A 57010-nucleotide genomic window follows, 5' to 3' on the forward strand; every position below is an offset into this window, starting at 1 on the left:
CGAACGCCCGCCGTGATCGGTCAAAATATCTCCCCAAGGCTGGTTTCCGGGCTCAGGAGTTGTCCTCTTCGGACTGCATGGCACCTTCCCAGGCGGCCTTTCCGGCTCTGTCCCAGTGGCGTTTCGCCATGCCTTCAACTCCACCACCGTTGCGGGGGCAGCGCCGGATGGGTTTTGACACCTGCCGGCTTCCCAATTCTCCGCCTTCCCTAGCGAGGCGGCACCTTGAGTTTCATCGACTATAACCATGAGCCGGGCGTGTCGCATAGGTGACATTGCGACATCGGAAACCGCAATGACGACGACAGGCTCCCGGCCCTGTTTTCGGCTGTGAACCGACTGTTAAACCGTCATTGCTAAACTTCGTTCCGCCACGAGGGTCGCGACGATGCAAACGACAGGTAAGCTCCGCTATTACGAGGCGACGAAGCGCAGGCCATTTGGCGCGCTCACCTCCAAGACGACGGCGCATTCGGAGTTTCTCCGCACCGGGCGCATTTCGCGCAGCGATCCGATCTGGATGCCTTCGGAGCGTCGTTATCTCAGCTATGAGGAAGTTGCCGAACGCACCGGCAAGAAGCTGGACGCTGCGGGCGAAAAGACCCATGAGCGGATCAACGGCTTCCACCACTCGATCCAGTTTCCAAAAATCGTGTTTCACCGGACGCTCGATCAGAGCCCGCATCTTGGTTACTGTCACGTGACCTCGGCCAGCACGCTCTTCACCTCCAGTTCGCCGGTGACATGGTCCTTCTATCTCGCCAATTTCTTTTCCGAGATCGGCGAGGAAGAACAGTTCTTCCGGCGCATCGACGCCCGGATCTCGCGCATGTATTTCGCGGTCGCGACCGAAAAGGCAGACGATCAGCAGATGCGGATCAACCGTTCGATCCGCGGCAACGGGCTTCTGTTCCAGACCAGCGACCCGCATGAGGCGATGCGCAACGTGCTGATGCTCGGCGCGCCGGACGATGCGATCCGCGCGATCATCAAAAGGCTTTGATCGGAGGCCGGTCCGCGTTATTGACGACAGGACATGACGGCAAAGATCATCGACATAACACGGGATTTCCACGCTGCGATCGCAGAGGCCTGCACGGTTCTCGGCGACGGCTTTCCGATCGCCATCCCCACCGAGACGGTCTACGGACTTGCGGCGGATGCGACCAACCCGGCCGCGATCACCCGCATCTACGAAACCAAGGGCCGCCCACGCTTCAATCCGCTGATCTGCCATATGGCCGATATCGCCATGGCAGAGCGTTACGCAGTGCTCGATCCGATCTCCCGAAAGCTCGCCGAAGCCTTCTGGCCGGGGCCGCTGACGCTGATTCTGCCGCTGAAGGCGGATAGCGGCATTCATGAGCTTGCCACGGCCGGGCTCGATACGGTCGGCATCCGTCTGCCCAAAGGTTTCGCCTCGGATCTGATCCGGGCCTTCGACCGGCCGCTTGCGGCGCCGAGCGCCAATACATCCGGCAAGGTCAGCCCGACCAGTGCAGAGCATGTGGCAGAAGATCTTGGAGAGAAGCTGAGGTTGATCCTTGATGGCGGCTCGGCACCGGTCGGCGTGGAATCGACCATCATCCGCGTCGAGGAAGACGGACGTGTGCGCCTGCTGCGGCCGGGCGGCGTTGCGGCGGAGGATATCGAGGCTGTGCTTGGCATTCCGGTCATTCGGCCCGAAGGACCGGCGGCGATCATCGAGGCGCCGGGCATGCTCGCGTCGCATTATGCCCCGACAGCTGCCGTGCGGCTTGAGGCGACGCATGTGGAGCCCGGCGAGGCCTTGATCCGTTTCGGTCTCGGCCGGATCGAGGGCCAGGAGCATGCGACGGCCATTTTCGACCTGAGCCCCGCCAGCGACCTTGCCGAGGCGGCGGCAAATCTGTTCGATTACCTGAAACAGGCCGACAAGGTCGGCGCCGACAGGATTGCCGTCACCGCCATCCCGCAGACCGGGCTGGGTGAAGCGATCAACGACCGGCTCGCCCGCGCTGCGGCACCCCGCGAATAGGAGAAAGCCCATGGATATGCCTGTACCGACACTTGAGCTTCTCGACAGGTTCGCGGCGATCGTCGGGGAGGCCCATGCGCTGAGAAGCGAGGCCGATCTGGCGCCGCATCTCGTCGAGAACCGCGGGCTCTACAAGGGCTCTTCGCCCATGCTCCTGAAGCCGGGCTCGACCGAAGAAGTCGCGGCGATCATGAAACTTGCCAGCGAGACCAAGACGGCGATCGTGCCGCAGACCGGCAATACCGGCCTCGTCGGCGGCCAGACCCCGCGCACCGGCTCAAGCGATATCATCCTGTCGCTGGAACGGATGAACAGGATCCGCGACGTCGATCCGGTCGCCAATGTGATCGTGGCCGATGGCGGTGCGATCCTTGCCGACGTGCAGAAGGCGGCCGAAGAGGTGAACCGGCTGTTTCCGCTGTCGCTCGGTTCGGAAGGATCCTGCCGGATCGGCGGCAACCTCTCCACCAATGCCGGCGGCACGGCGGTGCTTGCCTATGGCAATATCCGCCAACTCTGCCTTGGCCTCGAAGTCGTGCTGCCGACCGGCGAGATCTGGAACGGCCTGCGCCGGCTGAAGAAGGACAATACGGGCTACGATCTGCGCGACCTGTTCATCGGTGCGGAAGGCACACTCGGGGTGATCACCGGCGCCGTCCTCAAATTGTTTCCGAGGCCGATCGGCCATCAGGTGGCCTTTGCGGGCCTGAATTCGCCAGAAGATGCCCTAAAGCTGTTCGAGAAGGCTTCGAACCTGTGCGGGACGGCGCTGACCGGTTTCGAGCTGATGCCGCGCATCGGCGTCGAGTTCACGGCAAAACATATCGAGGGCGTGCGCGATCCGCTGTCCGAACCGCATCCGTGGTATGCGCTGATCGATATCTCGACCTCCGACAATGCGGCAACCGCCGAGACGATGATCCAGTCGCTGCTGGAACAGGGTTTTGAGGCCGGGCTGGTGCAGGATGCGGTGATTGCCTCGTCGCTCGCCCAGCAGAAGGCGCTCTGGCATATGCGTGAAAGCATGTCGGATGCACAGAAGCCGGAAGGCGGCTCGATCAAGCACGACGTTTCCGTGCCCGTTTCGAAGATCCCGAGCTTCATGGCGGATGCGGAAAAGGCGGTTCTCGCCGCCATTCCCGGCGCCCGCATCTGCGCCTTCGGCCATCTCGGCGACGGCAATATCCATTACAACATTTCCCAGCCGGTCGGTGCCGACAAGGCGGAATTCATCGGCCGCTGGCGGGAGATGAACGAGATCGTCCACGGCATCGTGCTTGCGGCCGGCGGCTCGATTTCGGCCGAACACGGGATCGGTCAGCTGAAACGGGATGAGCTTTCGCATATCCGCTCGCCGATCGAGATGGAGCTGATGTACCGCATCAAGCGTTCCTTCGATCCGGCCGGGATCATGAACCCCGGGAAAGTGGTGTCCCTACCATGAGAGACCGGGCCATGAGCGACCTGCCGAGAACCACCATTCGCGTCGACCTTTCGAACGGCATAAGGCTGGGGCCGGGCAAGGCGCAGTTGCTGGAGCTGATTGCCGAACACGGCTCGATCCGGGCTGGTGGTGCTGCGATCGGCATGTCCTATCGGCGCGCCTGGCTGCTGGCCGACGAGATCAACCGGATGTTCAGGGAGCCGTCCATCTCTACCCGGCATGGCGGCAAGGCCGGCGGCGGCGCGGGACTGACGCCTTTCGGCGAACAGCTGCTGGCGCGTTACCGGCATATGGAAGCGGAAAGCCTCAAGGCAATGAAGGCAGATCTGGAATGGCTGGAAGGCCAGACCGACGCCAATTTCAAACCGGCGGCGGCTGCCGAGGAATGACGGCCATGCCCGATAGGGCTGCCGTCAGCCGAGTTTCAGCTGCGAAAGTGCAAACAGCGTATCGGCGCTGATGCCCGCAGAACCGCTGCTTCCCGACAGGATGGACACGGCCGGATTGGTGGACGTGTCGCTGTTTTCCAGATCGTACATGGTGGTGAAGCGGGTCAGAAGCTTGCTCAGCTTGTCCGGGTCCGACAGATCCTGAAGGTTGAGATTCTTCTTGATCACGGCCGCCTGCTTGTCGACGTCCATATTGGCGAATTCCGTCGACATGCTGAAGGTAACACGGAAGAATTCGGCCAGCGCGTCATCGCCGATGATGACGTATGGGTCGGTGATCGAGTCGGCCATGCGCTCGAAATACAGCGCCAGTCGGACACCGTTATTGTCTTCGCCCTGCTCGGTTTCCAGCGTCTGGCGCAGATACATGTTCTGCGTGGCCATGACTTCGCCGGCGTTCTGGACTTCCTTGGCGGTGCTGCGATCGATTTCGCCGTCGGAGGTGAAGTTGAACGAACCGACAAGCTGGGCAAACCGCTTGTCGGTCTGCTTGTTGACGAAGCTGTTGGCGTCGTTGAGGTCCGAGGTGAAGATCTGTTTGAGGAAATCGTCGGTGACGGTGGTCGGATCGATGCCCTTGGCGGTCAGCGCGATATCGAGAAGCCGGCGATCCCCTAAAAGCTCGTCGCGGGTGGTGATGCCCTGCATCGTCGTCGTGTAATAGGTCGATTCCGTTTCGGCAGTCTTTTTGGCTGCGTCGAGCTCGGTGCCGGTAAGGAAGCGCGTCTTGCGCAGCACGTATTCCGAACCGGTATTGGTGATCGCCGCATTGGACTGCGCCAGCACCGGTACCGTGGGCTTGCCCTTGTTATCGAAGTTGAAGAGCTTGGCGAGCGAGACGAAACGCTCGTCCTTCTGCTGATAGACAAAGCTCTTCGGGTCGGACAGATCGCTTTGCAGGATCTGCCGTATCTTGAATTTCGAGATGGAATCCGGATCGATACCAACCGCTTTCAGCGCAAAATTATAGGTCTCGCTGGCATCGGTGCTGAGGAAGTCGTCCAGCGACTCGATCGAAGCCATGTCGGACTTGTAGTGGGTGATGGCAGTGGCCTCGTCCGCCTCCTGCTTGTCGTCCCAGCCGCTGGAATAATTGCTGCGGGTCGTGTTGGCCTGCGCCGTGGTCTGCGCCTTGCCGGCCTCGACCGTGCCATCGGTATTAAAGCTGAAGGCCTTGGCGAGCGCGACATATCCCGGGCGGGTGTCGGCATACTGGTTTGCATAGCTATCCGGATCGGACAGGTCGCTGGTCAGAATCTGTTCGATCGTCGATTTGACGATATAGCTCTGCGTCAGGCCGAAGGCGGACCGCAGGTAGTTGAAGATACGGTCGTCGGAGACGAAGTCGTCGACATTGGTCGCCGTCGCAACCTTCTTTTCGAAATAGCTCTGATTGAAGGTCGCCTCGGCCTGCGTCACACGCTCCTGGCCATCGAAATACTTGCCGATGATCTCGTCGATCTTGTCGCTGGAAAGCACGCCGGTCGCCGGTACCGTACCGTCGGAATTGAAATTGAAGTCTTCCGCCAGCGCCTTCATCTTCTGCATATAGGAAAGGTCGGATGTCGACTTGTTCAGAACCTTTGCAAGCTCGGCAAGGCGGCTATCGGCCTGGTCCATCGGCACCAGTTTGGCGTCGAGCTCATCATACCGGGCCTGGCTCGTGGTCAGATTTTCCTGGTCGCTGGCGAGCAAGGTATTGGTCTCGTCGAGCTGGCTCTGCAGATCGTCGATTTCGGCCTGCAGTTCGTCCGAGCTGTCACCGCCATCCTGCTGCGCCTGCTTGGCGTCGAGCTGGTTCTGGAGATCGGACTGGCGCTGCGTTCCGAGATCGATCGAATCCTGCAGGGTCGGGATCGAGGTGCTCAGCGTCTGGCGCTCCTGCAGCTCGGACTTTTCCGTCTGCGCAGAATTGTAGGCGCCGTAGGTCTTCGAATAATAGCTGTTCGGATCGTTCGGATCGCTGGTCAGAACGTTCTTGATGTCGTCGTATTTGAAATAGGTGTCGTCGATGCCATAGGCGGTGAAGACGGTCTGCCGCAGCTCGTCATCGTGCAGGAACTGGTCGACGGTCTTCACGTTGCCGACCGTGCCCATCATCGCCTTGAAATAACGCGTATCCTGATCGGTCTTGTCGCCGAGCTGCGCAATCGTCTGGTCATAGAGATCGAACGTATCCTGCATCTGCGCATCGGACTGCGCGACGGCGGCATCCGAGCTGGCGGTGCCGAAATTGAAGGACGCGGCGAACTGCTTGTAGCGGTCATCCGTCATGCGATTGGCGAAGCTGCTGGAATCGCTGAGATCGCTTTCCAGGATCTTCTTCATGAAGGCCTTGGCATAGGTCATATCTTCGAGACCAAAGGCGGTCATGGCATAGGAATACAACCGGTAATTATCGAGGAATTCATCGACGGTTTTCACCTTGCCGATGTTTTCCTTGTAATAGGTGGCCTCGTTGGAGACCTGGGTCTGGCTGGCGACGCGTTTGAGGCTCGCGGTAATATCGCGATTGACGAGATCGAAACTGAGATATGTCGATACCATGGACTGCCCCGTAAACGGTATTGCGCGCGCGGCGATCATCGCCGTTCAGCCTTGCCCGGGCCTTTTCATCCGGGTGAGCGCATAGCTTAAAGTCCTACAAATTCCTTAACATGCAATGTACGTCGGTTAAGGGCCGGCTTTTCGCGCAGTTGTTCCAGTCCAGAACAGGATCAGACGATTCACTTTTCGGAAACCCAACAATCTGCGCTTTCGCTAACCATTCACCGAGGCAAACTTTCCTTAACCGCGATTTTTAAGCAGTCTCGAACAGCGCCGCCCTATGCTTCAGGCATCAGAGGACAAAAGTCCCGCAGAGAAATCCGGAAACGGCTCTCAGGTAAAACAAGGGTAGCAACACTGATGACCAATACCGTTCTGAAGCCCGTCTGGGCAGGGTCGACATTGAGAATCGATCCGTCTCGCTTTCCGCAGCAAGTAACCTACTCGCTGCACGAGACATCAGGAGATGTGACGATCACCATCGACGAACGCGGCGCCGTGCTGCGTAAAGTCCTGCCGGAAAGCGGCCTGCCGCTGTCCTTCGCGCTGCCGGCACGCGCATTCAAGGGCGTCGCCGCCCGTGCCATCGATCATGGCGACGGCGAAGTCACCGTCACGCTCGAACTGCATCACGAGGACCCGGAACTCTGCATTCCGCTGCTCGTGGCGCATGATCTTTGCGATATCGCCGCCGACTGGCGCAGCTGGTCGGATGCCTACCGCATCCCGATGCTGATGGTCGAAGCCGATGGCGTTGCCCGCCCGCTCGAAAACCATATCGGCGAAGTGAAGGCGCATGTCGTCAAGCAGCGCCGCCGCCACTCCTATTTTGCCGACCGCCGCCCCCGTTTCCTGGTGCGCCGTACCACTGGTACGCTCGGCGTCGCCATGAAGATCGAAGGCAAGGAAATTATCGCGCGTCGCTAGGACGGGCCTCCGTCCTTCAAAAGAACCACCGCCCCGCGCGATTGCAAGAAGCCCGGTTTTTCGACCGGGCTTCTTCGCGTTGATAAAATGGTTTCGCTGATCAGATCAGCAGGCCGAGCACGAGGCCGGCGAACAGGATGGCGCCGACCTTCGTATTGAACTTGAACAGTTTCAGGCACTGGTCGGCATTGCGGATGTCGAGGATCAGGATCTGCCAGCCGAGCATCACGGCTGCGACGACGAGGCCGAGATAGGCAAAAAACCCAACGCCGGCCGCGATATAGCTGAAGAACAGGAAAACCAGCGTCAGGCCGTAGAGCCCGAGAAGCCAGGGCTTCGTATTGTCGCCGAACAGCCTTGCCGTCGAGCGGACGCCGATCAGCTCGTCATCCTCCTTGTCCTGATGCGCATAGATCGTGTCGTAACCGATCGTCCAGGCGACGGCGGCGACAAACATGAAGATCGAGGCCCAGGAAATGCTGGCAAAAACGCCAGCCCAGCCCATCAGCGCGCCCCAGGAGAAGGCAAGCCCGAGGAAAAATTGCGGCCAGTCGGTAAAGCGCTTGGCGAAAGGATAGATTGCCACGACCAGAAGCGAGGCTATGCCCAGCACGATCGAAAATGCGTTGAACTGGACGAGAACGAGCAGGCCGACCAGAGCCTGGATGGCGAGGAAGATCTTGGCTTCCTTGCGCGATACCCGTCCGGACGGCAGCGGACGCGACCGGGTGCGGGCAACTTCCATGTCGATATCGTGGTCGACAAGGTCGTTATAGGTGCAGCCGGCGCCGCGCATGGCGACCGCGCCGAGGAAAAAGAAGACGAGATGCGAGAGGAACTGGCCGGGCGAAAAGAAACCGAGCCTGTCGGCGGCACCAGCGGCAAGTGCTGCCGACCAGAAACAGGGCCACATCAGAAGCTGCCAGCCGATCGGGCGATCCCATCGCGCCAGCTGTGCATAAGGCCATGCGGCCCGCGGCAGGGCCTGATAGACCCAGTTGTCGGAAGGAGCGTCGGCCACGCGGCCCGAGAGATTGTCGGCGTTTTGCATGATGGCTTTCTAGCCACGTGAATTCGCGCCGGTCAAGGAGGATAGATTAACAGTTCCTTCATGGCTCTCGCTGGCGAGACCTGCCCCTCATCCGCCCTGCCGGGCACCTTCTCCCCGCATGCGGGGAGAAGGACATTTGCGGCGCGCTCATCGGCACAAACGAGCCAAGTCCCCTCTCCCCGCATGCGGGGAGAGGGTTAGGGTGAGGGGCAAATATGGATGTATCAGACCGCGATCTTGTCGAGCGGGATGCGGCGCTGCTCGAATTCGCGCAGCTCGGCTTCCTTCTCGTAGATATAGTCGCGATTGTCCGGCACGGCCTGACGCTTCTTGACGATCTGGATCTGGAAGATGTGGAACGCCTCATGGGTGAAGGCCATTTCGGAGCCGGCGAGATAGAATTCCCACATGCGCACGAAACGCTCGTCGTAAAGGGCGACCGCCTTGTCCTTGTTGGCCATGAAACGCTCGCGCCAATGCCGCAGCGTATAGGCGTAATGCATCGGCAGGATCTCGATGTCGGAGACGAGCAGGCCCGCCTTTTCGATCGACGGCAGCACTTCGGCCAAAGACGGGATGTAACCGCCCGGGAAAATGTACTTTTCGATCCAGGGGTTGTTATAGATCGCCGGATAGGGCTGGCCGATCGAGTGAAGGACCATGACGCCGTCATCCGACAGGACGTCGTTCACCTTGTTGAAGAACTTCTTGTAGTTCAGGCGACCGACATGCTCGAACATGCCGACCGACACGATGCGGTCATAGCTCTTCGTCGGCGGCAGGTAATAATAGTCCTGCAGCTCGAAGCGAACGCTGTTGGCAAGGCCACGCTTGGCCGCGCGCTCGCGGGAAATCTTCAGCTGTTCGGTCGACAGCGTGATGCCGGTAACATCGACCTCTGAGGATTCGGCGAGATACATCGCCATGCCGCCCCAGCCGGAGCCGATTTCCAGCACTTTCTGGCCCGGTTCGGCGAGAAGCTTTGCCGCAATATGGCGCTTCTTGGCGACCTGTGCTTCATCCAGCGAAATACCCGGCGGATTGAAATAGGCACAGGAATACTGCCAGTCCTCGTCGAGGAAGAGCGAGAACAGCTTTTCGTCCAGATCGTAGTGATGCGAGACGTTCTTGCGGTTGTGGTTGATCGGCACGCGATTGCGGAACTGCGCCTCGATCATGCGCAGCACACCGTGCCACACCATGCTGAAGTTCAGACCTTCGACAAGCGTGTTGTCCTTGATCAGGGCAAGCATCTCATAAATGTCGCCCTGCTCAACAAGCAGACGGCCGTCCATATAGAGCTCACCGAGCTTGAGCTGCGGATCGGAGACCATCTCCTTTTCCGCGGCTTCATCCGTGAAGCGGATGGTGACGGTTCGCCCGCCTCCGCCGCCATAATGCTGAGTTCCACCGGATCCGTGAACGGTCAGGTGACCCTTTTTGATGATTTTGCTGAGAAGATTGTGAAGGGACGAGGCCATGGACTCACCTCCTGAATACTAAGGCTGCCTTACTATCTCTGAAACTTAGCGTGTTCTCGTTCAACTGCAAGCGCATTTCAGCCATGAAAATGACATAAAACGACACGCCGTCAAACCATTGTCAGACAGATCACATCCGGAAGTAGAATTCTTGTCGAAAGCTGCTATTTCAGCCGCGTTTTAAAGCCGCTGCGAGTGCTGCACCCAACGCGCCCTGTGACGATTTGTTTTCAGTGCTTGAAAATTTCTGGTTCATAGGCTTGCCGCGATCGCCATTTTTCGGCGGCGGGGCCTCTCCGCCGTCCTTGCGCATGGTCAAACCGATGCGCTTGCGCTTCACATCGACCTCGACGACTCGCACTTTCACGACATCGCCGGCCTTCACCACTTCATGCGGATCCTTGACGAAGCGGTCGGCCAGCTGGGAGACGTGAACGAGGCCGTCCTGATGCACGCCGATATCGACGAAGGCACCGAAGGCGGCGACATTGGTGACCGTGCCTTCCAGCATCATGCCCGGCTTGAGGTCGGTGATCTCGTCGATGCCTTCCGCAAAAGTGGCGGTCTTGAAGCTCGGGCGCGGGTCGCGGCCGGGCTTTTCCAGTTCGGCGATGATGTCCTTGACCGTCGGCAGGCCAAAGGTCTCGTCGATGAACTTGCGCGGATCGAGCGCCTTCAAGGTAGCGCTATCGCCCATCAGGGCACGTAGGTCACGACCGCAGGCGGCGACGATCTTCTTGGCGACGCCATAGGCTTCCGGATGGACGGAGGAGGCATCGAGCGGCTCCTTCCCGTTCGGGATGCGCAGGAAGCCGGCCGCCTGTTCAAAAGTGCGGTTGCCGAGGCGCGCGACCTTGAGCAGGTCCTTGCGGCTGGTGAAAGCGCCGTTCTGGTCGCGATGGGCTACAATTGCCTCCGCAATCGAGCGGCTGAGGCCCGAGACGCGGGCAAGCAGCGGCGCGGATGCCATGTTGAGATCGACACCGACGGCGTTCACCGCGTCTTCGACGACGGCATCCAGCGAACGCGACAGCTTGTTCTGGTCGACATCGTGCTGGTACTGGCCGACGCCGATCGATTTCGGCTCGATCTTGACGAGTTCGGCTAGCGGATCCTGCAGGCGGCGGGCGATCGAGACGGCGCCGCGCAACGATACGTCGAGACCGGGGAATTCGAGCGCCGCGGTTTCGGAGGCCGAATAGACCGATGCGCCTGCTTCCGAGACGATGACCTTGGTCGGCTTGGTGCCGGGAAGGCTCGCCAGCATATCGGCGACCAGCTTTTCCGTCTCGCGGCTGCCGGTGCCGTTGCCGATCGAGATCAGCTCGACATTGTGCTTGCGGATCAGCGCCGCAAGCTCGGCCTGAGTGCCGCGGATATCGTTCTTCGGCGGGAACGGGTAGACGGTGGTCGTCTCCAGAAGCTTGCCGGTGGCATCGACGATCGCGACCTTGACGCCGGTGCGGATGCCCGGATCGAGACCCATCGTGGCACGCGAGCCGGCCGGTGCTGCCAGCAGCAGGTCCTTGAGATTGCGGGCGAAGACGTGGATCGCTTCTTCTTCAGCCCGCTCGCGCATTTCCCGCATCAGGTCGAGCGACAGCGAGACGGAGAGTTTAACTCGCCAGGTCCAGCCAGCGACGTCCATCAGGAAACGATCGGCGGCGCCCTTGTCGCGGATATCGAAGGCCATGGCGATGATCCGCTGCGCCGGCTTGATCGGCGACGGATCGTCGGCATCGACCTCGATCGACAGCGTCAAGAACTCTTCGTTCCAGCCGCGCAGCATGGCGAGTGCCCGGTGACCCGGCGCGGTTGCCCAGCGTTCGGTATGGTCGAAATAGTCGGAAAATTTCGCGCCAGCCTCCTGCTTGCCGTCAACGACGCGCGCCTTCAGCACCGAGCCGTCGCGCATATGCTGGCGCAGCTTCTTCAGCAGATCGGCATTTTCCGAAATCGTCTCGGCAATGATGTCGCGTGCGCCGTCGAGCGCCACCTTGACGTCGGTCACCTCGCCCGTGACGAAGGTTTCCGCGAGTTTTGCCGGATCGAGCGTGCGGTCGGCCCAGATTGCTTCTGCGAGCGGGCCGAGGCCACGCTCACGGGCGATCTCGGCGCGGGTGCGGCGCTTCGGCTTGTAGGGGAGATAAAGGTCTTCGAGTTCGGCCTTGGTGGCAGCCTTGCCGATCTTTGCCGCAAGCTCGTCGGTCATCTTGCCCTGGCCGTTGATCGACTCGACGATCGAGCTGCGGCGGGCTTCGAGTTCGCGCAGATAGACCAGCCGTTCGGCGAGATTGCGCAGCTGCGTATCGTCGAGGCCGCCGGTCACTTCCTTACGGTAGCGGGCGATGAACGGCACGGTGGCGCCTTCGTCGAGAAGACCGATCGCGGCGACGGCCTGATCGGGACGGGCATTGATCTCGGCTGCAATGACGGTTGCAAGAAGGCGGATATCGGCTGCCATGCGGATCCTCGTTTCGATTGGGAGCGCGACCATAGTCAAACTTTGTGGCAAGGCAACACGTCATCTTTACGGCCCACAGCCACATCCTCACGGACCACAGCCAGGGCGGGAAATGTATCACACTGGGACCGCGTTTAACGCCGGCTTAACCCCGAAGCGGTGGAAAAAGACGTGACACCTTCTCCGATTCCCCCTGCTTTCTATACTCATGGCTGCCGTATGACACGGCCTGCATGGAGGTATGAATGCCTAAAACGATCGCCCGTATCCTGGCGAATGATGACGCTGTCGGTTCCGACGAACTGGAAGCGGCAATCAACTATCTCGACGCGAAAATCCGTGATGCCGAATTTCGCGACGAACCTTTCCCCTTTCTCTCCTATCGTAATAAAGTGATATTTGAAGCAACCTTAGAATTGCGCCGCAACGGCTATATGGTGAAGACTTAAAGCCTTCCTACCCGCACTGCGTTTTGACGCAGATCAATCCAGCCTGAAGACCCCCGCTAAAGGCCTTGACCTTTCCCCTTCCCGGCCTTAACCGCCGGGGAAACAATCGCGAGGGCGGCATATGAAAGTTCTGTTGATCGGTTCCGGCGGACGCGAACATGCGCTTGCATGGAAACTCGCCCAGTCGCCACGACTGACGAAACTTTATGCCGCCCCCGGCAATCCCGGCATTGCCGACCATGCCGAGATCGTCACACTCGATATCGACAATCACGACGCCGTCGTTTCCTTCTGCCGCGACGCGGAAATCGAATTCATCGTCGTCGGCCCGGAAGCACCGCTGGTCGCTGGCCTTGCCGATGCGCTCCGCGCCCATGATTTTCCCGTCTTCGGCCCTTCTGCCGCAGCAGCCCAGCTCGAAGGCTCCAAGGGTTTCACGAAAGATCTCTGCGCCCGCTACGATATTCCGACCGGCGCCTATCAGCGCTTCACCAATGGTGAAGACGCCAAGGCTTATGTAAAGCGCGAAGGCGCGCCGATCGTCGTCAAGGCCGACGGGCTTGCCGCCGGTAAGGGCGTGACCGTTGCCATGACGTTGGACGAAGCGCTTTCGGCGATCGACGACTGTTTTGACGGCGCCTTCGGCTCTGCCGGCGCGGAAGTCGTGGTCGAGGCCTTTCTCGATGGCGAGGAAGCGAGCTTCTTCTGCCTCTCCGACGGCAAATCGGCATTGGCGCTTGCCACCGCACAGGATCACAAGCGCGTCGGCGACGGCGATACCGGTCCGAATACCGGCGGCATGGGCGCCTATTCCCCGGCCCCGGTCATGACGCCCGAAATGGTCGAGCGGACGATGAAGGAAATCATCGAGCCGACCATCCGCGGCATGGCGGAAAGCGGTTATCCGTTCAGCGGCGTGTTCTTCGCTGGCCTGATGATCACCGCCAAGGGTCCGGAACTGATCGAATACAATGTCCGCTTCGGCGATCCGGAATGCCAGGTGCTGATGATGCGCCTGAAGAGCGACCTGCTCGACCTTCTTTATGCAGCCGCGACCCAAACGCTCGACAAGGCGACGGCCGAATGGAGCGACGACGTGGCGCTGACCGTCGTGATGGCCTCCAAGGGTTATCCCGGTGCCTATGACAAGAACACACCGATCGCTTCGTTGCCCAAGACCGGCGAAGGCGAAAAGATCTTTCATGCCGGCACGGCGCTGAAGGACGGCCAGCTGGTTGCGACCGGCGGCCGTGTGCTGAACGTGACCGCCACGGGAGCGACGGTGGCGGAGGCGCAGGCCCGCGCCTATGCCGTGCTCGACAAGGTGAAATGGGACAACGGTTTCTGCCGCCGCGACATCGGCTGGCAGGCAATCGCGCGCGAAAAAGCCTGACGCCAAAAGGGCCGTTGGTTAAAAATTTACCAATTCTCCTGACGGGATGGAAAGGAAACCGGACGTAATCTTTGCCTGATGATCGCGAGGTTTCCGGCTATGCGTCCTTTCCTGACAATGACAGTTTCTGTAGCAGTCTCGGCACTCACGCTTGCAAGCGGCAGTGCCTGGGCTTCGTCTATTGTCACCATTTCGGGCCCTCAGCCGCCGAGCCACAGCATCATTACAAAACATTGCTCTGATTGCTCCGGCGCAGTGGCCGAGACCGCATCCAGCTACAAGGTGCCGACCCTTGAGCCGGGAACCCAGCGCACCGAGATCGTCGAGATCGACGGTGAAAAGAAGCTGGCACGCACCGAAGCCTGGCTCGGCGGTTCGCCGGTCGTCTTCGTCAGCAAGGTTCCGGCCTGGATGGAAAAGGGCAAGATCGCCGCCACGGTGAATGTCGAGAGTGGCAAGTCGACGGAAAGCAGCATTGCCGGCACCAGCGGCGACGGCGTGGATATCGACGCCACGACGAGCGCAGTTTCCGCGGCGGAACAGGCGCCCGCTCCCCAGCCGCAGGAACAGGCCGCCGGTACGCCGTTCAATCCTGAGGCGTTTGACCTGCGCCCCAGCAAGCTGCAATAGGCAGATTCAAGCAAATCCCGGCTTCAAACCCGCAAATAGCGGGCTTTTATTGCTGTTTGGCGGCCTAAAACGGCAATCTCCTTAAAAATTTCTTCAAATATGCTGGTTATTCTCCGGCGTGTGCGATGCAGCATGCCGTTCCAGCGCAGGATGCGCTCTCCCCTGTCAAACCCGACCCCGCCGCTGTGCATCGTCCCTTGTAAGAGGCATGCCCAGCACACAAGAGGCCGTGCCCGTGAAAAACCTCAAAATCTCCTATCAGCTTGTCCTGCTCGTCGTCGCACTGATGGCCGGCTTTGCCATTGCCACCTATTTCGAGCTGCGTTCGTCTACGGCTGCGATCTATGCGGAGCGCTATGCCATGCTGCGCACCCAGGTCGAATCCGGCATGGGCATTCTGAAGAAATTCCAGGAGCGCGAGGCTTCCGGCGAGCTGACCCGCGCGGAAGCCCAGAAGCAGGCCTTTGCGGCAGTCTCGGCGATGACCTTCACGCCGGACGGTTATCTCTACGCCTACGACTATGACGTGACGATGCGCCTGCATCCGGATCCGAAACGTCTCGGCCAGAATTTCAAGGGCAAGCCGGACAGCCAGGGCTTCATGTATCGCGACGAACTCGTCAAGATTGCCCGCAATGGCGGCGGCGTCGCCGACTTCCTCGGTCCAAAGCCCGGCCAGCAGGGTGACGGTTTCCGCAAGAGTTCTTACGCAGCAGCTTTCGAACCCTGGCAGCTGGTTCTGGTGACCGGCGTTTATGTCGATGATCTGGAAGCGCAGATCCGCGGTGAGGTGCTGAAGGCGGTCTCGATCGGCGGCGGCATTCTCGTGCTCGGCTGTCTGCTTGCCTTCCTCGTCATCCGCAATATTTCCGGTCCGCTCGGCGCCATCCATGGTGCGCTGAACGCCGTTGCCGACGAGAATGTCGATATCAAGATCCCGCATACCGACATGGGCAATGAAGTCGGCATGATGGCCAAGGCCACAGAGGCGCTGCAGGAAAAGATCCGCGAGCGTCACGCCATGGCAGAGCGCGAAGCCCGCCAGACCCAGGAACTCGACCGCGAGCGCCAGCAAAATGTCGAGATGCAGCAGTCGGAAGCGGAACTGCAGGCCCGCGTCGTCTCGACCATCGGCACCGCTCTCGAAGCGCTGGCGAAGGGTGACCTGACCGTGCGCTGCGCCGATCTCGGTTCGCGTTACGACGGTCTTCGCGGCAATTTCAATGAGGCGCTCGAACATCTCGAGGCAGCCATGGCCCGCGTCAATGCCAAGGGCGGCGATATCGGTGGCTCCAAGGAAGAGATCCGCCGCGCCTCCAACGAGCTGTCGCAGCGTACCGAACGCCAGGCCGCCAATCTGGAAGAGACGTCTGCCGCCCTCGACGAGCTGACCACCGCCGTACGCCAGACGGCCGAAGGCGCCCATGATGCGGCCAAGCGGGTCAATACCGTCAGCACGGAAGCAGCCCGTTCCGACCAGATCGTCGCTCAGGCGATCGAGGCGATGGGCGGTATCGAACAGTCGGCCGCGGAGATTTCCAAGATCATCGGCGTGATCGACGAGATCGCCTTCCAGACCAACCTGCTTGCCCTCAATGCAGGCGTCGAGGCGGCACGCGCCGGCGAAAGCGGCAAGGGTTTTGCCGTTGTTGCGCAGGAAGTGCGTGAACTGGCCCAGCGTTCAGCAGCAGCGGCCAAGGAGATCAAGGACCAGATTTCCCGCTCGTCCGGCCAGGTGGAAAACGGCGTTCGCCTCGTCGGCGAGGCTGGCGAAGCGCTGAAGCGGATTTCCGGCCAGGTGCATGCGGCAAGCGAGATCGTCGGCAAGATCGCCCATTCGGCCTCCGAGCAGGATACGACGCTGCGCTCGATCTCGTCCTCGCTGAACCAGCTCGATGCGGCGACCCAGCACAATGCGGCCATGGCGGAAGAAACCACCGCCTCCGCCGAAGCGCTGGCTGCCGATACGGACGAGCTTTTGAGCCTCATCCGCGGCTTCAAGGTGAGCAGCAGCGGACGTGGCACCGGCGAACTTGGCCAGATGGCGGCACGGATGCGCCGCGCAGGCTGAGCCGAAACATTTTCGAATACGCGGGGGACACGCGTGAAAGCCGTCGGATCGAAAGGTCCGGCGGCTTTCGATTTTATGGCCCGCCTTTCAGTCGGCCACGATCAGGGCGTCGAGCGCGTCGACCTGCGTATGGGAAAAGACGGCGATGCCGGCATTTTCGAAAAGCGCGGCAGTCACGCCATTGCCGGCATGTTTGCGGCCGGAAAAAGCACCGTCATAGATGAAACCGGAACCGCAGGACGGGCTGCCGTCTATGAGGAGCGCATGGGTGCAGCCATGACCTTGCGCGAATGCCAGCGCGGCGCGGGCGCCGGCTATGAACTCCGCCGTGACATCGCCGCCCGTCACCTCCATCACCCGCGCGCGGCCGGCCAGAACGTCGGCGCCGGTCATGCCGTTCTCGATCTCGGCTGGCGGGCGCGGCACGCTCATGCCGCCAGCAAGCTCGGGGCAGATGGTGACGAGCCGCCCCTCCTCGCGCCAGCGGTCGATCGCCGGATGGCGCAAGGGCTTGCCACTGCCGTCATAACGGACGGCATGGCCGAGAAGGCAGGCGCTGATGAGGATTTTCGGGGTCATCGGGATCTATCCAAGATGCCGGATGACATCGGTCTTTTCGTGAAGAACGCGTACGATCTCCACCTGCCTGTGTCCAGATTTCATGTAGAAAATCAGGTGATGGCCGCAGCGGAAGCGACGGTAGTGCGGGCGGATCTATTCGACGGATTGGCCAAGATCCGGGCTGTCGCCGAGCACGATAAACATATCGAACAGGTTGGAAACGTAGCCATTGGCTTGGTCGCGAGACCAGTTGGTGGCCGTATAAGCCCAGATATCGTCCAGATCAGCCTCGGCAGCCGGGCTCAGACGATATCCTGTCATCTGGCGTATTTTTCACGCATACGCGCCAGAAACTCATCGCGATCGACATAACGTGCCTCACCGCTCTCTTCGCCTTCGATCAACAGTTCACGCAGCTTTTCAAGCTTCGCCTGCTCCTCCTCCAGCAGCCGCAACCCCGCTTCCACGACTTCTTCCGCGGAGGCGAAGCGGCCGCTTTCGACTTCGTTGTCGACAAAGCTTGCCAAGGGTTCGCCGAGGGTGATCTGCACGGGCTTGTTCATGGCGGCTCCGAAGCGGATGGGAGAGCGCAGCCTAACACAGGCACGCGAGACAGACAAAGCGATCGAAAAATCACTGCGACTGGAGAGAACGCAGGCGAACGGCCTGGCAGCTTTCCCAGCGGATATCGTAGACGGTCATGGCGATGGTCATGGTGACGAGATAGGCGGCGATGCAGCAGAGCAGAACCAGTCCATGGATCCGGCCCGGACCCGCCGAAAAATAAGTTTTCAGAAAACCGCGCTGGTGCGCATCAAGGATGATCCCCTTGAACTTTCCCGCTGCGGTTCGATCGCGGTGATCCACCCAGAGGATCACGAGGAGAAGCAGCGCCCCCAGCCAGAAGACCAGAAAGGCCGCCGCCATGATGTGGTCGATCGGGAAGCCGGCCTTGAAACACCAGCCGGCGGCAGCAGCGAGGACGCCGAGCGATGATATCGCGGCGTCCCCTTCCATCTTGTTAGCCGCTGATCTTCGAGAAATCGGCAACCGTACCGGTCGCCTCGCGGATCGCCTTCAGAAGCGCCAGACGATTGGCGCGGATCGCGGCGTCCTCGTCATTGACCAGAACATCGGTGAAGAAGGCATCGACCGGAACGCGCAGTTTCGACAGGGCTTCCATGGCCGAGCGGAAATCTTCCTTGGCGATCGCGTCAGAAGCTTCCTTCGAGGCCGTCTGGATGGCAGCCCAGAGCGCCTTTTCGGCATCGAGCTTCAGGAGCGCATCCGAAACGCCATCGGCGACGACAGTGCCCTTCTTCTCTTCGGCGGCAAGCAGCTGCACGGCGCGCTTGGTGCCGGCGAGCAGGTTCCTGCCATCTTCCGAGGTGACGAAGGCCGTCAGCGCCTCGGCGCGGCGGGCGACCATCAGCAGGTCATCGGCCTCGGGCGTCAGCACGGCATCGATGATGTCGTGGCGGGCGCCCATGTCGCGAAGGTAGACCTTCAGGCGGTCGTGGAAGAATGAAAGGAGGTCGAAGAGGACCTCTTCGTTGATGGAAACATCTGCCTTGCCGACCAGTGCCGCATCGATATTGGCGGCAAGCAGGGTTTTGTAGAGCGGCAGGCGCACCTTGCGCTCCAGCAGGATGCGCACGACGCCGAGCGCTGCGCGACGCAGAGCATAAGGATCCTTCGAGCCGGTCGGCTTTTCGTCGATCGCCCAAAAACCGACCAGCGTATCGAGCTTGTCGGCAAGCGCGACGGCGATTGCCACCTTGTCTTCCGGTACACGATCGGACGGGCCCTGTGGCTTGTAATGGTCTTCGATTGCCACCGCGACAGAAGCATTCTCACCCTGCAGGGCGGCGTAGCGGCGACCCATCAGGCCCTGGAGTTCGGGGAATTCGCCGACGGCTTCGGTGCGCAGATCGGCCTTGGCAAGCACGGCGGCGCGATCGACGAGAGCTGCATCGGCACCGACGATCGGTGCGATCTGGGCTGCGAGATCACGGATACGGCGCACCCGCTCACCCTGCGTGCCGAGCTTGGCATGGAACGTCACATTCAGCGCATCGAGCTTGGCCATGCGCTGGTCGAGCGGCTTTTTCAGATCGAGATCGAATTTTTGCGCCGAGCCGGTGAGCGTATCGAGATCCGGCAGGTCGCCCTGGTCGCGGGTCCAGAAGTGCTTGGCGTCGGAGAGGCGGGCGCGGACGACCTTGCCATTGCCATGCATGATTTCCTTGCCGCCATCCTTCGCATCAATATTCGAGATCAGGATGAAATGGTTGGAGAGCGCATCCTCCGACCCTTGCGGCCGGGTGACGAAGCATTTCTGGTTCGTCTTGATGGTGAGCCGGATGATTTCTGCGGGGATTTGCAGATAATCGGCTTCGAACGTGCCCATCAGCACATGCGGCCATTCGACGAGGCCCGAAACTTCTTCCAGCAGGCCTTCGTCCTCAACGAGATCGAGGCCATTGGCGAAGGCGAGATCGCGGGCATCATGCAGGATCATGTCCTTGCGACGGTCCGCATCGAGCATGACCTTCGCCTTTTCGAGGCTTGCGACATAATCATCGAAGCGGCGCACGGTGATCGCTTCCGGCGCATGGAAACGGTGGCCATAGGTGACGTTACCGGCGGTGATGCCGTCGATCTCGAAGGGGATGACCTTGGTTTCTTCGTGTTCGGTGCCGAACATGCAGACGATAGACTGCAGTGGGCGCACCCAGCGCAGGCTTTCCGGTCCCTTGCCCTCGATGCCGCCATAGGAAAGACCCTTCGGCATGGAGGCGAAGCCGGAGCGCATGGATTTCGGCCAGGGGAAGGTGCGGATGATGCCGGGCATGACATCGGCGATGATCTCTTCGGCAGCGCGGCCGGCCTTGGAGACGATCGCGACGTAGAAATCGCCCTTTTTCGGATCCGTGACGACGGTTGCTTCCGAGACGGAGGAAAGGCCGGCCTTGCGCAGGAAGCCTGCAACCGCCTGTTCGGGCGCCTTGGTGGACGGGCCCTTGATCTCTTCGCGCAGATCGGCGGAGCGAGCGGTGAGGCCGCGTATATCCAGCGTCAGGCGGCGCGGCGTCCAGTATTCGCGTGCGCCTTCATAGGTGAGGCCCGCATCCACCAGCGCGTCGGTGACAAGCTTTTTCAGGTCTCCCGCCGCCTTGCGCTGCATGCGGGCGGGGATTTCCTCAGAGCGAAGTTCGAGAAGCAGATCGGGCATCGATAATCAACTTTTTGGTGACCAGACAACAGGCGGTCGGCTTAGCAAGCCAGATGGCAAAAGTCATCACTTGGATTGGCGAAAGTCTCGTTCTGGCAGCGATGCCGATCTCATGGCCGGAACCGCGCGGTTTTCGGCTATGCCAGATTGAGAAAAACGGCCAGAAGTCGTGTTGCCGAAAGCATGGTTTCATCGTCCAGACGCCCGAAGGGAATGCCGAGCTTGTCGCGCTTCGCCGACATGGCCTTGTCGATCATCAGCTGCGATATCTTCTTCAGGCCATTCGCCTCGGTCGGCGGGACAGTGAGGCGGATCAAGGGCGCATCGACGATCTCTCCCGAGATCAGCAGCACGGTCACGGTGCCGGTTTCCTGAAAGAGATCCGACTGGATGAGGAGGGCAGGTCTCGGCTTGCCGAAATCACCCGATACGGCAACGGGGACCAGATCGCCGCGCCTCACCTCCGGTTCTCATCCTCGATATCGGCAAGGGCGGCATCCAGAAATTCGTCCAGATCACGGTCGGATGCCTCGGCTGCCGCGACGACACGCGCCTGCCGGCGGCATTCCTCGGCAAAACCCGGACGGCGCGTATCGGGCACCCAGACCTGGACCGGCCGGAAACCCGCCGATCGCATGGCATCACGATATCTCTGAACGCGCTTGTTGACGGGAGTTGGCATGGGCATCTCCTCGCATTTTTCGTTACATGTAACGATAGTCCTATGCTGTATTGGCTGCAAGATACCCTACAGCTTTACCCCAAAGCAGCGTCCCAAGCCGATTAGGCGGCGGTCATGACCGGAATGGCTGCAATCTCATCGCGCTTGGCGGCGCTTTCGATCTTGAGGTCATAGCTGGTCTGGAGGTTAATCCAAAATTCCGGCGTCGTGCCGAAAAAACGGCCGAGCCGCAAAGCCGTATCGATGGTGACGGCCGTCTGTTCAGCCGCCAGCCTTTCGATGCGTGTGCGGGGGACATTGAGCTTTCTGGCAAGCGCACCGGCGCTCATCCGTAGCGGGACAAGATATTCCTCGCGAAGGATTTCGCCAGGGTGGACAGGAGGAAGCAGGCTCGCCATCAGGCATCTCCATCAATGGTAATCAACGATCTCGACCTGTTCCGCGCCAGCGTCGGTCCAGACGAAACACACCCGCCACTGGTCGTTGATACGGATCGAATGCTGGCCATCGCGATCCCCCTTCAACGCTTCGAGATGGTTGCCGGGAGGCGAAATCAAGTCGTTAAGTTTGACTGCGTTTTCGATCATGGTCAGCTTGCGAACAGCTCTTCTGGCAAGATCGGCAGGAAAACCTTTCGGCACCTTGCCGCGTGCGACCAATTCCGTTGTCGAATTCCCATAAGACCGGATCATCGGGCTGCCCTCTATGTATCATGTAATGATACATTTTTCAATCGGCGGATTTGGGCCTACCACCCTCCTCCGCCGCCCCCCCCACCACCGCCGCCTGACGAACCGCCCGAAAAGCCCGACGAAGACGACGAGCTCTGTGGGGCGGGGATTGTCGAGGCGATGGTGGATGCCATGGACGAGGAAAAGCCGCCGATGCGATCGCCGAAATTGGAATAGGAGGAGCCGCTATACCAGCCGGGCGCATAGGCGGCCGCGGCGGCCCCGGCGGCTGCCGTCGCGAGCCAGGCTTCGAATGTGCGGCTCCACGGTTTTTCGACACCGAGGGCCACCGCATAGGGCAGAAGCTTTTCGAAATGCTGCGGCGACATGGTGGGGACGCCGGCCATGTTCATCCGGTCCTTTTCCGCCAGCGTCAGGTAGGTTTTGAGGCCTTCGATTCCGTCCATCAGCTTGCGGCCGAGCGGGGTCGGCGCGCCCATCAGGAAAAAAAAGATCAGGTTGGCGAGCACGATGCCGCCGACCGAGACATAGACCGGCCAGTGATCGCCGCCATCCAGTTCCGAGATCAGCGACACGACGACTGTCGAGATGATCGACAGCGCCACGACGCCGAAAATGCCAAGGATGATGACCGAGACGATCTTGGCGCCGACGGACGAGCCGGAACGCAGGCCGCGGCCGAATTTCATCGCGAAAAGGCCGAAGAAGACGGAGAGGAAGACCGGAACAATCAGGAGGGCGAGAAGATCCGGCTCCATGTCGCTGAAACCGATCAGCGCCACGAGCGCGACGATGCTGAGAAAGACGCCGCCGAGGATATAGCCGATATTCGACTTGTAATATTTGCCGCGATGTTCCTTCTCGATTGACTGGCGGAAGGCGCTGCCGGCGGCCTGAACTTTTTCGCCGTTTTCCTTATCGATGATAAGCGTGCCGCCGCTGTCGTCGACATATTTGAGGATCGTCGCCTGGCCGGTCGGCATCGGCTTTCCGTCACCCCGCCCCCCAGCTGTGGCGGTCCGCTTCAGCGTGATGGAGCTTTTGAGATCTTCCAGCACGAGATAGCCTTTGACGGCGAGATCGAGCGCGCTTGCGGAAAACGCCGTCCAGCCTCCGCCGGAAAAGCCCTTGTTATCGATATAGTTGACCAGGGCCGGCGAAAGACCTTCCGGCGCATCCCAGCGCGGCACGACGACGCCGCGCGCCGGATCCCGCCCGACCTTGCGCCAGAACCAGACGTAATAGAGAAGAACGATGCCGAGCCCGCCGAACCCGATCAGTGCATCCATATTGTCGCGCAGCCACCAGGATTTTTCCTGGGTGGCGGAAGGCGGCGTGATGACGCCTTTCGGGATACCGACGACAACGGTCAGCCCTTCCTGTTCACCAAGCGGCCGCGTCGTCGCGAAAACGGCGGTATTGCCGTTGTCCTGCATGCGGGCATTTTTCGCTTCCGAACCGAGCGGGCCCGTGAAGGCTGCCGTCTGCGTGACATCGGCGCCTTCCGGCAGGGTGACGCGCGCAGAAGCGGTGGCGATCCTGAACTGCCAGCCGTTGCCGGTGACGTTCCAGTAGAGTTCGTCGTGATCCGGGAAGAACCGGATCTGGCGGTCGCTGCGATAGGTCAGGACATAGGTGTGCTGGCCGCGGTCGAGAAAGACATCCTCGGAGCCGGTATAGATGCGGATGCCGCCCGTCACACGTTCGGTATGATAGGCTTCCGGCTGCCCATCGCGGGTGACGGAGAGAAGCTCGAAACCGACCTTGACCATACGGCCATCGGCATCACGCATTGTCAGCGGAAAATCGCGAAAGATGCCGCGCTTGATGCGATTGCCTTCGGCATTGACACTGATCGTCTCGGCGACGGTCAGCATGCCATCTTCGGCGACGGCGATCTCGGAATGGTAAGTGCGGATATATTCTTCCGCGGCGGCCGGAAGCGCGGCACAGAAGAAGAGGACGAGCGCGATCCAGAGCCTTGCCAGCATGGTGGCGCCTTCAAGTCAGAATTTGACGGTCGGGACAGCCCGATCGGCTTCGTTGGTGATCTCGAAATACTGGCGCTTGGCAAAACCGAACTGGCCGGCAATCAGGTTGGACGGAAAACTTTCGACCTTGACGTTCAGGTCGCGGGCGGCACCGTTGTAATAACGCCGCGACATCTGGATCTCGCCTTCGATGGTTTCGAGCGAGGCCTGGAGTTCGGAAAAGTTCTGATTGGCCTTCAGGTCCGGATAGGCTTCGGCGAGCGCGATGACCTTGCCAAGTGCAGCGCCGAGCAGGCCTTCCGCCTGAGCGCGGCCCGCGACATCGCCGGCGGGCACGGCCTGCGCCTGGTTGCGCAGCTTTACCACTTCCTCGAACGTGCCCTTTTCATGGGCCGCATAACCCTTGACGGTCTCGATCAGGTTGGGGATCAGGTCGGCGCGGCGTTTCAGCTGCACGTCGATGCCGGACCAGGCTTCCTCGGCCATCTGCCGGGATTTGACCAGGCCGTTATAGGCCATCATGACGTAGAGGCCGAGAAGAACGACGATGCCGAGCGCGATATACACGGTGATTCCCCCAAGGATGTAAGATCCGCGGGGAGACTATGTCGGCCTGACTAAATTGTCACCGGGAATTGATCGGAGAGCAGCTTCAAGCCGCTTCCCGACCAAAATTGGCGCCACCGGCATCCGTCAGCAGGAAGGCTTCGCCGCAGGCCTTGGCCAGCGTGCGGACGCGCAGGATGTAGCTTTGACGTTCGGTGACCGAAATGACGCCGCGCGCATCGAGCAGGTTGAAGACGTGGCTCGCCTTGATGCACTGGTCATAGGCCGGGAAGACGCATTTATGCAGCATCTGGTTGGCATTGTCGCCGGGGGCGCCGGCGGCGAGCAGCGCCTGGCATTCCTTTTCGGCATCGATGAAATGCCGGTGCAGCATTTCGGTATTGGCATATTCGAAATTGTGCCGCGAATATTCCTGCTCGGCCTGCAGGAAGACGTCACCATAGGTGATCTTTTCTTCGCCTTCGCGGCCGTTGAAATTCAGGTCGTAGATGCTGTCGACGCCCTGGATATACATGGCAAGGCGTTCGAGGCCATAGGTCAGCTCGCCGGCAACCGGCGCACATTCGATGCCGCAGACCTGCTGGAAGTACGTGAACTGCGAGACTTCCATGCCGTCGCACCAGCATTCCCAGCCGAGACCCCAGGCGCCGAGCGTCGGGCTTTCCCAGTCGTCCTCGACGAAACGGACGTCATGCAGAAGCGGATCGAGGCCGATCGCCTTCAAGGAGCCGAGATAGAGTTCCTGCAGGTTGGACGGGTTCGGCTTCAGGATGACCTGATACTGGTAATAATGCTGCAGCCGGTTCGGGTTTTCGCCGTAACGACCATCGGACGGACGGCGCGAAGGCTGGACGTAAGCCGCCTTCCACGGCTTGGGACCAAGCGCGCGCAGCGTCGTAGCCGGATGGAACGTACCGGCACCGACTTCCATGTCGTAAGGCTGCAGGACGGCGCAGCCCTTATCCGCCCAGTAATTGTGGAGCGTCAGGATAAGGCCCTGGAACGAGCGCTTCGGGGACATGTGGTCGGGCAGATCGGTCATGTGAACAAACTAGGCCGGTTGTTTTAAAGGATGCGGACGAGTGCCATGCGAGGGGGTGTTGGGTCAAGGATTTATCAAACGCGACGCGCTATCGGAACGGATTTACGATGGTCAGCTTTTCATCGACGACGAGGCCATGGTGCAGGTCCTCGGAAAAATAGGTGTCGCAATCCGCCTTCAATGCAGCGGCGACCATCAGGGCGTCGTAGAAAGTGAAATTATACCGCCTGACGAGATCAAACGCTTTTTCATTCAGAGCAAGGTCGATGACCACGATTTCGTCGGCCGCTTTGAGCAGAGCAGCCAGCGACCTCTGAATTTCATTCCAATCACGCTTTGCCTTGCGACGCATCACATGCGCGAACTCGTTGAAAGCCTGAACACTCGTTGCAAAAGGCTGCCTCAGAATATCCTGAGCCTCTGCGGTCCGCTCGCCTTCGGTAAAGGCGTAAACGAAGATATTCGTGTCGAGAAATGGCGAAGCGCTCACCTCTCATTGGCCTCTTCGCGGTCGAACTTCCAGCCCGGCGGCAATTTCCAGCGCCGGGAGAAAATATACTCCAGGGCTTTTTCTCTGTCGCTAAAAGGCTCCGCACCAGAAACATCCGGAGCAGCAGCAACCGTCAGGTTCACCTCATCGCCTTCCTTCAGATCAAGCGCTTCCGCCACGTCCGCCGGTATCTCGACCGCCAGGCCATTTTCCGATCTGGTTACGCGCATGGGTAGCCTCCATCGATAGACCTGCAGACTATATCACGAAAGAAAGCCGCGTCTCAGGCCTCATCATCCCGCTTCACCCGATATTCCCCCGTCACCGGATCCTTTTCCAGCGTGCCGATCGCACCGGTATCGCGTTCTTTTTCCTGGCGCTTGGAGCGCGCCGTCAGTTTCTCGGCGTCCTTGATGAAGCGTTTGTAGACCATCCATCCGCCGCAGATGACGACGATCAGAAATATAAGCTGTGCCATTGTCCCCTCGAAAACGGGCCTTATAGCCCGTATCGGCTCCATAATGCCCGTTCTTCCAGCCCTTCAGCAAGCCCCGCGGTCGCAGCTGCGGCGATTTCGCCGCCGTTGAAGCTTCCGAGCGAAACACCCGGAACGCGCTTGCCGAACAGGGTGCGGGCGCCGCCGATCAGTTCGAGCTTGGTTTCCTTGCCATAACGGCGCTTCAGGACATCGCGCATGTCGCCGAGCCCGTCGATCAGGCCGAGATCGAGGCCGCGCGTGCCGGTCCAGAACAGGCCGGAAAAGATCGTTGCATCCTCGGCCAGCCGGCTGCCACGGCGCAATTTCACCATATCGATGAAGACCTTGTGGATGTCGAGCTGCAGCGTCTTCAGATATTCGATATCGCCTTCCTTTTCCGGCTGGAAGGGATCGAGGATCGCCTTGTTTTCGCCGGCGGTATAAACACGCCGTTCGACGCCGATCTTGCGCAACAGCTCCGGAAAACCGAAGCCGCCGGAGACGACGCCGATCGAGCCGACGATCGAGGTCGGGTCGGCAAAGATCTCGTCACCGGCAAGCGCGATCATGTAGCCGCCGGAGGCTGCGACATCCTCGACGAAGATCAGGACCTTCTTGTCCTTCTCTTCCGCCAGCGCCCTTATGCGCTGAAAAATCAGCCGCGACTGGACCGGAGAACCGCCCGGCGAATTGATGGAGATCGCAACGACCGGCGCGTCCTTCTTTGAAAAGGCCTTGTCCAGCATCGGGGCGACGGAGGCGATGTTGAGCGTCTGCTTGAACTGGCTTCCACCGGCCATGATCGTGCCATGCAACCGAACCACGGGGATGGTCCCCCCCTTCTTGCGAAACCGTTTGGGCAAAAGACGTTTTAGAAAGCTCATCATCCATCCTGTCGAGATCATGTCCCCGCATTCGTGATGTAAGTTGTGGTGCATCAAACGCAATGGTGCGCTTGCCAAAAATCGCCGGTTTCAGCGGGTTTTGCGGGCGTAGGCGGCGCGGCCATTGTTGAAATCGTCGACATCGCTCGCGAATGTGTGACCATCGCCGCCATGGATGACGAGCGGCGCCCGCAGGTTGAGCCTTGCCCGTGAGCCCTTGATCGCCGTCACCAGAATGCGGGTGGCATTTTCGCCGGCACGCGGATGCAGCGAGGTGATCTCGATACCGCCGAAACGCCTGCCGCAGGCGGCGATGATCTCGGCGATCGATTGCGGCCTTGCGATCAGCGACAATTGCCCACCGGGCTTCATGATGGCGCCGGCGGTGCGGATCCAGACTTCAAAGAGATTTTCGGTCATCGCATGCGCCTCGGCCTTCAGCGCGTCCGGCGTGCGGCGGTCTCCGGCATCGTTGAAGGGCGGGTTCATGATGACATGGTCGAAAACTTCGTCCTCAAGCCCGGCCGCAACACGCGCCTTGCCGGTGAGGCTCACATCTGCTTCCAGCACGTCGACGCGGTTGGCGAGGAACGCGTTTTCGGCGAGGTTCAGGGTGCGGTAGGCATAATCGACCATCAGCGGCGAGCGTTCGATCAGCAGCACCCGCGCTTCCGGCAGGCGGCTTGCGACCGCAAGGCCGGCGGCACCTGCTCCAGACCCGAGGTCTGCGACACGGATCAGTTGATCGTCGGCGACCAGCGAGGCGAGCAGCATCGCATCCACGCCCGAGCGATGCCCGCCGCCCTTGGGCTGAACGAGGTGGAAACGGCCACGATGAAAAGCGTCGATCGTATGGTCGGATGATGTCATGCGATCTGCCGTCGGGCGTCGGCGCCGGCCAGCCCCCCTCTGCCCTGCCGGGCATCTCCCCCACGAGGGGGGAGATCGGCAAGCGGCTTGCGCTCGACAATCTCTGAACTTGCAGTTGGAACGGTGCAGGCAACCCCAGCAGATCTCCCCACCCGTGGGGGAGATGCCCGGCAGGGCAGAGGGGGGCGAGCCGCGAAAGCCGCGATTGTTTGGCGCGTCACCACCATGTCGATCCTACCGACCGCAATCACGGCAGTTTCAGCTCCGCCTCGAGCCCGGCATCGATCAGGATCCGACGCGCCTGGTCGGCCCTGTCCGTCTCCACCAGAAACCGTCGCGGCAGCAGGCCGAGCGAGCCTTCGAGCACGCTCATCGACTGATCCGCCACCATCGCATGGATGCCGGCATCCTTCATCAGGCTCGTCGCCAGTGACAGGATAACAACATCGTTAGTGCGGATAAGCTCTTTCATGGTCGAGAAACGTCCCTTTATGCTGCAATCGCGCAAAATGCCCTTGCCGCGATATCCCGCTCTTTACTATGGTCATCCGCAGAATTTTGATAGGGAGTCCTCACGTTGGGCGTCGTAATACCGCTTGAAGAAGGCAAAAACAAATCTGCGTCCGTGAAGCCGCTGGTGGATCTTACCAAGGCGGATATGGAGCGGGTCAACCAGTTGATCCTGTCCAGGGCCGGTTCAGACGTGCAGATGATCCCTGAAGTCGCCAACCACCTCATCTCGTCCGGCGGCAAGCGCCTGCGCCCGATGTTGACGCTCGCCTCCGCCGCCCTGTTCGGTTACCAGGGCGAAGGCCATGTCAAACTCGCGACCTCGGTCGAGTTCATGCACACCGCCACGCTCCTGCATGATGACGTGGTCGACGAAAGCGATCTGCGCCGCGGCAAGTCCACCGCCCGGATGATCTGGGGCAACCAGGCGAGCGTCCTGGTCGGCGATTTTCTGCTCGGTCAGGCCTTCAAGATGATGGTCGATGTCGGTTCGCTGGAAGCACTGGACGTGCTCGCGACCGCAGCTTCCGTCATTGCCGAAGGCGAGGTTCTGCAGCTTTCCGTCGCCAAGAACATGGAAACGACCGAGGACGACTATCTCTCGGTCATTCGCGCCAAGACGGCGGCTCTGTTTGCTGCTGCTGCCGAAGTCGGCCCGATCATCGCCAATGCCGATAAGGGTCAGCGCGCGGCGCTCAAATCCTACGGCCTCAATCTCGGATACGCCTTCCAGCTGGTCGACGATGCGCTCGATTATGGCGGCAAGGCTTCCGAGCTCGGCAAGAATGTCGGCGACGATTTTCGCGAAGGCAAGATCACCCTGCCGGTGATCCTTGCCTATCGTCGCGGCACGGAGGACGAACGCGCCTTCTGGCGCAAGGCGATCGAACAGGGCGAGAGCACCGAGGTAAACCTCGAAAAGGCGCTTGGCCTGATCAACAAATACGGCGCGCTGTCCGACACGATCGCCCGCGCGCTGCATTACGGCACGATCGCCCGCGATGCGCTGGCGCCGCTGCCCTCCTCGCCGCTCAAGGCCGCCCTGCTCGAAGTCATCGACTTCTCGATCCAGCGCGTCAACTGACGTCCGGCGTCCGCTCTAACGAAGGTTTGACCGGCATCGCACCCTTGCGATGCCGGAGATTTCCTTGCGGACCTGCTCCAAAAAAGCCATTCTGTTGTGAATGAATCGGCGCAGATGGGGCCTTGTGATGGCGTTCCATCTCGCTCTTACGAAAGGCATACCCTTCATGCGGCAGAGATCCAGCCTCCTTCTGCTCTCCAGCGCGGCTCTTTCCATGGTTCTTGCCTTTGGCAACCTGGCACAGGCGGCAACTGCCGAACCCCGCCCCACCGCCGAGAAGCCGGTCACCTTTACCGCCGGCGACGTGAAGTCCTTCTCCGGCGCGTTCCTTGCTGCCCGCACCGCCGATGTGGACCACGATTATACGAATGCGATCGCGCTTTATCGCAAGGCGCTCGGTTTCGATCCGGCCAATCTGGAAATCCGCGAAAGGCTGATGGTCTCGCTGTTCCTGAACGGCGATTTTGACGGCGGCCTGAAGGAAGCCGATGCGCTGAAGGACGATTCCTCCGTCGATCGCATCACCAAGATCGTCCGCGGTCTTGCCGCCATCAAGGATCGGAAGTTCGACAGCGCCAAAAAAATCCTGTCCTATAACGGCCCGAACGATCTCGACAAGCTGACCCATCAGCTGCTGGTCGGCTGGGCGGATGTTGGTGCCGGCAAGGGCAAGCAGGCAATTGCAACGCTCGGCTCGGTCAAGGGGCCGGACTGGTTCAAGGTCTTCACCGATTACCATATCGGCGCGATGGCGCTGGTTGCCGGCGATATCAATACCGCCCGCCAGAAGCTGAACGATGCCGTGACAAACCGCGAAGCCGTGGCCACCGCGCCCGACACGTTCATGCGCGCCGTCATGGCGCTGGCACGACTGGAAGCCAATGCCGGCAATAAGCAGAAGGCGCTCGACGCGATTTCCGTCGCCGACCAGCTGATCAACAATTACGCGCCGCTCAAGGCCCTGCGCCAGAGCATCGAAAAGGGCGAAAAGCCTGCCCAGCAGATTACCAACGCCTCGGAAGGCGCTGCCGGTGTGCTCTTCTCCATCGGCGGTGCGCTGAACCGTCAGGGTGCCGAGGACATGGTGGCGCTCTACCTGCAGATCTCACATGCGCTCGACCCGAAGAGCGCCGATACGCTGATCCTGCTCGGCGGCATTGCCGAAAAGCTGGAACAGCCGGAACGCGCCATCGAATTCTACGGCAAGGTGCCGGAAGATTCGCCGATGCGCCGGATTTCCGAGCTGCAGCTCGGCGTCACCCTGTCGGATACCGGCAAGATCGATGAGGCCAAGCGGCACCTGAAGGAACTGATCGATTCCGACCCGAGCGACCTGCGCAGCTATATCGCTTATGGCAGCGTGCTTTCGGAATCCAAGGACTACAAAGCCATGGCGGAGAATTACGACAAGGCCGTCGAGGTGATCGGTTCGTTGCCAAAGCCGAGTGACTGGTCGATTTTCTTCCAGCGCGGCATTGCCTATGAGCGCCTGAAGCAGTGGGACAAGTCCGAGCCGAATTTCCGCAAAGCGCTGGAACTGAACCCGGACCAGCCGCAGGTTCTGAACTATCTCGGTTATTCGCTCGTCGACATGAATCTCAATCTCGACGAGGGCCTCAACATGATCAAGAAGGCCGTCGATGCGAAGCCGGATGACGGCTATATCGTCGACTCGCTTGGCTGGGCCTATTTCCGCATGGGCAAGTTCGATGATTCCGTCACCGAACTGGAGCGCGCCGTGCAGCTGCGTGCAGGCGATGCAACGATCAACGACCATCTGGGCGACGCCTATTGGCGCGTCGGCCGCAAGCTGGAAGCCGTCTACCAGTGGAACCGGGCGCTGATCTCCGAAGGCGAGGACGTCAACAAGGAACGCGTCAAGGAAAAGATCGCGAACGGTCTGGCCCCGCTCGACAACAACCCGTCCACGGCGGATCGCGGCCAGGCGGATCCTGTTCAGCCAGCCCCGCCTGCCCCGGCCAATCCCGACAAGAAATCCTGACGGGCGATGTTCGCCGACATGATCCTTGAGGCCGAAGGCTTCGCCGAACAGGCGGAGCTTTTCGAGCTGGCGCCTGCCAAGATCAATCTTGCCCTGCATGTGGTCGGTCGTCGTGACGACGGTTATCACCTTCTGGAAAGCATCGTGACCTTCGCGGATCGCGGTGACAGGCTTGCCTTTTCCGCGGCCGAGACGGACCGCTTCACGCTTTCCGGCCGGTTTTCTCCGCTGCTCGGCGATGCCGAGGCCGCTGACGGCAACAATCTCGTGCTGAAGGCACGCGACAGGCTGCGGCAGTTGCTGCGCAACAAGGGTCAGGCAGCGCCACCCGTTGCAATCCATCTCGAAAAGAACCTGCCGGTTGCGGCTGGCATCGGTGGCGGATCCGCGGATGCTGCTGCTGCTCTGCGCGGCCTCGTGCGCCTGTGGGGCGCCGAGGTGAGCGAGAACGAACTGGGCGAACTGGGTCTATCTCTCGGTGCGGACGTGCCGATGTGCATTCGTGGCGAGGCGCTGATGGCCAAGGGGATCGGCGAAGAGCTGACGGCTCTTAGCTCCCTGCCCTCGCTCTCGCTCGTGCTCGGCAATCCGCTGATCGGCGTTTCCACGCCCGATATCTTTCGACGGCTTTCGAACCGGGAAAACCCGCCGATCGTCGAACAGGGCGACAACTGGCTCGCCTATCTCAAGACGCTGCGCAACGACCTCGAACCGCCCGCCCGCTCGCTGGTGCGCGAGATCGACGAAATTTCCAACCTGATCGGCGCGGAGGGCGCGAGCCTCGTGCGCATGTCGGGTTCCGGCGCCACCTGTTTTGGGATCTTTTCCTCGAAGGCGCAGGCCGAGACGGCGGCGGCAAACCTTTCCAGCCGCCGGCCGGACTGGTATTTCCAGGCGGTCCAGACAGTCGGAGCCAAGATATGAGCCGGATCGACGAGACACGTGCCTTCATTCCCATCGGCATTGCGGTGCTGACCGTATCGGATACGCGCACGCTCGCCGATGACAAATCCGGCGATACGCTCGTGGCCCGGATCACCGATGCCGGGCACAGGCTTGCCGCCCGCGCGATCGTGCCTGATGACAAGGAGCGCATTGCGGGTCAGGTGCGTGAATGGACGCTCGATCCCGAAATCGACGTCGTCATCACCACCGGCGGCACGGGCTTTACCGGCCGCGACGTGACGCCGGAAGCGCTGGAGCCGCTGTTCGAAAAGCGCATGGACGGCTTTTCGGAAGTGTTTCACCGGATTTCCTATGACAAGATCGGCACGTCGACGATCCAGTCGCGCGCCACCGGCGGCGTTGCCAATGCCACATTCATCTTCGTGCTGCCCGGCTCGCCCGGTGCCTGCAAGGATGCCTGGGACGGGATATTGAAGGCGCAGCTCGACTATCGCCACATGCCCTGCAATTTCATCGAGATCATGCCGCGGCTGGACGAACATTTGCGGCGCGGCGGCGCCTGAGCCTCGGCTTCAAGACTAGCGTGCCGCGACGACCCAGGCCGGAACGATCTCGCTCGAAAGCTTCAATCCCTTGAGACCGCGTGCCAGTCCGGCGAGATCCATGCCGGAGCGTGCCAGCGCGATCGCCTGCCCCTTTGGCAACAGCAGCCCGTTTTCAAGCGGCGGCACACTGCGCACGAGCCGTTTGAAAAGTGCCTTCCTGTATGTGCGGGACGGCGCGAAACGGGCCGGTGAGCGGCCGAGCGCGATATATTCCATCACCGCGTCGATCCAGCCCGCCTGAGGCCTCGCACCCGCCTCTATCAGCAGCAGCCATTCGCCACGGGCACTGGCCACGATATCCTTGATGTCCCAATCGACATGAAAACGGCAGCCGGCCGCATCGGCGACACGCGACGAGCCATCCTGCGACCCATGATCGAGAATGATCACGTCGCTGACCAGACCTTCCACGGCCCCCGAAACGAGAACCGAAAGCGTCTGCGCCAATTCGGATTCCTGATCGCGGCATTCCATCAAGACAGTGAGCATTTGCCACACTTAGAGCCATTCCTTTGCAAAGGAAAGCAATTCGGCCGACACGCGCTTGCCTTGGTAAAGAGGATTGGTGAACGGCGTCATCCACAGGTTCTCCACAGCTTGTTCCGCAATTTTGTTCTTGCAATGTTCTCATTCCTGATCTAGGAATATAGTCATCACGAACGGGAAATTCCCCGTCAGGAGTGTTCCATGACCGAGCTGTCTCATTTGCAGCAGGCCGCTTTTGCGCCTGCGCATACGGCAGATATTGCCGATGCACTGGTAAAGTCGTCAGGTCTGCGGATCGATATCGACCGCCGTCGCGGCCGTGCAGCCGGGCTCAACCCGAGCGGCCGGTTCGAAGCGGAACGCCGCGAGGCCTTCGATGACGGCTGGCAGACGCTGGAAGAGCTGGAACCCTTCAAGACCGAAGTGCAGGTGGAAAAGCCGCGCACGGCCATTACCCGCAATGACAGTCCCGATATCGGCTTCGACCGTTCGATCAATCCATATCGGGGCTGCGAGCATGGTTGCATCTACTGCTTTGCCCGCCCGACACACAGTTTCATGGGCCTGTCTCCGGGTCTCGATTTTGAATCGAAACTGTTTGCCAAGCCGGACGTGCCGAAACTGCTGGAGCGCGAGCTGAGCCGGCCGGACTACAAGGTGCGGGCGATCGCGATCGGCACCAATACCGATCCCTATCAGCCGCTGGAGCGGGAATGGCGCATCATGCGGCAGATCCTTGAGGTTCTGCACAAGGCCAATCATCCAGTGGCGATCGTCACCAAGTCGGCACTCATCATGCGCGATATCGACATTCTCGCCGACATGGCCTCCAAGGGGCTGGCAAAGGTCGGGATTTCGGTGACGACGCTGGACCGAAAGCTGGCCCGCACGATGGAGCCCCGCGCGGCGACGCCGACGAAGCGGCTGGAAGCGATCAAGGCGTTGACCGATGCCGGCATTCCGACCGCCGTCATGGCCTCGCCGATCATTCCGGCGCTGAACGACCACGAGATCGAGCGCATTCTGGAAGCCGGTCATGCGGCGGGCGCGACGGAGGCGAGCTATGTTCTGCTGCGTCTGCCGCTGGAAGTCAGCCCCCTCTTCAAGGACTGGCTGCTGCAGCACTATCCGAACCGATACCGGCATGTGATGTCGCTGGTGCGCTCCATGCGCGGCGGCAAGGATTACGATGCTGAATTCGGCAAGCGCATGAAGGGCGCCGGTCCCTATGCCTGGCAGATCGGCCGGCGTTTCGAGATGGCGACCAAGCGACTCGGCATGACACGCCGTGGCTTTCCGCTGCGGGACGATATTTTCCTGCGCCCGAACGGAGCAGGTATCCAGCTGTCGCTGCTCTGAAGGTCAAAGAGCACTTGGCGTCAGTCAAAAAATTCTTCGACACGATCCCCGCCTCATGCGTGTCGAAGTAACCCGGCCTCATCCTGGCTTCCGAAGCTTTCGGCCAGGGTGGATAGCGACGCCGCAATCGCTGGTCCGGGGTTGCAGGAGATCGGGCCGGCGTGCGAGGTTGCCGCCATGTTGCCACGCACGCCGCCCGATTCTCCCAAACTTTTCGACGAGATACCGCTCAGACCGGATTTTAGCCTCGAGCTTCTGGCGAAAGCCCAGGGCCTCTGGCCAGTCGCCGGCACGGACGAGGCTGGACGCGGCCCCCTGGCAGGTCCGGTTGTCGCCGCTGCGGTCATTCTCGATCCCGATAATATTCCCGACGGCCTTAACGATTCCAAGAAGTTGACACTGAAGCAGCGCGAGTTTCTGTTCGATGCGATCATCGCAACCGCAGAAGTCTCGATCGCGTCCTCCGGCCCGAGGCGTATCGATGATGACAATATTCTCCGCGCCAGTCTTGATGCCATGCGCCGGGCCGTCGCCGGCCTCGTGATCCCACCCGCTCTCGTCCTGGCCGATGGCCGCGACGTGCCGAAGGGCCTCGCCTGCGCCGGCAAGGCCGTGATCAAGGGAGATGCGCGCTCGGTCTCGATCGCCGCGGCATCGATCGTCGCAAAAGTCACTCGCGACCGGATGATGGCAAGGGCGAGCGACGTGTTTCCGGCCTATGGTTTTGCCAAGCATTCCGGATACGGCACCAAACAGCATCGTGACGGCATCACGGCCCATGGCCCTTGCGTGCTGCACCGGATGAGTTTCCGGCCGCTCAAGAAAGATATCGTGCCTGAAGAATAGATCCGGTTCTTCCGGCCCTCTCTCCCTTGGCTGCAATCGGCCTAAGCCAATCCCAACGAATATCTTCCAAAGAAAAAAGGCCGGAGCAGTGCCCCGGCCTTTGTCATAGGGTGATCCGTGGATCCCGATCAGTTCAGGCGCGTCACGTTGGAAAGCGCGTCCTTGAAGAGCGTCTTGCGGGTGGCCGCGTCGGTCTTCTTGGCGATGACGTTGCCGGCAGCGGTGACAGCGAGGTCGACGGCGGCAGTGCGGACGGCGGCAATCGCGTCCGATTCGGCCTGGGCGATCTTCTGCTCGGAAATCGCGTTGCGGCGGGCGACGAATTCCTCGGTTGCCTTGCGGGCATCCTCGGTCAGCGCTGCAGCTTCACGCTCGGCGGCAGCCACGATGTTTGCAGCGTCCGCTTCGGCTTCCTTGCGCTTCTTCTGGTATTCGGCCAGCAGAGCCTGGGCTTCCTCGCGCAGGCGCTTGGCCTCTGCGAGCTCCTCACGGATGTTGTCGGCACGCTTGTCCAGCGATTTCGCCATCATGCCCGGCACCTTGAGATAGGCGATCAGGGCGATGAAGAGGATCAGGCCGACAAGCGCGAAAAATGTTGCATCAAATGCCATCGGATCAGGCCTCCGTCTTGGCGGCAGCAACCGCTGCCTTGATGTCGTCACCGGTCGCCTTGCCGCCGATCAGCTGATCGACGATGGCGGATGCCGTGTCTTCGGCAATCTGACCAACCTCGGCGAAAGCCTTGGTCTTGGTTTCGGCGATACGCGCTTCGGCAGCGGCAAGCTTTGCAGCCAGTTCGGCCTCGATCGCAGCGCGATCGCTTGCAGCCTTGGCCTTGGCAGCCTCGCGGGCGCTTGCGGCGATCTGATGACCCTTGGAACGGGCGGCAGCCAGTTCCTTCTCGTAGGTTTCGACCGCAGCATCAGCTTCGGCCTTCATACGAGATGCCTCGTCGAGATCCTGAGAAATCCGCTCGCGGCGGGTTTCCAGAATGCCACCGACGCGCGGAACGAGAACGTTCTTCATGACGATGTAGAAGAGGCCGAAGGTGATGACCAGCCAGAGCAACGTCGACGGATAATAGGTCGGGTCGAATGGCGGGAATGCACCGGCATGCTCGCCGCCGTGGGCAGCGCCGGTTTCGGTATGCGTTTCGCCTGCCGGCGCGGCATGCGTATCAGTAGCGGCCGGCGCGGTCTGCGCATATGCCGAGGTCACGAACATCATCACCTCCGAGTACCCAACGTGGGCAGGTGTATTCCAAATGCGAAAGATCACGGCTGCCCTTTGCCGGCCAGCCGCGATCCAGATATCCGGTCAGATATCAGACTGCGTAGAGCAGGAGGAGAGCGATGAGCAGCGAGAAGATGCCCAGAGCTTCCGTAACGGCGAAGCCGAATACCAGGCGGCCGAACTGGCTGTCGGCAGCAGACGGGTTACGCAGAGCGCCCGACAGGTAGTTGCCGAAGATGTTGCCGAGGCCAAGGGCCGTGCCGGCCATGCCAAAGCAAGCCAGACCTGCACCGATGAACTTTGCTGCTTCCGCTTCCATGAGAGACTCCTTCGAAATGGTTGTTGCGGCTGTACTGACGCTTCAGAACGCCAATTTGGTTATCCTTAGTGCCCGCCAGGATGCACTGCATCGTTGAGGTACATGCAAGTCAGCACCGCAAAGACATAGGCCTGAAGAAAGGCGACGAGGAATTCGAGACCGGTCAGAGCGACCGTCATGATCAAGGGCAGGATTGCTCCGCCGACGCCCAGGGCGCCCAGTGCTCCAAGCGAGGCAACGAAGCCCGCGAACACTTTCAGGGTGATGTGGCCGGCCAGCATGTTCGCGAAAAGACGAACCGAAAGCGAAACCGGACGGGACAGAAACGAAATGACTTCGATGGCGACGACCAGCGGGATCAGCAGGCCCGGAATGCCGCTCGGCACGAAGAGCTTCAGGAAGCCCAGACCGTGCTTGTAGAAACCGTAGACGATGACCGTTCCGATGACGAGAAGCGCCAGCGCGAAGGTAACGATGATCTGGCTGGTGATCGTGTAGAAGTAAGGGAACATGCCGAGCAGGTTTGCGGTCAGCACGAACATGAAGAGAGAGAAAACCAGCGGGAAGAACTTCATGCCATGGCTGCCGGCGCCTTCGCGCAGCATGTTGGCGATGAATTCATAGGACATTTCCGCGACGGACTGCGAACGCGTCGGGATGACGCTGCGTGCAGACGTTGCGAAATAGAGGAAGCCGGCAGCACAGGCTACGCTTGCCACCATGAACAGCGAGGCATTGGTAAAAGAAAAATCGAGGCCACCGATTTCGATCGGTACGATCTTGCTGATCTGAAACTGATGGATCGGATCGTTTGACACCGTCTACCTCTTAATCCCTGCGCCGCGTCCCTGCGGCTGGTTCATTATGGCGAGGACCCAAAGGCCGTCCGCTTCGTTAGTCTTCTTTACCCGGCTTCTTTGCCTCGACCGACAGGGCTGGCGGCGGAGCCACCATTCCCACGGCACGCATGACATTCAGCACACCTGCACAGAAACCGAGGAGGAGAAAGATGATCAACCCCCATGGCTTCGAAGCCGGCCAAGCAAGCCCCAGCACATAGCCCAGGAAAGCCCCGACCCCGACAGCAGCAATAAACTCGGAGGAAATCTTCAAGCCGAGGGCCATGCCCTTGCGGCTTTCTTCAGATTGCGCGTCCCGCTTCGCCTCTGCCGCGTCTTCAGCGTGCTTGTCTGCAAGTTCTGCAGACAGTCGCTTCCGGCGCTCTTCCAGACCATCTCCTCGGTCGTCCGTCATTCGCTCCTCCCAGAGCCGGCCCCTCTACCAGTCGTAACCGGCTGCCAGTTCCAGCCAGTCACCCAAACAGGGCGTCCGGCAGGGGATTTCGCGCCTTCCGGCCCGCTTTCAAGTCGCGCGCAACATAGTTTTGGCCGCCTGCATAGTCAAGGCGTCCCAAGAGCTTGATTCAGGGGAAATTAAGGCTGAAATCCCAATACTTTAAGGGATTGCCTGTCAGATTTGGCCAAAACCTCTGCGGGAATTTGCCGCGGCCTGGCAGTGGTATCAGCTCCAACCACCACCATAGGTTCTGTAAAACACGTGCAGGCCGATGCGTCCGACCTTCTTCATCGTCTTTGCCCAGGCGGGGCGGACGTAGACGGCGTGATAATGCGTCGCAGACCCCACCTCGGGCAGCCATATCTTGCCGGCGGTGACGGCCATCGCCACTTCGCGGGCCGTCTGCCAATGTTCCTGCGAACCGATGCGGTCCTTGATGTTATCGCAGGCAAAGGAAAACTGGCAGCGGTTGCGCCAGTCCTCGTTCTGATAAACGACGCCGCAGATCGTATCCGGATAGGCCGGGTTGCGGACACGGTTGAGGATAACCTGCGCAACGGCCGCCTGCCCCCTCACCGATTCGCCCCTTGCCTCGAAATAGATGCCCGACGCCAGACATTGCTGCTGCGCCGGCGAAAAGGCATCGGGCCGCAGCGGATTGGCGGCCCAGGCATGATCTTCCGGCCCGATCGGCGGAATGAAACGGCCCTGCTCGCGCTTTTCCTTCAGGATGGCATCGAAGGGCGACTGCCGGGAGAAATCCGGTGCGGGCTGGGCATAGGCCGTCGCCAATATGTCGGCCTTGTTGCTGGTGACGATGCTGGCGATCATCGGCGGCAGTCCGGCATCCGGCTCGGCCTCATCCTTGCGGAAATAGAAGGCGGCAACTTCGGCCGGCTGATCCTCCTGATCCTGTTTGACGAAAGCGGTGAGATCGTCCTTCTCATCCACAGGTTTGGTCAGCTCGCTGGAACGCTGCAGAACCGAACCGGCCGAAAAGGCCTTAGGCGGCAGCATGCGCTCTACGGCGACGACGCGGCCCTTCTTGTCCTGGCGGTTCACCCGGTCCTCGTCCGGCGAACCATCGGAAGGTTTCGTCTCATCCGACAAGGCAACCTTCCGGCCATCGGGTAGGACAAGGCCGGCATCGCCGCCGAGGACGGTTGCGGCACCGGGGAAGGCAAGCGAGGCGGAATGGATCGAGCCCGCGGGCGAATTGGTCATGACGACCCGCCACATGTCACGGCCGCCATCGATACCGGAAATCAGATCGCTCAAATCCCCCTGCGCCGGCAGCGAGGGAAAAAGAAGCCAGCCGGCGATGCCGAAGACGACCGGGGAAAGCCAGGCATCCCGACGAAAACGGGACAGAGGCCGAGGTGTGGACCGAGACTGGGACCTGCTACGCTGAACACGCTTCGAACGCAAAACCGGTGACTCCAATGACTTCACTTCAAGAACAATCGATCCTTGAAAGATGAATCATTAACCTTGATGAGCGGTTAACAGGAGCTGGGAACCCTTGTGGCGCAGGGTGCTTTAGAACATGCAAATGATCGTGATTACCGAGTGATGTGTTTTGCCAGCAACAGGACGCCTCTCGAGGAGCGCCCTGCCCTGCGAAATTCGGCGATATGCCGATGAACAGCGTCAGATGATGACGTGCGAGCCGAGTTCGACGACGCGGTTTGCCGGAAGATGGAAATAGTCGGACGGGTCCGTCGCCGCATTGGCCATGGCGATGAAGAGCCGGTCCTGCCACATGGGCATGCCCGACGCCGCATCCGGCACGAGCTTACGGCGGCCGAGATAGAAGGAGGTCGACATGATGTCGAACTTAAAACCGGTCTTTCTCAAGTAAGCCAGCGCCTGCGAGACATTGTGCGACTGCATGAAGCCGAAGCGCAGCTCGATTAGCGTAAAACGATCGGAAACCTTCTGGATCTTGAAGCGATCCTCGAGCGAGACACGCGGCTTGTTGACCGTGATGATGGTCAGGACGACGTTCTTTTCGTGCAGGACGTGATTGTGCTTGATGTTGTGCAGCAGGGCAGCCGGCGCGGTTTCCGGGTCGCCGGTCAGGAAGATCGCGATACCCGGGACCGAGACCGGGGCATGGTCGCTCTTCTTTTCGACCATCGGGATGAAGGTCATCAGCGGCACATCGATGCGGCGGGTCTTTTCGAACAGGATCGCGGCACCGCGTTTCCACGTCCACATGATGATGGTGAAGATGATCGCCATCATGACCGGCACCCAGCCGCCGTCATGGATCTTGAGAAGGTTGGCGCCGAGGAATACGACTTCCAGCGCAAGCAGCGGTGCCAGCACGGCAATCGCCAGGCTCTGCGGCCAGCGCCAGCGGAAACGGACGAATTCGAAAGCCATCAGCGTGGTGACGACCATCGCGCCGGTGACGGAAATGCCGTAGGCAGTCGCCAGCGCATCCGAGCTTTCGAAACCGAGGACCAGCGCGATGACACCGATCAGCAGGATCGTGTTGACGCCCGGCAGGAAGATCTGCCCGGTATTCGTCTCCGAGGTGAAGAGGATCTGCATACGCGGCAGATAACCGAGGTGGATCGCCTGGCGGACCAGCGAGAAGGCACCGGTGATGACTGCCTGGCTGGCGATGATGGTCGCAGCCGTCGCCAGGATGACGACCGGCAACAGCGCCCATTTCGGGAACATCAGATAAAAGGGATCGCTGATCGCTTCCGGATGCTGCAGAACCAGCGCGCCCTGGCCGAGATAATTGAGGGTCAGCGCCGGAAAGACGAGCGTGAACCAGGCCCACTGGATCGGCCGGCGGCCGAAATGGCCAAGATCCGCATAAAGCGCTTCGGCACCGGTGACGGTCAGGAACACGGCGCCGAGCACGACGATGCCGACATAACCTTCATGCAGCATGAACTGGATGGCGTACCAGGGATTGAAGGCGGCCAGAATGCTGAGGTCGTCGAAGATATGGGCGATGCCGCCAAGGCCGAGAACGATGAACCAGATAGCGGTGATCGGGCCGAAGAACCGGGCGACAAGGCCGGTGCCCTTCGACTGGATGGCAAAAAGTGCAATCAGGATACCGACCGAGATCGGCAGGACAGCGCGCTCCATCGAGGGAGCGACGAGCTTGAGGCCCTCGACCGCCGACATGACCGAGAGCGCCGGCGTGATCATCGCGTCGCCGAGGAAAAGCGCGGCGCCGACCAGGCCAAGCAGCATCAGCATGGCGCGCTGGCCACCGACGGATTTGGTGAGAAGGGCCAGCAGCGACAGCGTGCCGCCTTCCCCGTCATTGTCCGCGCGCAGCAGGAAGAGGACGTATTTGAACGTGACGATGATCGTCAGCGTCCAGATCATCAGCGAAATGAGGCCGATCACCTCCGAGCGCAGCAGTCCATCATTTGCCACCGGCTTCAGGGCTTCGCGGAAGGCATAGAGCGGGCTGGTGCCGATGTCGCCGTAAACGACGCCGACAGAGCCGAGCGCCAGGGTGAAAAGACTGTTCACCTTGGTCTTTTCGGCAGCATGATGTTCAGCGGGATGACCCATTCAGCATCTGGCCTTTCAGAGCCAGCCTTTCCAGCGAAAAAAGAAAAACGGAATGATGGCGGAGAGCATCATGCAGAGGATTGCGAGCGGGTAGCCGAGATGCCAGTTGAGTTCGGGCATGAACTGGAAATTCATGCCGTAGATCGAAGCGACGAGTGTCGGCGGCAGAAAGACAACGGATGCGATCGAGAAGATCTTGATGATGGCGTTCTGCTCGACATTGATCAAGCCCAAGGACGCATCGAGAAGGAAAGCGATATTGCCGGCGATGAACGAGGCATGTTCGGACAGCGTCTCGACATCATGCGCGACGGTGCGACAGAGACTTCCTTCCGTCTCCTTCTTGTGCACGATCGGCACGTTGATGAGAAAGGTCAGCAGACGCGAAAGCGAGCCCAGGCTGTCACGCACCTTGCTGACCAGGCGATGCGTTTCCGAAATTTCGGCAAGCTTGCCTTCGAGGAATTGCGGCGGCCGGCGCTTGCCGCGATCCCGGAAAATGTCGGTCGAGAGCGTGTCGATACGATCGACTGTGTGTTCGAGAATTTCCGCCGTGCGGTCGGCAATGGTCTCCAGCAACCGGCCGAGCATGGTGAGGCCATCGCCCGTCGGCTCGCCGCGTCCAAGCGCTGCGATGAAGAGCTTGAAACTCTTCGGCTCGGCATAACGCACCGTCACCAGCAGGCCGCCGGTCAGGATGAAGGCGACATCGGTCAGCTGCGGATCGTCGCCATCGGCGCGCCAGACCAGCGACGCGGTCATGAAGACGGAGTCCTTCTCGACATAAAGCCGGCTGGAAGGCTCGATATCCTTCAGGTCGTCGCGTGTCGGGATGCTGATACCGAGCAATGTCTCGACATAAGCATCCTCCTGCGCCGTCGGATCGACGAGGTCCAGCCAGACGATATCTGCGGGGACATGCTTCAGCCCGTCGGTGGGCACCAGCGACTTCATCGAGCCATTGAGGCTATAGGCATTGATCAATCTTGGTCTCCGGCCGAAAATCGTCGGCCTTGAACGAGAACGGTGTTGCCGCCTCACGGAACGCGGGATGATCGGTTACCATCCGGCGGGACGCGCTATTAAAGACAGCCATGGTCAAAATCAAGAGCTGCATGCATTTCCCAATCGCGCCGCACCATGGACCGGGTATCCGAGATATTCAAGCGGGGCGGCAGGAAAGGCGTTTCTTTCAACCGAAGGCGCCGCTTACGACCTCGGTATCTGTTTGAATCTGAGACCAAAGTCGTATGCCGTATGTCTGTCCCGGGAGGGCTTTCGAAAAGCAAGCCTATTCGAAAACGATCGCCGGAGCCTGACGGACGGGTTTGCCGCGAATTTCGGACCATGCCCGGGCGGCGATATCGCGGTAGATTCCGGCCACCGTGCTTTCCGGGTCCGAGACGACGACCGGCGTGCCGGCGTCCGAGCGCTCGCGGATATCGATCGTCAGCGGCACTTCACCGAGGAAGGGAACGCCGATCCGCTCGGCTTCTGCCTTCGCGCCGCCATGGCCGAAAATGTCGTAGCGCTTGCCGGTATCGGGCGCGATGAAATAGCTCATGTTCTCGATAATGCCGAGCAGCGGCACTTCGACCTTCTTGAACATGGCAATGCCCTTGCGGGCATCGGCCAGGGCCAGATCCTGCGGTGTCGAGACGATGACGGCGCCGGCCAAGGGTACCTGCTGCGCCATGGTCAGCTGCACGTCGCCGGTGCCCGGCGGCATGTCGACGACGAGAACATCGAGATCGCCCCAGGCGACTTCGCGCAGCATCTGCAAAAGCGCCGACTGGATCATCGGGCCGCGCCAGATCATCGCCGTTTCCTCATCGACAAGGAAACCCATGGACATGGCCTTCAGGCCATAATTTTCCATCGGCTTGATATAACGGTTCTCCACCTGCTGCGGCCTGCCGGAAATTTTGAGGAGGCGCGGCACGGAGGGGCCGTAGATATCGGCATCGAGAAGGCCGACCTTCAAGCCGTTCGCCTGGAAGCCAAGCGCGAGATTGACGGCGGTCGTGGACTTGCCGACACCACCCTTGCCCGAGGCGACAGCGATGATCGCGCCGACCCCCGGCACGCCCGTCTTGACCGATTGCGGCCCTCGCTGCTGGCCGCCGGCGGGTGGATGCGAATGGCCGGCATGGGCAGTGGGCTGCGGCTTTTGGGGCTGCGGCTTCTGAGGTGCTGCACCGCCGGCCTTGTGGTCTGCGGTCAGCGTAACGAGCGCACCCTTGACGCCGGGCATTGCGGTGACGACCTTTTCGGCCGCCATCCGAAGGGGTTCAAGCTCGCTCGCGCGGCTGGAGGGAACGGTGATCGAGAAATAAACCTTGGCATCGGAAATGAAGACGTCCGAGACCATGCCGAGGGAGACGATGTCGCCTTCGAGGTCAGGGCCACGGATGGTTCCGAGAACTTCAAGCACCTGTTCCTTCGTGACGTCCGACATCTGAAACTCCCTCACCTTGCCGTCGCGTCTGCCTGGTAGCGGCGATACGGCGACCGGCCACATGCGATTCCTGAGGGCTCTATATAGGTGTTCGCCGGTCAGGCGAGCAAGATCAGGCAAAGTATCCCTGAACGAAGAAAGCCGCCGACCAACCGGCAGCCCAAAAGGCGCACATGTCGATCGGCGGCTTTTTCTCGGTACGTCTCTTCGGACGCTTCCAGTCCCCTCTGGACCTGCGCCTACACAAGCATGAAACATGCCAGACGGGAAGAGCGTAATTTCGACCTTGAAATCACATGTTTAACGCGGTTTCAGCCTGTTCTGGCGGTAGATTTTCGCCATGTCGCTGATTTTAAATGCACAAAGCTTCATCAGTGCGCATTTGCCGAGCATATCTCGGTTTACTTGATGAGACCTATCCGCAATGCCTTGGCGACGGCCTGGGTACGGTTGACCGTATCCAGCTTGCGGGCGGCACGGTTGAGGTAGTGGTTGACCGTATGTTCGGAGAGACCGAGGATATCGGCGATCTCCGCACTGGTCTTGCCGGCGGCAGTCCAGTTCAGGCAGTCGGTTTCGCGCTCCGTCAGCACATCGGTGGTCTTGACGTCCAGGGTGCGGATTTCCGCCAGCCGCTGGAAGACGTGGACGGAGAGATACATCAGCTCCATCATCTGCTGATGATCGAGAGGCTTGCCCGACCCGCCAAAGGCCACTGCGCCGCGAATGCCCGACGGCTCGTGAACGGGGAAGAAGCTGCCGCGATGAAGCCCGAACCGCACGAAGGTTTCGCGCACCGACGGATCGGCCCGCTCCGCCTGAGGGCTGTCGAGATCGAAGCTGTAAGGCAGGGTGGAATTGCGCAGGTGGCGGAGAGCCACGCTCGTCTGCATCAGGCCATGGCGGTCGAAGAGCGACATCAGCTCCGCGGGCCAATTGGTGATGATGGTATTTTCAGACAGTTCGCGCGAGGTGATCGGGGGGAGATTGAGAACCATGAAGTTGCGGCATCCATAGGTTTCCGCGATCTTCTTCATGAAGCGAATGACATCGAACTGCGTCTTCAGGTGGACGATTTCGCCAACGCTATCCTCGAAACTCTGGATTTCGGCGGCTTTTTCGGTCTTGGACATTTCGTGTTTCTTTGCTCCGGCCGGGTCATGCGAGATGCGCGAGGCGCTACGCGATTAGTCGTTCATCAGTCACTTGTGGCTCGCGCTCACGGCGATCATCCGGGCAAGAAACATGCCTGACCGCCATGCTGCATTTCGAACTTCCCGCGAATACAGGCCAGAACGCCCCGAATCCTTGCGAATTATCAATTGCCAATGATGATGACATCTGATCGCATTTGCAAACCTTCTCGCATGGTTTTGCAGGGTTGTCAGAGAAAATTTGCAGCATGGCGCTTGCAAAGAAACAGGGGGTTGTGCATCCCTTTGACCGCAATTCCACCTCGCCGCACGCTGACGGCCGGAGCATTCTCATGACGCCTATCCATGATTTCAAAGGAAAAATCCTCTCGTCCGCACCGTGCGAGCTGGGCGAAGGCCCCAGTTTCGACGGCGAGACGAACACGCTCTGGTGGTTCAGCATCATCGAAAAGCAGTTGCATGAGCTCGATCTCAACAGCGGCACCGAAACGGTTCATGACCTGCCTGTCATGGCGAGCGTGATTGCCGAGATTGATTCTGCGCGGCAGTTGCTGGCATCGGACCAGGGCATTTTCATTCGTGACCGCGCCACCGGCGACCTCACCCATCATTGCGACATCGAGGCCGACAAGCTCGGCAACCGTTCGAACGACGGCCGGCTGCATCCATCCGGAGCGCTGTGGATCGGGACGATGGGGCGGCGCGCCGAGACCGTTGCAGGCTCGATCTATCATGTCGCCGGCAAGACCGTGACGAAGCTGTTCGACGCGATCAGCATTCCGAACGCCATCTGCTTCTCGCCGGATGGCGCATTCGGTTATTACGTCGACACCAAGGTCAATCACCTGATGCGCGTGGCGCTCGATCCGGCAACGGGCCTGCCGACCGGTAAGCCGAGCCTGTTCGTTGACGGCAGCGGCAAGCCGGGTGGCATGGACGGCGCCATCTGCAGCGGCGACGGCACTGTGTGGAATGCGCGCTGGGGCGAAGGCGCCGTCGATCATTATGCGACCGATGGCAGCCTGATCGGCCGCTACCTGTTCCCCGCCACCCAGACCTCCTGCCCTGTCGTCCTTGGTGATGGCAGGCTGGCCGTGACCACCGCCTGGGAAGGTATGAGCGACGAACAACGCGCCGAGGACAAGCTGGCCGGTGCGCTTTTCGAGATCGCAGCCCCGGTCAAGATGACGGCAACGCCCCGTTTCCGTCTCTGACATCTATTTTCGGTGTTAAGACGCTGGGCGGAAAGGTGCTTTCCGCCCACGCGCACATGCAGACCCAAACCGCGCAACTGCTTAAAAGTTCCTCAAATTTCGCCTAAAAAATCGGCAATTTTGATCGGAACCAACCATCCCCGCATAACATTCTCCTCCCGAACCCCAGTCGTGATCGACGTCCTAATCGGCGATGACATGACCGGGCTGACGGCAACAGCCGTCGTTCAAGGCTTGACGCCTGCGACAGCAGGCCCACTCAAAACCGAAGGTAGGATCGTTATGAAAAAGACCCTTAGCTCCCTCGCAGCAGCAGCCGTTCTCATGGCGTCCACGGCAGCATTCGCACAGACCGCAGCGCCGGCCAGCCCGAGCGCACCGGCCACCAACAGCACGGCTCCGTCTTCTGACGCAACCGGCGGTGCAATGACCCCGGCAAAGCCGATGGCCTCCAGTGCCGATGCGGGCTCCTACATCACCCAGCAGTCGGAAACCCAGCTGAGCGCCAACGACTATATCGGCAAGTCGATCTACAACGCCAATAATGAAAGCATCGGCGATGTGAACGACCTCCTGTTCGAACAGAATGGCGGCATTGTCGCTGCCGTGGTCGGTGTCGGCGGCTTCCTCGGTATCGGCGAGAAGGATGTGGCTCTGCCGATCGCCAAGATCACCACGACCCAGGACGCCAAGAACAACGGCGAGCTTCGCCTGACCACGACCGAAACGGCGGATGCCCTGAAGTCGGCGCCTGAGTTCAAGACGCTTGCCGACAAGCAGGCAGCAACGGACGCCACGACAACGTCTTCGACCACACCGGCAACGACCGGCGCCGGAGCCACCAACCCGTCGACGGCTCCCACCAAGTAAGCTTGCCGAGCCTGGAGCGGGCCACGCTTCGGATTTAAGGAAAGAACGGGCGGCATCTGCGGATGCCGCCCGTTTCGTTTTCAGGCTTACCCGAGATTAGAGCAGGGAACAGTAGCGCAGCGCATCGTAGATTGCGGCGTGGATGTTGCGACTTGCCACCGCATCACCGATGCGCAGCAGGTCGAAGGCGGCTTCCGGCTGCTTTGCCGGCAGCGGCGCGCGGCGGGCGATCAGAGCTGAATAGTCGACGGCACCAAGATTTTTCGAAAGCGGCTTGAGCTCAAGATAGAGTTCGTCATTCGCCATCGTGCCGTGTTCGACGACGACCTGCGACACCCGCCTCTCCTGAACGGCATCTTTTGCAAAATCGGAACCGAGGCTCGCAATCAGTGCATTGCCCTCACGGCGGACGGATTTCAGCCGCGTGTTGATGGTGACCCGCACGCCCTTTTCGGCAAAAGCTTTCGCATAAGGCACATGGTTCATGCCGCCCATTTCCGGTGCGAAGAAACGTTCGGGCGAGACAAATTCCAGCTCCTCACCCGTCGCGGCAATCACTTCTGCCGCGCTCATGCCGGGATGGCCGCCATTGTCGTCGTAGAGAAGAATGGGGCCGGAGGGTTTTGTCGCGCCGGCAAGGATATCCCAGCTGGAGGTCAAAAATTCCGTGCCGGCCTCGAGTTCCGGCGATTGCGGAATGCCGCCGGTGGCGATGACAACGAGATCTGGCGAAAGACAGAGGATATCGTCGGCGCCGGCATAGGTATCATAGCGGATCTCGACGCCGAGCCGGGCAAGTTCGGAAAGCCGCCAGTCGACAATGCCGATCATTTCCTTGCGGCGCGGGTTGCGGACGAGAAGGTTGACCTGACCGCCCGCCTCGCCGCTGGCTTCGAGAACGGTGACGGAATGGCCACGTTCGGCGAGCACACGGGCGGCCTCCAGACCGGCCGGACCGGCACCGACGACAACCACCTTGCGTGCGACCGGTGCCTTTTCGATCTGGTGCGGCATTTCTCTCTCGCGGCCTGTGGCGGCATTGTGGATACAGAGCGCCTCGCCGCCTTCGTAAATCCGGTCGAGACAGTAGGTGGCGCCGACGCAGGGGCGGATACGGTCTTCCTCGCCGCGCGCAACTTTCCGCGCGATATGCGGATCGGCGATATGGGCGCGGGTCATGCCGACCATGTCGAGCTTGCCCTCGGCGATCGCATGGCGGGCGGTTGCGACATCGGCGATGCGGGCGGCATGAAAGACCGGGAATTTCGTGGCCTGGCGGACTTCGCCGGCAAAATCCAGATGCGGCGAGGCCCGCATGCCCTGGATCGGGATAACGTCGTTCAGGTCGGCATCGCTATCGATATGGCCGCGGATGACGTTCAGGAAATCGATACCGCCGGAACCGACCAGACGGCGGGCGATCTCGATCCCCTCCTCGCGCGAAAGTCCCTGATCCCAGTTCTCGTCGGCGACCATGCGGATGCCGACGATGAAATCCTGCCCCACCGCCTTGCGCACCGCCTCGATCACCATGGTCGAAAAGCGCATGCGATTTTCCAGCGAGCCACCGAATTCATCGTCGCGGCGGTTGGTGGCTGGCGACCAGAACTGGTCCATCAGATGGCCATAAGCTTCGAATTCGATCCCGTCCAAGCCGGCCGCCTGCATGCGCTGGGCGGCTTCCGCATAGTCCTGGACGATGCGCTCGATATCCCAGTCCTCGATCGTCTTCGGGAAGGCGCGGTGGGCCGGTTCGCGGATCGGCGACGGTGCCAGCACGGGAAGCCAGTCGCCCTTGTTCCAGCCGGTGCGGCGGCCAAGGTGGGTGAGCTGGATCATCACGGCGGTGCCGTGCTCATGACAGTCATCGGTGAGCTTTTTGAGCCACGGCACGATCTCGTCGCGATAGGCATGCAGGTTGCCGAAAGCGGGCGGGCTGTCATGCGAGACGATGGCCGAGCCGGCGGTCATGGTCAGCGCAATGCCGCCTTTGGCCTTTTCCAGATGGTAGAGCCGGTAACGGTCTTTCGGCATGCCGTCTTCGGAATAGGCCGGCTCATGCGCGGTCGACATGATCCTGTTTTTCAGGGTCAGATGCTTGAGTTGAAACGGCTGCAGCAACGGATCGTTCGACATCGGCCTCTCGTCTCGGATGGGACTGTTTCAACGCGGCCGGGAGCAGCCACGACAGTCCATCATTGTGCAACGCGCAAGACAAGACGAGAACCAGATACGCCGCGGACTATCCGGCAAGCGGCGTGGACGGATATATCAAGGAGCAGGAATGGCTGCGGCGAAAGCCGGGGATCAGGCGCGCTGCATCGACATGAAGTCGCGATACTGATCGCCGAGATATCGCATGGTCTTCGGGCCATCGGCAGGCTTGCCGTAATAATAGCCTTGCCCCATGCCGCAACCAAGCGCGGCCAGCATGTCGGACTCGGCCTTTTCCTCGATGCCTTCGGCAACGACGGCGAGATCGAGGCCATCGCACATGGCGATGATCGCCTTGACGATATGTTCGGAGGCGCGGTCGCTGGTGATGCGGGAAACAAAGGCGCGGTCGATCTTGACCTTGTCGAAGGTGAAGTCACGCAAGCGTCCAAGGCTCGACTGGCCGGTGCCGAAGTCATCGAGCGAGATGCCGACGCCGGCATGCCTGAAATCGGCGATGATCCTTGCCGCGGTATCGGCCGAACTCATCACCGCCGTCTCGGTGATTTCCAGCTCGAGGCGACGCGGATCCAGCCCAACGCGCGACAGGGTGGAAAGGATATTGCGGGACGTGCCGGGATCCATCAGCTGTGCCGAGGACAGATTGAAGGACAGGAAGAGCTCGCGCGGCCAGGCAAGTGCCGCTTCCGCCGCCTTGCGCAGAAGCGTTTCGGAGAGCGCATCGATGAAGCCGCGCTCTTCGGCAAGCGGCACGAACACGGATGGCGAGACGAAACCGAGATCCGGATCGTTCCAGCGCGCCAGCGCCTCGAAACCGGCAGGCGAGCCATCGGCAATATTGACGATCGGCTGGAAATGCACATCCACCGCATCATTGATGATCGCGTGGCGTAGCGCCTGTTCCACCTGCGTTGCGCGCTTCATCTCCTGCGCGATCTCGCGTGAATAGACGGTGATCTGACCACGCCCGCGGCGTTTGGAGCGGTAGAGCGCCGTTTCCGCACTCTTCAGCAATTCCTCGAAATCCTCGCCGGCAAAGGGATAGATGGCAAAACCGAAGGAGGCCGAGAGACGGACATTGCGGTCGCCCAGATCGTAAGGGGCAGACAGGACGTCCTTCATCATCTGGCCGAGGCGTTCGGCACCGATCCGCTCGAAAACCAGCGGCAGCACGAAGGCGAATTCGTCGCCATCGTGGCGAGTGACGGTGGCGCCATCCGGGATGCAGGCTTTCAGGCGATGAGCAACCTGGCAGAGAATTTCGTCGCCTGCCTCGGCGCCGAACAGATCGTTGATCGGCTTGAAACCGTCGAGATTGGCAATGCAGATCGTGAAGGGGGCAGGATCGGCGGCGCGCTCATTGGCCAGCAGCCGCACCTTGTCGCGCAAGCGATAGCGGTTTCCAAGACCCGTCAACGGGTCGCTGTAAGCCATGGCCTGCAGCTCATTCTGGCTGACAAGCGGCCACGGGTTTCCCGCCGACTTCATACGCCATCCCACTTACGCTTATACGTTGCGCGAAGGATGCTGGACAAAGATTAAGAAATCACCTTTGGCCGTTTTTCTATAGCGAAATTGACCGGCCACTCAGGCGCGGTTGTTCCACTGGTCACGATCGGCATCTGCAACCAGGAACTTGCCAAATACGGCGTCGAGAGCCTCGGGGCTGATCGGCTTCAGGATGACATCGTTCATGCCGGAGGCAAAGCATTCCTCGCGGTCGCGGTCGAAGGCCTGGGCCATGACGCCGATGATCGGGACAGGAAGATCGTCGGCCGTCTCGATCGCGCGGATCGCGCGGGCCGCCTCGAAGCCGTTCTTTCTCGGAAGGGTGAGATCCATCAGCACCAGACGCGGGCGGTGTTCCTGCCAGAGCTGGACCGCCTCTTCCCCATCGACGGCGATCGCATAGCGATATCCGAAACTTTCGAGGATCTGCGAGAAGACGATCTGGTTCACCTCGTTATCTTCGGCGACGATGATGTCGATCGTTTCGGCTTCGCCATCATCCGGCATGATCTGCCAGTCGTCTTCGGGAGATATACCGCCGAGCGACCGGGTCAGCTCGCGCGTGACGACGGATGCGAACCTCTCCTCGATCATCGACGGGTCGATCGAAACCAGCGACTTGCTGTGGACGGCAGCGATATCGAGGCAGGCGCCTTCCATTTCATGGTCGGTGACGATGAGATCCACCCTCACCTTGGCCTGGACGGCGATATCGAGGCACAAAGAAAGCTCCATCGGGTTCCGAACGACAGAACCTTCCAGGCGAAGCGCCGTCAGGATGCGCAGCGCATCGTCGCAGAACCGCGTGTCGGCGGACACGACGAGAACCTGGGCGCCGGCAATATCGACGGGTTTCTGGCCAATCTCCTGCTGCCCGAAATCGTCACGCCGCAGGACGGCGGAATAGAGGTCGGGGTCACCAACCATGGGCACGAAGGCGCGGCCTTCGGCATCGAATTCCACGAGGTCGGAGATCTGCTGCATCGCCGTGACGAGGTAATAACGACCCGGCTTGCCGATGCGATATTTGTGGGCGACGATCACCATTTCCGAACCGTCGGCACGGGTCAGGCGCTCGGGAAGCTTTACCTCCTCGCCATCCTCGAGAACCTTGCGGTTGATCGCATCCAGCCGTTCTTCGAGAACCGGCGAGTGTATGTCGCTGCCATTCGTGCCGAGCAGCACTTCCGCCGGCAGATCGTGGAAACGGCAGGCGGCCTTGTTGACGGCGACGCGCGCCAGATTGCGGTCCTTGACCATGATCGGGAAAGGCAGGTTGTCGAGCACGTCTTCGGTGACCTGCACCCGCTCCATGTCGGCGCGCCATTGCTCCTCGCGCCTGCGCAGCTCGGTGACATCCTTGACGATGCAAATGCCGTAACCGGACGGCAGCCGGCGCCGGGCAAAGCTGATCCAGCGCTCGTCGGCAACATGCTCGACGGTCTCGGAACGCTCTTTCCAGAGAGTGGCGATCTGTTCTGCGACCCAGCCTTCGCGGTTGACGATGCGACGGGTGCCATTGGTTTCGAGAGAAAGACGGCCACCGCCATCGTAAAGGGCGCCCAGGAAATCGCGCAGCCGGGTTCCGGCCGCCAGATGGCTGCGCGGCACGGGAAGAAGGGTCAGCAGCTGCTGGCTTGCGAAGACGATCAGGTCATTCTTGTCATAAACGAGGAGTGCCCCCGAGATGCCCTCGGAGATGACTTCAAGCATGGCAGTCTGAATGTTCGCGTCCGCCGACGCCAAATCATTCATCGGATGAAACTCCCCGTATGCTTTAAGACACGGCCGGCAATCGGACTCTTCTCTGCCGACAGCCTGCCTTTCGGCGCTGAATCCTTGTCTTTCAATCAGGTCCGGTCGGAAACATGCTGGTCCAGTTCTAAGCGAGTGATCGAGCCTCGTTGTTTCAGCCTCCAGCCGGCCGGAACATCGATCACACGTTGGGAGAAGCCTCCCTTGGATTCATCCAATTCAACTTCCAACTAATTATCGGGTTTCTGTTAAAAGCCCATTAATGACGACCGCAATTGAAAGCCGGCTTTGGAAGAAGCGTCAGGCGGTCTTCCAATCGCGGCACGAATCCGGGAAAATGGGCCATGGCCATCAAGCAACTCTCCGAAACGCTGATCAACCAGATTGCCGCTGGCGAAGTCATCGAACGTCCCGCCAGTGCCGCGAAGGAACTGATCGAAAACGCACTCGATGCCGGCGCGACCCGGATCGAGATCGCGACGGCCGGCGGCGGCAAGAGCCTGCTCAGGGTTACGGACAACGGATCCGGCATGGATGCGGCCGATCTTGATCTCGCGATCCGCCGGCATTGTACCTCGAAGCTCGAGGATACGCTCGACGATATCCGCACGCTCGGTTTCCGCGGCGAAGCGCTGCCTTCGATCGGCTCGGTCGCGAGGCTGACGATCACCAGCCGCAGGCATGGCGATGCGCAAGGCTCGCAGGTGGCGGTTGCCGGCGGCCGCACCGAGGGCGTGCGCCCGGCGCCGGCCAATCCGGGCACGGTGGTCGAGGTGCGCGACATTTTCTTTGCCACACCGGCGCGTCTGAAGTTCCTGAAGACGGAAAAGGCGGAGGCCGGCGCGATCACCGAAGTGGTGAAGCGCATGGCGATCGCATTTCCGAAGGTTCGCTTCGTGCTCTCCGGCCCGGACCGCAGCACGCTGGAATTTGCCGCGACCGGCGACGACCACCTTGCCCGCATGGCGCAGGTTCTGGGCGCCGAGTTCAAGGACAATGCGATCGAGATCGACGCGATGCGCGAGGATGTCGGCCTCACCGGCTTTGCCGGCGTGCCAACCTTCCATCGGGGCAATTCGGCGCATCAATATTCCTTCGTCAATGGACGCCCGGTACAGGACAAGCTGATCCTGTCGGCAATCCGCGGCGCCTATGCGGAGCGGATGCCGTCGGGGCGGTATCCTGTCGCCGTGCTTTCGATCACGCTCGATCCGGCGCTGGTGGACGTCAACGTGCATCCGGCCAAGTCCGACGTGCGCTTCCGCGATCCCGGCCTGGTGCGTGGCCTGATCGTCGGTGCGATCCGCGAGGCGTTGCACCGCGAGGGCGACCGCGCGGCGACGACCGGGACATCCGGCATGATGCATGCTTTTCGGCCGGGCTTTTCGCCGCAACCATCCTATCGTCCGCAGCCGGGACCAATCTGGTCGGCCGCGACGTCGCCTTCGAGGCCGCTGCAGCAGGATTTCCAGATGCCCGCGCAAAACGGGGTTTCGGCTGGTTTTGGGGGTGGTTTTTCCGAACGTACGCAGGCAGGTTTCGACACGCTGACCATGCCGACAGCACGGGCGGAAGTCTCCATTTCCGAACCTGCCACCGCCACCAGCGACGCGACCGCCTACCGGCTTGGCGCGGCGCGGGCGCAGGTGCATGAAAACTATATCGTCGCCCAGACGCAGGATGGCCTCGTCATCGTCGACCAGCATGCGGCGCATGAGCGACTGGTATTCGAGGCGATGCGCAAGGCCCTGGACGACCGCCGGCTGCCCTCGCAGGTGCTGCTGATCCCCGAAATCATCGACCTGCCGGAAGAGGATTGCGACCGCCTGATGGTGCATGCGGCCGATCTCGATCGGCTGGGGCTTTCGGTCGAGCGTTTCGGACCGGGCGCCGTTGCCGTGCGCGAAACGCCGGCCATGCTTGGCGAGGTGGATGCCACAGCGATGATCCGCGATCTGGCCGACGAGATTGCCGAATGGAACACGGCCGGTGGCCTGCGCGGCAAGCTCGAATATGTGGCGGCGACCATGGCCTGCCACGGCTCGGTGCGCTCCGGCCGACGGATGCGGGCGGAAGAGATGAATGCGCTTCTGCGCGAGATGGAAGCGACGCCCGGTTCCGGCACCTGCAATCACGGCCGGCCGACCTATATCGAGCTGAAATTGTCCGATATCGAGCGGCTGTTCGGGCGCAGCTGAAAATGCTGGAATTCGCCACCCATTGGCTTTAATGCGAAAACATGATTTTCCGCAGGAGACGTAAGATGAACCGGTTCGAGGGCAGCGGATATCGCGAGGCGAAGATCCGGTATCTGGATGGCGACTACCAGATCCTGACGGCCGGTTCCTATGTCGTCTGCGCCATGACCGGCACGCAGATCCCGGTCGACGAGCTGAAATACTGGAGCGTCGCGCGGCAGGAACCCTATGTCGACTGCGCCACCTCGATGGACGCCGACAAACGCGCCGGCATCCTGCCGAACCAACAGCGGGCTTAAGGCTTTCCGCCTCGCTTCAGGCGCCTCTGCCGGAAATTGGCGAAGGCCGCATCGATGATATTGCCCGGAGCATGCGGGTCGTCGAACACCATGTCGATCTCGACGACCTGAGCCCGCTCCAGCAGCCGTTCGGCCGGCCCATGATGGCCGACGAGACGAACCGCATCCTTTGCCGTCGTCACGAGATCGAGCTTATGCTTGTCGGCTTCTTCGAGCAGGCTTTCGATCTCGTCCTCGGTGAAGAAGTGGTGATCGGGGAAGGACCGACGCACCGCGATCAGGCCGCCGACGGCATTGACCGTGCGGTAGAATTTTTCAGGATCGGCAATGCCGGTGAAGGCGATCACATTGCGACCAGCGAGGATCTGGCTGCGATGGGGCCGGATCGCGCCGACATGGATCTGCTTGCCGGCACGTGAGGCCTGGCGCACGAGCGCGTCGGCGGCATCACCATCACCGACCTTCAGAAGCGCCGAGAGTTGCCGCATCTGTTCCGATATCGGCGCGCGAACCGGACCGCCTGGCACGAGATGGCCGTTGCCGATGCCGCGTACCGTATCGATGACGACGAGCGCAAAATCGATCGCCAGCCGGGCGCTCTGGAAACCGTCATCCATGATGATGATATCGGCTCCCTCCTCCGCCAGTTTGCGGGCGCCGGCGACACGACGCCTTGAAATCACCGTCATCGCCTCGCGGGCGAGAAGCAGGGCTTCGTCACCGACCGCATCGGCCCGGTGATGGGCGGGATCGACCACGGTCGTC

Annotated in this window: 55 protein-coding genes, 1 pseudogene and 1 riboswitch (1 of these 57 running past the window's edge); of the genes and pseudogenes, 19 read left to right on the forward strand and 37 right to left on the reverse strand. The window is 60.8% G+C overall.

The window, feature by feature from the left end:
• Positions 1–20: 20 nt before the first annotated feature.
• A riboswitch (cobalamin riboswitch) is annotated at positions 21–243 on the reverse strand.
• A gap of 145 nt (positions 244–388) precedes the next feature.
• The 4 genes from FHW37_RS10195 to FHW37_RS10210 are packed head-to-tail and all read left to right on the forward strand — an operon-like array spanning position 389 to position 3850.
• Positions 389–1003 (forward strand): DUF6656 family protein, encoded by a 615-nt coding sequence (locus tag FHW37_RS10195; RefSeq protein WP_145635632.1) that lies wholly within the window; start codon positions 389–391, stop codon positions 1001–1003.
• A 33-nt stretch (positions 1004–1036) separates the two neighbouring features.
• Positions 1037–2017 (forward strand): L-threonylcarbamoyladenylate synthase, encoded by a 981-nt coding sequence (locus tag FHW37_RS10200; RefSeq protein WP_145635634.1) that lies wholly within the window; start codon positions 1037–1039, stop codon positions 2015–2017.
• A gap of 10 nt (positions 2018–2027) precedes the next feature.
• Positions 2028–3461 carry an FAD-binding oxidoreductase gene (locus tag FHW37_RS10205; protein ID WP_145635635.1) on the forward strand — a complete coding sequence of 478 codons (1434 nt, stop codon included), beginning with the start codon at positions 2028–2030 and terminating at the stop codon, positions 3459–3461.
• Between the two features lie 11 nt (positions 3462–3472).
• Positions 3473–3850 (forward strand): winged helix-turn-helix domain-containing protein, encoded by a 378-nt coding sequence (locus FHW37_RS10210; protein WP_145635637.1) that lies wholly within the window; start codon positions 3473–3475, stop codon positions 3848–3850.
• A 24-nt stretch (positions 3851–3874) separates the two neighbouring features.
• Here the strand turns inward: FHW37_RS10210 and FHW37_RS10215 are convergent, their stop codons facing one another.
• Positions 3875–6457, reverse strand: coding sequence for a DUF1217 domain-containing protein (locus tag FHW37_RS10215; RefSeq protein ID WP_186458206.1), 2583 nt, complete (start codon positions 6455–6457; stop codon positions 3875–3877).
• A gap of 360 nt (positions 6458–6817) precedes the next feature.
• Here FHW37_RS10215 and FHW37_RS10220 point away from each other — a divergent pair, with 360 nt between their 5' ends.
• Complete coding sequence (locus FHW37_RS10220; RefSeq protein WP_145635642.1) at positions 6818–7384, forward strand: DUF6101 family protein; 567 nt, start codon at positions 6818–6820, stop codon at positions 7382–7384.
• A gap of 100 nt (positions 7385–7484) precedes the next feature.
• On the opposite strand, the gene ubiA is transcribed toward FHW37_RS10220, so the two are convergent.
• The 3 genes from ubiA to FHW37_RS10235 all read right to left on the reverse strand — a co-directional run bounded on the left by ubiA (position 7485) and on the right by FHW37_RS10235 (position 12380).
• Positions 7485–8435, reverse strand: a complete 951-nt coding sequence (gene ubiA / locus FHW37_RS10225; RefSeq protein WP_145635644.1) for a 4-hydroxybenzoate octaprenyltransferase — start codon at positions 8433–8435, stop codon at positions 7485–7487.
• A 224-nt stretch (positions 8436–8659) separates the two neighbouring features.
• Positions 8660–9916, reverse strand: coding sequence for an SAM-dependent methyltransferase (locus FHW37_RS10230; protein WP_145635646.1), 1257 nt, complete (start codon positions 9914–9916; stop codon positions 8660–8662).
• Positions 9917–10085: 169 nt separating this feature from the next.
• The gene (locus FHW37_RS10235; protein ID WP_145635648.1) at positions 10086–12380 is read right to left on the reverse strand and encodes a Tex family protein; all 2295 of its coding nucleotides are present in this window, start codon (positions 12378–12380) and stop codon (positions 10086–10088) included.
• 245 nt (positions 12381–12625) lie between these two features.
• Between FHW37_RS10235 and FHW37_RS10240 the strand changes: the two genes are divergently transcribed.
• The 4 genes from FHW37_RS10240 (at position 12626) to FHW37_RS10255 (ending at position 16923) form a co-directional block, all read left to right on the forward strand.
• Positions 12626–12829, forward strand: a complete 204-nt coding sequence (locus FHW37_RS10240; protein WP_145635650.1) for a hypothetical protein — start codon at positions 12626–12628, stop codon at positions 12827–12829.
• Positions 12830–12950: 121 nt separating this feature from the next.
• Complete coding sequence (gene purD / locus FHW37_RS10245) at positions 12951–14222, forward strand: phosphoribosylamine--glycine ligase (protein WP_145635652.1); 1272 nt, start codon at positions 12951–12953, stop codon at positions 14220–14222.
• A 117-nt stretch (positions 14223–14339) separates the two neighbouring features.
• Positions 14340–14852 carry a plant virulence effector HPE1-like domain-containing protein gene (locus tag FHW37_RS10250; RefSeq protein WP_281407244.1) on the forward strand — a complete coding sequence of 171 codons (513 nt, stop codon included), beginning with the start codon at positions 14340–14342 and terminating at the stop codon, positions 14850–14852.
• A 235-nt stretch (positions 14853–15087) separates the two neighbouring features.
• The gene (locus tag FHW37_RS10255) at positions 15088–16923 is read left to right on the forward strand and encodes a methyl-accepting chemotaxis protein (RefSeq protein ID WP_145635656.1); all 1836 of its coding nucleotides are present in this window, start codon (positions 15088–15090) and stop codon (positions 16921–16923) included.
• An 87-nt stretch (positions 16924–17010) separates the two neighbouring features.
• Here the strand turns inward: FHW37_RS10255 and FHW37_RS10260 are convergent, their stop codons facing one another.
• From FHW37_RS10260 to FHW37_RS10355, 18 genes and pseudogenes are all read right to left on the reverse strand, one after another.
• Positions 17011–17502 carry a DUF523 domain-containing protein gene (locus FHW37_RS10260; protein ID WP_145635659.1) on the reverse strand — a complete coding sequence of 164 codons (492 nt, stop codon included), beginning with the start codon at positions 17500–17502 and terminating at the stop codon, positions 17011–17013.
• A gap of 6 nt (positions 17503–17508) precedes the next feature.
• A pseudogene (locus tag FHW37_RS34055) lies at positions 17509–17805 on the reverse strand (type II toxin-antitoxin system RelE/ParE family toxin).
• Entirely contained in the window at positions 17802–18047 is a 246-nt protein-coding gene (locus FHW37_RS10275; protein WP_145635664.1) for a type II toxin-antitoxin system ParD family antitoxin, read from the reverse strand. Before FHW37_RS10275 ends, FHW37_RS34055 begins: the two are co-directional and overlap by 4 nt.
• Positions 18048–18117: 70 nt before the next feature.
• Complete coding sequence (locus FHW37_RS10280) at positions 18118–18501, reverse strand: hypothetical protein (protein ID WP_145635667.1); 384 nt, start codon at positions 18499–18501, stop codon at positions 18118–18120.
• Between the two features lie 4 nt (positions 18502–18505).
• Positions 18506–20719, reverse strand: coding sequence for a glycine--tRNA ligase subunit beta (gene glyS / locus FHW37_RS10285; RefSeq protein ID WP_145635669.1), 2214 nt, complete (start codon positions 20717–20719; stop codon positions 18506–18508).
• A 137-nt stretch (positions 20720–20856) separates the two neighbouring features.
• A complete protein-coding gene (locus tag FHW37_RS10290; RefSeq protein WP_145635671.1) occupies positions 20857–21180 on the reverse strand; it encodes a type II toxin-antitoxin system PemK/MazF family toxin in 324 nt (107 codons plus the stop codon).
• Positions 21177–21401 carry an antitoxin MazE family protein gene (locus FHW37_RS10295; RefSeq protein WP_145635674.1) on the reverse strand — a complete coding sequence of 75 codons (225 nt, stop codon included), beginning with the start codon at positions 21399–21401 and terminating at the stop codon, positions 21177–21179. The genes FHW37_RS10290 and FHW37_RS10295 overlap by 4 nt, the downstream gene beginning before the upstream one ends.
• A 101-nt stretch (positions 21402–21502) precedes the next feature.
• Positions 21503–21799, reverse strand: coding sequence for a HigA family addiction module antitoxin (locus FHW37_RS10300; RefSeq protein ID WP_145635676.1), 297 nt, complete (start codon positions 21797–21799; stop codon positions 21503–21505).
• A 12-nt stretch (positions 21800–21811) separates the two neighbouring features.
• The gene (locus tag FHW37_RS10305; protein WP_145635678.1) at positions 21812–22093 is read right to left on the reverse strand and encodes a type II toxin-antitoxin system RelE/ParE family toxin; all 282 of its coding nucleotides are present in this window, start codon (positions 22091–22093) and stop codon (positions 21812–21814) included.
• Between the two features lie 56 nt (positions 22094–22149).
• Complete coding sequence (locus FHW37_RS10310; protein ID WP_145635680.1) at positions 22150–24084, reverse strand: DUF2207 domain-containing protein; 1935 nt, start codon at positions 24082–24084, stop codon at positions 22150–22152.
• Positions 24085–24099: 15 nt separating this feature from the next.
• A complete protein-coding gene (locus FHW37_RS10315; protein WP_145635682.1) occupies positions 24100–24651 on the reverse strand; it encodes a LemA family protein in 552 nt (183 codons plus the stop codon).
• An 85-nt stretch (positions 24652–24736) separates the two neighbouring features.
• Positions 24737–25693 carry a glycine--tRNA ligase subunit alpha gene (locus FHW37_RS10320; protein WP_145635684.1) on the reverse strand — a complete coding sequence of 319 codons (957 nt, stop codon included), beginning with the start codon at positions 25691–25693 and terminating at the stop codon, positions 24737–24739.
• Between the two features lie 88 nt (positions 25694–25781).
• The gene (locus FHW37_RS10325; protein WP_145635686.1) at positions 25782–26183 is read right to left on the reverse strand and encodes a PIN domain-containing protein; all 402 of its coding nucleotides are present in this window, start codon (positions 26181–26183) and stop codon (positions 25782–25784) included.
• Positions 26180–26413: an AbrB/MazE/SpoVT family DNA-binding domain-containing protein gene (locus FHW37_RS10330; RefSeq protein ID WP_145635688.1), complete on the reverse strand. Its 234-nt coding sequence runs from the start codon at positions 26411–26413 to the stop codon at positions 26180–26182. Before FHW37_RS10330 ends, FHW37_RS10325 begins: the two co-directional genes overlap by 4 nt.
• Before the next feature lie 53 nt (positions 26414–26466).
• Positions 26467–26661: a hypothetical protein gene (locus FHW37_RS10335; protein ID WP_145635690.1), complete on the reverse strand. Its 195-nt coding sequence runs from the start codon at positions 26659–26661 to the stop codon at positions 26467–26469.
• Positions 26662–26681: 20 nt separating this feature from the next.
• Entirely contained in the window at positions 26682–27548 is an 867-nt protein-coding gene (locus FHW37_RS10340) for a S49 family peptidase (RefSeq protein WP_145636072.1), read from the reverse strand.
• An 87-nt stretch (positions 27549–27635) separates the two neighbouring features.
• Positions 27636–28415 carry a tRNA1(Val) (adenine(37)-N6)-methyltransferase gene (locus tag FHW37_RS10345; protein WP_145635693.1) on the reverse strand — a complete coding sequence of 260 codons (780 nt, stop codon included), beginning with the start codon at positions 28413–28415 and terminating at the stop codon, positions 27636–27638.
• A 247-nt stretch (positions 28416–28662) separates the two neighbouring features.
• A complete protein-coding gene (locus tag FHW37_RS10355) occupies positions 28663–28887 on the reverse strand; it encodes a DUF2007 domain-containing protein (protein ID WP_145635695.1) in 225 nt (74 codons plus the stop codon).
• A gap of 105 nt (positions 28888–28992) precedes the next feature.
• Here FHW37_RS10355 and FHW37_RS10360 point away from each other — a divergent pair, with 105 nt between their 5' ends.
• From FHW37_RS10360 to moaB, 4 genes are all read left to right on the forward strand, one after another.
• The gene (locus tag FHW37_RS10360; protein ID WP_145635697.1) at positions 28993–30009 is read left to right on the forward strand and encodes a polyprenyl synthetase family protein; all 1017 of its coding nucleotides are present in this window, start codon (positions 28993–28995) and stop codon (positions 30007–30009) included.
• 166 nt (positions 30010–30175) lie between these two features.
• Positions 30176–32011: a tetratricopeptide repeat protein gene (locus FHW37_RS10365; protein WP_145635700.1), complete on the forward strand. Its 1836-nt coding sequence runs from the start codon at positions 30176–30178 to the stop codon at positions 32009–32011.
• Between the two features lie 6 nt (positions 32012–32017).
• The gene (locus tag FHW37_RS10370) at positions 32018–32935 is read left to right on the forward strand and encodes a 4-(cytidine 5'-diphospho)-2-C-methyl-D-erythritol kinase (RefSeq protein WP_432442835.1); all 918 of its coding nucleotides are present in this window, start codon (positions 32018–32020) and stop codon (positions 32933–32935) included.
• Positions 32932–33480, forward strand: a complete 549-nt coding sequence (gene moaB / locus FHW37_RS10375; protein ID WP_145635701.1) for a molybdenum cofactor biosynthesis protein B — start codon at positions 32932–32934, stop codon at positions 33478–33480. Before FHW37_RS10370 ends, moaB begins: the two co-directional genes overlap by 4 nt.
• A 15-nt stretch (positions 33481–33495) precedes the next feature.
• On the opposite strand, the gene FHW37_RS10380 is transcribed toward moaB, so the two are convergent.
• Positions 33496–34011 (reverse strand): glycosyl transferase, encoded by a 516-nt coding sequence (locus tag FHW37_RS10380; protein ID WP_145635703.1) that lies wholly within the window; start codon positions 34009–34011, stop codon positions 33496–33498.
• Between the two features lie 198 nt (positions 34012–34209).
• On the opposite strand from FHW37_RS10380, the gene FHW37_RS10385 reads away from it, so the two are divergent.
• Together FHW37_RS10385 and FHW37_RS10390 are read left to right on the forward strand one after the other, a co-directional pair.
• Complete coding sequence (locus tag FHW37_RS10385; protein WP_145635705.1) at positions 34210–35367, forward strand: PA0069 family radical SAM protein; 1158 nt, start codon at positions 34210–34212, stop codon at positions 35365–35367.
• Between the two features lie 177 nt (positions 35368–35544).
• Positions 35545–36213 carry a ribonuclease HII gene (locus tag FHW37_RS10390; protein ID WP_145635708.1) on the forward strand — a complete coding sequence of 223 codons (669 nt, stop codon included), beginning with the start codon at positions 35545–35547 and terminating at the stop codon, positions 36211–36213.
• Between the two features lie 128 nt (positions 36214–36341).
• Here FHW37_RS10390 and FHW37_RS10395 read toward each other — a convergent pair whose 3' ends face one another.
• The 10 genes from FHW37_RS10395 to FHW37_RS10440 all read right to left on the reverse strand — a co-directional run bounded on the left by FHW37_RS10395 (position 36342) and on the right by FHW37_RS10440 (position 46204).
• Positions 36342–36824 carry a F0F1 ATP synthase subunit B gene (locus FHW37_RS10395; RefSeq protein ID WP_145635710.1) on the reverse strand — a complete coding sequence of 161 codons (483 nt, stop codon included), beginning with the start codon at positions 36822–36824 and terminating at the stop codon, positions 36342–36344.
• Between the two features lie 4 nt (positions 36825–36828).
• Positions 36829–37437, reverse strand: a complete 609-nt coding sequence (locus FHW37_RS10400) for a F0F1 ATP synthase subunit B (protein ID WP_145636076.1) — start codon at positions 37435–37437, stop codon at positions 36829–36831.
• A gap of 100 nt (positions 37438–37537) precedes the next feature.
• Positions 37538–37765 (reverse strand): F0F1 ATP synthase subunit C, encoded by a 228-nt coding sequence (locus FHW37_RS10405; protein WP_037158317.1) that lies wholly within the window; start codon positions 37763–37765, stop codon positions 37538–37540.
• 65 nt (positions 37766–37830) lie between these two features.
• Entirely contained in the window at positions 37831–38583 is a 753-nt protein-coding gene (locus FHW37_RS10410; protein WP_145635712.1) for a F0F1 ATP synthase subunit A, read from the reverse strand.
• A 76-nt stretch (positions 38584–38659) separates the two neighbouring features.
• Entirely contained in the window at positions 38660–39019 is a 360-nt protein-coding gene (locus FHW37_RS10415) for an AtpZ/AtpI family protein (protein WP_145635714.1), read from the reverse strand.
• A gap of 267 nt (positions 39020–39286) precedes the next feature.
• Complete coding sequence (locus tag FHW37_RS10420; protein WP_432442836.1) at positions 39287–40339, reverse strand: cell wall hydrolase; 1053 nt, start codon at positions 40337–40339, stop codon at positions 39287–39289.
• Positions 40340–40711: 372 nt separating this feature from the next.
• Entirely contained in the window at positions 40712–42613 is a 1902-nt protein-coding gene (locus tag FHW37_RS10425) for a potassium transporter Kup (RefSeq protein ID WP_145635716.1), read from the reverse strand.
• Between the two features lie 15 nt (positions 42614–42628).
• Positions 42629–43597: a magnesium transporter CorA family protein gene (locus FHW37_RS10430; protein ID WP_432442837.1), complete on the reverse strand. Its 969-nt coding sequence runs from the start codon at positions 43595–43597 to the stop codon at positions 42629–42631.
• Between the two features lie 307 nt (positions 43598–43904).
• Positions 43905–45071 carry an iron-sulfur cluster carrier protein ApbC gene (gene apbC / locus FHW37_RS10435; protein ID WP_145635718.1) on the reverse strand — a complete coding sequence of 389 codons (1167 nt, stop codon included), beginning with the start codon at positions 45069–45071 and terminating at the stop codon, positions 43905–43907.
• Between the two features lie 401 nt (positions 45072–45472).
• Entirely contained in the window at positions 45473–46204 is a 732-nt protein-coding gene (locus FHW37_RS10440; protein WP_145635720.1) for a helix-turn-helix transcriptional regulator, read from the reverse strand.
• 353 nt (positions 46205–46557) lie between these two features.
• Between FHW37_RS10440 and FHW37_RS10445 the strand changes: the two genes are divergently transcribed.
• Both FHW37_RS10445 and FHW37_RS10450 read left to right on the forward strand, forming a co-directional pair.
• Positions 46558–47439 (forward strand): SMP-30/gluconolactonase/LRE family protein, encoded by an 882-nt coding sequence (locus FHW37_RS10445; RefSeq protein WP_145635722.1) that lies wholly within the window; start codon positions 46558–46560, stop codon positions 47437–47439.
• Between the two features lie 282 nt (positions 47440–47721).
• A complete protein-coding gene (locus FHW37_RS10450) occupies positions 47722–48309 on the forward strand; it encodes a PRC-barrel domain-containing protein (protein ID WP_145635725.1) in 588 nt (195 codons plus the stop codon).
• 96 nt (positions 48310–48405) lie between these two features.
• Here FHW37_RS10450 and FHW37_RS10455 read toward each other — a convergent pair whose 3' ends face one another.
• The 3 genes from FHW37_RS10455 to FHW37_RS10465 all read right to left on the reverse strand — a co-directional run bounded on the left by FHW37_RS10455 (position 48406) and on the right by FHW37_RS10465 (position 53748).
• Positions 48406–50445 (reverse strand): NADH:flavin oxidoreductase, encoded by a 2040-nt coding sequence (locus FHW37_RS10455; RefSeq protein ID WP_145635727.1) that lies wholly within the window; start codon positions 50443–50445, stop codon positions 48406–48408.
• Positions 50446–50616: 171 nt separating this feature from the next.
• Positions 50617–51972: a putative bifunctional diguanylate cyclase/phosphodiesterase gene (locus tag FHW37_RS10460; RefSeq protein ID WP_145635729.1), complete on the reverse strand. Its 1356-nt coding sequence runs from the start codon at positions 51970–51972 to the stop codon at positions 50617–50619.
• Positions 51973–52071: 99 nt separating this feature from the next.
• The gene (locus FHW37_RS10465; RefSeq protein WP_145635731.1) at positions 52072–53748 is read right to left on the reverse strand and encodes a response regulator; all 1677 of its coding nucleotides are present in this window, start codon (positions 53746–53748) and stop codon (positions 52072–52074) included.
• A gap of 344 nt (positions 53749–54092) precedes the next feature.
• Here FHW37_RS10465 and mutL point away from each other — a divergent pair, with 344 nt between their 5' ends.
• Together mutL and FHW37_RS10475 are read left to right on the forward strand one after the other, a co-directional pair.
• A complete protein-coding gene (gene mutL, locus FHW37_RS10470) occupies positions 54093–55946 on the forward strand; it encodes a DNA mismatch repair endonuclease MutL (protein WP_145635733.1) in 1854 nt (617 codons plus the stop codon).
• 65 nt (positions 55947–56011) lie between these two features.
• Positions 56012–56245 carry a DUF2093 domain-containing protein gene (locus FHW37_RS10475; RefSeq protein ID WP_145635735.1) on the forward strand — a complete coding sequence of 78 codons (234 nt, stop codon included), beginning with the start codon at positions 56012–56014 and terminating at the stop codon, positions 56243–56245.
• On the opposite strand, the gene lpxK is transcribed toward FHW37_RS10475, so the two are convergent.
• Positions 56242–57010, reverse strand: partial view of a tetraacyldisaccharide 4'-kinase gene (gene lpxK, locus FHW37_RS10480; RefSeq protein WP_145635737.1) — the 3' portion only. 272 nt of this gene lie beyond the right edge of the window; the window shows 769 of its 1041 coding nt (coding positions 273–1041); the start codon falls outside the window, past its right edge; its stop codon occupies positions 56242–56244. The genes FHW37_RS10475 and lpxK overlap by 4 nt on opposite strands.

This window comes from Neorhizobium alkalisoli (genome assembly GCF_007829835.1).
Taxonomy (GTDB): Bacteria; Pseudomonadota; Alphaproteobacteria; order Rhizobiales; family Rhizobiaceae; genus Neorhizobium.

Coding starts and splice junctions, on each gene's coding strand:
- FHW37_RS10440 (WP_145635720.1), bottom strand. CDS start 46,204: ATGTCCAAGACCGAAAAAGCCGCCGAAATCCAGAGTTTCGAGGATAGC.
- FHW37_RS10395 (WP_145635710.1), bottom strand. CDS start 36,824: ATGGCATTTGATGCAACATTTTTCGCGCTTGTCGGCCTGATCCTCTTC.
- mutL (WP_145635733.1), top strand. CDS start 54,093: ATGGCCATCAAGCAACTCTCCGAAACGCTGATCAACCAGATTGCCGCT.
- apbC (WP_145635718.1), bottom strand. CDS start 45,071: ATGTCGGACGTCACGAAGGAACAGGTGCTTGAAGTTCTCGGAACCATC.
- FHW37_RS10330 (WP_145635688.1), bottom strand. CDS start 26,413: ATGCGCGTAACCAGATCGGAAAATGGCCTGGCGGTCGAGATACCGGCG.
- FHW37_RS10280 (WP_145635667.1), bottom strand. CDS start 18,501: ATGGAAGGGGACGCCGCGATATCATCGCTCGGCGTCCTCGCTGCTGCC.
- ubiA (WP_145635644.1), bottom strand. CDS start 8,435: ATGCAAAACGCCGACAATCTCTCGGGCCGCGTGGCCGACGCTCCTTCC.
- FHW37_RS10240 (WP_145635650.1), top strand. CDS start 12,626: ATGCCTAAAACGATCGCCCGTATCCTGGCGAATGATGACGCTGTCGGT.
- moaB (WP_145635701.1), top strand. CDS start 32,932: ATGAGCCGGATCGACGAGACACGTGCCTTCATTCCCATCGGCATTGCG.
- FHW37_RS10390 (WP_145635708.1), top strand. CDS start 35,545: ATGTTGCCACGCACGCCGCCCGATTCTCCCAAACTTTTCGACGAGATA.
- FHW37_RS10385 (WP_145635705.1), top strand. CDS start 34,210: ATGACCGAGCTGTCTCATTTGCAGCAGGCCGCTTTTGCGCCTGCGCAT.
- FHW37_RS10200 (WP_145635634.1), top strand. CDS start 1,037: ATGACGGCAAAGATCATCGACATAACACGGGATTTCCACGCTGCGATC.
- FHW37_RS10475 (WP_145635735.1), top strand. CDS start 56,012: ATGAACCGGTTCGAGGGCAGCGGATATCGCGAGGCGAAGATCCGGTAT.
- FHW37_RS10355 (WP_145635695.1), bottom strand. CDS start 28,887: ATGAAAGAGCTTATCCGCACTAACGATGTTGTTATCCTGTCACTGGCG.
- FHW37_RS10340 (WP_145636072.1), bottom strand. CDS start 27,548: ATGATGAGCTTTCTAAAACGTCTTTTGCCCAAACGGTTTCGCAAGAAG.
- FHW37_RS10220 (WP_145635642.1), top strand. CDS start 6,818: ATGACCAATACCGTTCTGAAGCCCGTCTGGGCAGGGTCGACATTGAGA.
- FHW37_RS10230 (WP_145635646.1), bottom strand. CDS start 9,916: ATGGCCTCGTCCCTTCACAATCTTCTCAGCAAAATCATCAAAAAGGGT.
- FHW37_RS10275 (WP_145635664.1), bottom strand. CDS start 18,047: ATGAACAAGCCCGTGCAGATCACCCTCGGCGAACCCTTGGCAAGCTTT.
- FHW37_RS10300 (WP_145635676.1), bottom strand. CDS start 21,799: ATGGCGAGCCTGCTTCCTCCTGTCCACCCTGGCGAAATCCTTCGCGAG.
- FHW37_RS10455 (WP_145635727.1), bottom strand. CDS start 50,445: ATGTCGAACGATCCGTTGCTGCAGCCGTTTCAACTCAAGCATCTGACC.
- FHW37_RS10400 (WP_145636076.1), bottom strand. CDS start 37,437: ATGTTCGTGACCTCGGCATATGCGCAGACCGCGCCGGCCGCTACTGAT.
- FHW37_RS10365 (WP_145635700.1), top strand. CDS start 30,176: ATGCGGCAGAGATCCAGCCTCCTTCTGCTCTCCAGCGCGGCTCTTTCC.
- FHW37_RS10450 (WP_145635725.1), top strand. CDS start 47,722: ATGAAAAAGACCCTTAGCTCCCTCGCAGCAGCAGCCGTTCTCATGGCG.
- FHW37_RS10235 (WP_145635648.1), bottom strand. CDS start 12,380: ATGGCAGCCGATATCCGCCTTCTTGCAACCGTCATTGCAGCCGAGATC.
- FHW37_RS10405 (WP_037158317.1), bottom strand. CDS start 37,765: ATGGAAGCGGAAGCAGCAAAGTTCATCGGTGCAGGTCTGGCTTGCTTT.
- FHW37_RS10250 (WP_281407244.1), top strand. CDS start 14,340: ATGACAGTTTCTGTAGCAGTCTCGGCACTCACGCTTGCAAGCGGCAGT.
- FHW37_RS10260 (WP_145635659.1), bottom strand. CDS start 17,502: ATGACCCCGAAAATCCTCATCAGCGCCTGCCTTCTCGGCCATGCCGTC.
- FHW37_RS10415 (WP_145635714.1), bottom strand. CDS start 39,019: ATGACGGACGACCGAGGAGATGGTCTGGAAGAGCGCCGGAAGCGACTG.
- purD (WP_145635652.1), top strand. CDS start 12,951: ATGAAAGTTCTGTTGATCGGTTCCGGCGGACGCGAACATGCGCTTGCA.
- FHW37_RS10380 (WP_145635703.1), bottom strand. CDS start 34,011: ATGCTCACTGTCTTGATGGAATGCCGCGATCAGGAATCCGAATTGGCG.
- FHW37_RS10335 (WP_145635690.1), bottom strand. CDS start 26,661: ATGGCACAGCTTATATTTCTGATCGTCGTCATCTGCGGCGGATGGATG.
- FHW37_RS10295 (WP_145635674.1), bottom strand. CDS start 21,401: ATGCCAACTCCCGTCAACAAGCGCGTTCAGAGATATCGTGATGCCATG.
- FHW37_RS10205 (WP_145635635.1), top strand. CDS start 2,028: ATGGATATGCCTGTACCGACACTTGAGCTTCTCGACAGGTTCGCGGCG.
- FHW37_RS10195 (WP_145635632.1), top strand. CDS start 389: ATGCAAACGACAGGTAAGCTCCGCTATTACGAGGCGACGAAGCGCAGG.
- FHW37_RS10320 (WP_145635684.1), bottom strand. CDS start 25,693: ATGACCGATCTGCCCGACCACATGTCCCCGAAGCGCTCGTTCCAGGGC.
- FHW37_RS10310 (WP_145635680.1), bottom strand. CDS start 24,084: ATGCTGGCAAGGCTCTGGATCGCGCTCGTCCTCTTCTTCTGTGCCGCG.
- FHW37_RS10305 (WP_145635678.1), bottom strand. CDS start 22,093: ATGATCCGGTCTTATGGGAATTCGACAACGGAATTGGTCGCACGCGGC.
- glyS (WP_145635669.1), bottom strand. CDS start 20,719: ATGCCCGATCTGCTTCTCGAACTTCGCTCTGAGGAAATCCCCGCCCGC.
- FHW37_RS10460 (WP_145635729.1), bottom strand. CDS start 51,972: ATGAAGTCGGCGGGAAACCCGTGGCCGCTTGTCAGCCAGAATGAGCTG.
- FHW37_RS10465 (WP_145635731.1), bottom strand. CDS start 53,748: ATGAATGATTTGGCGTCGGCGGACGCGAACATTCAGACTGCCATGCTT.
- FHW37_RS10445 (WP_145635722.1), top strand. CDS start 46,558: ATGACGCCTATCCATGATTTCAAAGGAAAAATCCTCTCGTCCGCACCG.
- FHW37_RS10425 (WP_145635716.1), bottom strand. CDS start 42,613: ATGGGTCATCCCGCTGAACATCATGCTGCCGAAAAGACCAAGGTGAAC.
- FHW37_RS10345 (WP_145635693.1), bottom strand. CDS start 28,415: ATGACATCATCCGACCATACGATCGACGCTTTTCATCGTGGCCGTTTC.
- FHW37_RS10215 (WP_186458206.1), bottom strand. CDS start 6,457: ATGGTATCGACATATCTCAGTTTCGATCTCGTCAATCGCGATATTACC.
- FHW37_RS10370 (WP_432442835.1), top strand. CDS start 32,018: ATGTTCGCCGACATGATCCTTGAGGCCGAAGGCTTCGCCGAACAGGCG.
- FHW37_RS10210 (WP_145635637.1), top strand. CDS start 3,473: ATGAGCGACCTGCCGAGAACCACCATTCGCGTCGACCTTTCGAACGGC.